We start from the raw sequence: 56328 nt of genomic DNA, 5'->3' as shown, positions 1-56328 counted from the left end.
TGGCTTTATTTCAAAAGTGTAATTAGATAACAAAAAATCCCGCCTGCGGCCGATCTGCGGGCATAAAAAAGCCGATGCGGCGAGGCATCGGCTCAAACGTGCGATCAGGGCTTATTCGCCGATGTCCTCTTCCGGCAGCACTTCCGGCGGGATCTCGTTAAACCAGGTGTCCAGCTTCTGGCGCAGCTTGTCGACGCCGATCTTTTTCAGCGATGAGAAGGCTTCGACCTGGATATCCCCCATAAACGGCAGCACCGCTTCACGCACCATGTTGAGCTGCGCCTTGCGTGCGCCGGAGGCCAGCTTGTCGGCCTTGGTCAGCAACACCAGCACCGGCGTGCCGACGTCGACCGCCCACTGGATCATCTGCTGGTCGAGATCTTTCAGCGGATGGCGGATATCCATCAGCACCACCAGCCCTTTCAGGCTGTTGCGCATCTGCAGGTATTCGCCCAGCGCGCGTTGCCATTTGCGCTTCATTTCTTCCGGCACTTCGGCGTAGCCATAACCCGGCAGGTCGACCAGACGAATGCCGTCTTCCACTTCGAACAGGTTGATCAGCTGGGTGCGCCCCGGTGTCTTACTGGTGCGCGCCAGGCTTTTTTGGTTGGTCAGCGTATTCAGCGCGCTGGATTTACCGGCGTTGGAACGGCCGGCAAAGGCGACTTCAATTCCTGCATCCCCCGGAAGATGGCGAATATCGGGTGCGCTGGTGACGAAATGGGTCACATGATAGTTGTAGTTCTTGCTGGTCAAAATTTTTCGTCTCCGTGAGGATGGCTAACTGGTTGGCGATTATAACTGCATCAGCGGTAAAAATGGCGTGTTTCTCCGTTTTTAAGCGGCGGGGCGCGATAAAACAACAGTTAAGCCGACCGTACGTTGTGAGACATTTGCCATTCGAATCGCGGGTAATGTCGCTTTATTCGAAAGTAATATTTCTGTTTTTATTTTAAAAACAACATGTTGTTTTTTCGTTGTGTGGAAATGTCAGTCAAATCGGTGTCAGGTGCCTTGAGCCTTCGCAACAATAACGTAAAGTACTCGTTAACGCAGGGTTGCGCAGGATTAGGGAACATCCGGGAAGGATGACAAATCTCAGGGAATGCACAGGGCGTGCAATGAGTGCCAGGATGAACACAAAAGGAAGTGACCCTTTCGCACCGGAATAGGCGGCAGGCACATCGGATGGTGAAGTATCGGCAGTTTGGATGCCCGCAGGAAGCGCGCTCGGGAAGAGCGGATGCGAATGGATTGCGCCATGGACGATTTTCCTTTCAGGATGAAGGACGTAGTGGCAGGGAATGCGGTTATAGCAGAAGGAAAAACCGGGATGTTGCATGTACGCAAGGAGCGCGTAACAGGAATACCCTTCGCAAGAAGGTGCGAAATAGGCGGCAGGTTTAACCTGCCGCCTTTTTTCTTTGTCCGCTTTCTGCTAGATTCCGCCGCAATTCTATACTGAATCTACATACCTAAGAGCACACGCTATGAACCAGCCATCAAAAGCACCTCGCGGCAGCGCGGCGAAGTCAAAAACGAAAAAGAAAAGCCGTATGGAGCTCGATCAGGAAGCGCGCGAGCGCAAACGCCTGAAAAAACGCCGCGGTCACGCTTCCGGTTCACGCACTCAGGTCGAGTCCGGCAGCCAGAAAAATAAATCGGCGGCGGAAGCCAAAGATCCGCGTATCGGCAGTAAAGTGCCGGTTGCGCTGGTGGTCGATGAAACCAAAGTGAAGGCTAAACCGCAACCGAAGCCAAAGGCCGAAGCGAAACCGCGCCTGTCGCCGGAAGAAGAGCTGGCGAAGCTGGAAAATGACGAACGCCTGAACGCGCTGCTGGATCGCATCGACGATGGCGAAACGCTGAACGCGCAAGAGCAGGCGTATGTCGACAAGACGTTGGATCGCATCGATGTGCTGATGGACGTGCTGGGCATCGAGCTGGGCGATGAAGACGATGAGGAAGAAGAAGAGAAGCAGGAAGATATTCTGAAGCTGCTGAAAGGCGGCAACCCGAAGGACGCTTTTTAACGCGCCATGTGGCTGATCCCGACAATAGCCCTACTCTTGATGTGTTATCTGCTGTGGTTATTCGGTAAACTATGGCGGCTGTCTAAGCGCAAAGCGCGTTTTCGCAGCGCTTCCGTGGCCAGACAGCGCAGACAACCGCCTCTCTCCCGGCCCGGTAGAAAAAGATATCGGAAGGAGTGAGCATGTCAGAGCAGACGATTGTCTGGGATTTGGCCCTGATCCAAAAATATAACTACTCAGGGCCGCGTTATACCTCATACCCCACGGCGCTGGAATTTAACCAGCGTTACGACGAAGCGGCGTTTCAACGCGCCGCGGCGCGCTACCCTGAGCGCCCGCTGTCGCTGTATGTGCATATCCCTTTCTGCCATAAGCTGTGCTATTTCTGCGGCTGCAACAAGCTGGTGACGCGCCAGACGCACAAGGCCGACGAATACCTGAACGTTTTGGCGCAAGAGATCGCCAGCCGTGCGCCGCTGTTCGCCGGCCGCAAGGTCGGTCAGATGCACTGGGGCGGCGGTACGCCAACCTATCTGGATAAAGCGCAAATCAGCCGGCTGGTGGCGGCGCTGCGCGAACATTTTGATTTTCTGCCCGATGCGGAGATGTCGATCGAAGTCGATCCGCGCGAGATAGCGCTGGATGTGCTCGATCATTTACGCGCCGAAGGCTTTAACCGTTTGAGCATGGGGGTGCAGGATTTCAACAAGCAGGTGCAGCAGTTGGTCAACCGCGAGCAGGATGAAGCCTTCATTTTCGCCCTGATCGAGCGGGCCAAAGCGCTGGGCTTCCGCTCGACCAATATCGATCTGATCTACGGCCTGCCGAAACAGACGCCGGAAAGTTTCGCCTTCACCCTGCAGCGGGTGGCTGAACTGAATCCCGATCGCCTCAGCGTGTTCAACTACGCGCATATGCCGAATTTATTCGCCGCCCAGCGCAAAATCAAAGACGCCGATCTGCCCAGCGCGCAGCAGAAGCTGGATATCCTGCAGCAGAGCATCGCGTTCCTGACTGACGCCGGCTATCAGTTCATCGGTATGGATCACTTTGCACGCCCGGACGATGAGCTGGCGATTGCGCAACGCGAAGGCAAGCTGCACCGCAATTTCCAGGGCTACACCACCCAGGGCGACAGCGATCTGCTGGGGTTGGGCGTGTCGGCCATCAGCATGCTCGGCGACAGCTATGCGCAGAATCAGAAAGAGCTGAAGCATTACTATGAGAGCGTACCGGCGCAGGGCAACGCCCTGTGGCGCGGGCTGGCGCTGACGGACGACGATTGTCTGCGGCGCGATCTGATCAAAACCCTGATCTGCAACTTCCGGTTGGCGTATCAGCCGCTCGAACGGCAATACGGCATCGATTTCACCGCTTACTTCGCCGAAGACCTGCAACTGCTGGCGCCGTTTGAACGCGATGGGCTGGTGGAGCGCGACGAGCAGGGCATTCGCGTCACGCCGCGCGGGCGCTTGCTGATCCGCAATATTTGCATGTGCTTCGACCGCTATCTGCGGCAACAGGCGCGCAGCCAGCAGTTCTCTCGGGTGATCTGAGGATGAAAAAACAGCCGCTGATGCGGCTGTTTTTTTAACTGAAGAAGTTAATCAGCGCGGCGCACAACACCGCGGCGACCGCCGCCTGCGGGGTGTGGCTGGCGGCGGAGCCCAGCTCCGCGCCCTGAGAAATGAATACGATGAATGAGTCCAGCATCGTCAACCTCCAGAGTGTGCGACACGATCATACTGCGCCCGCGCCGGCTGTAAAGTCTGTGGTTGGCGTTTTTTTGTGCGCCGGACTGCGTTTTTCATCATCCACCCCGTTCCTATTCCATGCCCAGCTCTTTAAGCTTGCGGGTGAGGGTATTGCGCCCCCAGCCCAGCAGGCGCGCGGCTTCCTGTTTGTGCCCTTGGGTGTGGCGCAGGGCGGTGGTGAGCAGCGTGCGCTCCATTTCCGGCTGCGCTTCCGACAGCAGATTTTGATGACCGGAACGCAGCGCGCGATCGGCCCACTGCGCCAGCAGCGTGGCCCAGCTGTCCGGCAGACTGTGGCTGGGGCTTTCCGGCGCGGCGGTTTCGAACAGTTCGCCCGGCAGATCCTGAATCAGCACCTCTTGCCCGGCGGCCATCACCGTCAGCCAGCGGCAGGTGTTCTCCAGCTGGCGCACGTTGCCCGGCCAGGGCAGGCGGGTCAGCGCGGTTTCGGTTTCCGGATGCAGGTTCTTGGCCTCGACGCCCAGCTCCTTGGCGGCGATCTGCAGGAAGTGGCGCGCCAGCCGCGGGATGTCTTCACGACGTTCGCGCAGCGGCGGCAGGTGTACGCGGATCACGTTCAGGCGGTGGAACAGATCCTCGCGGAACTTGCCTTCCTGTACCCGCAGCTCCAGGTTCTGGTGCGTGGCGGCGATGATGCGTACGTCGACCTTCACCGGCGCATAGCCGCCGACCCGGTAGAACTGGCCGTCCGCCAGCACCCGCAGCAGGCGCGTTTGCACGTCGAGCGGCATATCGCCGATCTCGTCGAGGAACAGCGTGCCGCCGTCGGCCTGTTCAAAGCGCCCCTGACGGATTTGGTTAGCGCCGGTGAAGGCGCCTTTCTCGTGGCCGAACAGCTCGGACTCGATCAGATCCTTGGGAATAGCGGCCATATTCAGGGCGATGAACGGTGATTTGGCGCGCGGGCTGTGGCGGTGCAGCGCATGTGCCACCAGCTCTTTACCGGTGCCGGATTCGCCGTTGATCAGCACGCTGATCGACGAACGCGAGAGCCGGCCGATGATGCGAAACACGTCCTGCATCGCCGGCGCTTCGCCGATGATGTCCGCCGCCGGATCGCTGGCCGGCTGGCTGCGCACCGGCTGCTGCTGTTCCTGATAATGGCTGATGGCGCGCTCGACCAGCGCCACCGCTTCGTCGATGTCGAACGGCTTCGGCAGGTAGTCGAAGGCCCCTTGTTGATAGGCGCTGACGGCGGCGTCCAAATCCGAATGCGCGGTCATGATGATCACCGGCAGCATCGGGTGGCGCTGTTTGATCTGCTTGAGCAGCGCCAGACCATCAATGCCCGGCATGCGGATATCGGACAGCAGCACGTCGGGGGTTTGCGTGGCCAAGGCTTCCAGCACGTCATTGCCGCCTTCGAAGGTGGCGCAGCTCAGGCCCGCGCCGGTGAGCGCGCGCTCAAGCACCCAGCGGATGGAGCTATCGTCATCGACGATCCAGACTATCCCTCGTTGCATTGCAAACCTCACTGGCGAATGGGCAGGTAGACCGAGAATTCGGTATGACCTGGCCAACTGTTGAACTCAATTTTTCCGCAATGCTGATCGATCAGATTGCGGGCGATGGATAATCCCAGGCCGGTACCGCCTTCACGGCCGCTGACCATCGGGTAGAACAGCGTGTCCTGCAGCTGCGCCGGCACGCCGGGGCCGTCGTCTTCGACGTCGATGCGCGCCGCCAGGCGATAGCGGGTGCCGTGCAACGTAATCTGAAACGCGGTGCGGGTGCGTAGCGTGATGGTGCCGCCCGCCTCACCCAGCGCCTGCAGCGCATTGCGGGTGATGTTCAGCAGCACCTGCTCTATCTGATCCGGGTCGTGGGCCATTTCCGGCAGGCTGGGATCGTAGTCGCGCACCAGCGTGACGTTATCCGGCATTTCCAGCGACACCAGCTGGCAGACGCGCTCCGCGACCTGATGGATGCTCTGGGTGATGTGCTGGCCGGGCCGCTGCGGCCCGAGCAGACGATCCACCAGATTGCGCAGCCGATCGGCCTGCTCAATGATCACCTTGGTGTATTCGGTCAGCGCCGGATCGGGCAGCGCCTTGGCCAGCAGCTGCGCCGCGCCGCGCAGGCCGCCCAGCGGGTTTTTAATCTCGTGCGCCAAACCGCGCACCAGATCGCGGGCCGCCACCTGTTGGGCATGCTGCAGCTGTTCCTGGCTCAGGCGGCGCTGATTGTCCATCGGCGCCAGCTCGACCAGGATATAGCCTTCCGGCAGCGCCTGAGCAGTCAGGGAAAGAATATGCGCGCGGCCATCGACCACCAGGGTCACTTCGTTGTCGGTGAAGCCCTGACCGGCGCGCAGACTTTCATGCATCAGAGAGACGTTCAGCGAAAAATAGCCGAGCAAATCGGGCAGCGGCGTGCCGAACAGCTTGCGGGAGCTTTGCGCCAGCAGCTGCTGTGCCGCAGGGTTGGCGTAGTGAACCGCCAGTGAGTCATCCAACAGCAGGATGCTGTTGATGAGTGAATTGAGGATCTGCCCAGCATCGGGCAGCTTGCCAGTTGCCATACAGCAGACTCCTGCACCTTTTTAGTGCATCTATCCTACTCCATCCGGGATAGGCGCGGTATGGAATAGTTTTGCAGAAAATACGGTGGAGAAAAAAACCCATCCGAAGATGGGCTGAAAGTTTCCACGGCAACAAAAAAGCGATAACAAAAATTGTGGGCGCCGTCCGCCTTTGCAGACGGCGCGGGTAGGGCTTAGACGCTGTAGTACAGTTCGAACTCGACCGGGTGTGGCGTCATGCGAACGCGGTCCATCTCTTCTTTGCGCAGTTCGATGTAGGCATCGATCGCATCGTCGGTGAACACGCCGCCGCGGGTCAGGAACTCGCGGTCTTCGTTCAGTGCGGCCATCGCCTCGTCCAGCGAGCCGGCCACTTTTGGGATCTCGGCTTCTTCTTCCGGCGGCAGGTCGTACAGGTTCTTGTCCATGGCATCGCCAGGGTGGATCTTGTTGATGATGCCGTCCAGGCCGGCCATCAGCAGCGCGGCGAAGCACAGGTATGGGTTAGCCGCCGGATCCGGGAAGCGGGCTTCGATGCGGCGCGCTTTCGGGCTGGCGACCACCGGGATACGGATGGACGCGGAGCGGTTACGGGCGGAGTAAGCCAGCATCACCGGCGCTTCGTAGCCTGGCACCAGACGTTTGTACGAGTTGGTGGTCGGGTTGGCCAGCGCGTTGATCGCCTTGGCGTGCTTGATGATGCCGCCGATGTAGAACAGTGCGGTTTCAGACAGGCCGCCGTATTTGTCGCCGGCGAACAGGTTGGTGCCGTTCTTGGACAGCGACATGTGGCAGTGCATGCCGGAACCGTTGTCGCCGAACATGGGCTTCGGCATGAAGGTCGCGGTTTTACCGAAGGCGTGCGCCACGTTGTGCACCACGTATTTGTAGATCTGAATTTCGTCGGCTTTCTTGGTCATGGTGTTGAAGCGGGTTGCCACTTCGTTCTGACCGGCGGTCGCCACTTCGTGGTGGTGCGCTTCAACCACCAGGCCCATCTCTTCCATGGTCAGACACATGGTGGAACGCAGATCCTGCGAAGAGTCGACCGGTGGAACCGGGAAGTAACCGCCTTTCACCGCCGGACGGTGGCCTTTGTTGCCGCCGTCGTATTTTGTGCCGGAGTTCCAGGCGCCTTCGATGTCGTCGATGGCCACGTGGGAACCGCGGATGCTGCTGCCGAAGCGGATGTCGTCGAACAGGAAGAACTCAGGCTCTGGCCCGAACAGCACGGTGTCCGCGATGCCGGAGGAGCGCAGGAAGTCTTCGGCGCGTTTGGAGATGGAGCGCGGGTCGCGATCGTAGCCTTGCATGGTGCCCGGCTCGAGAATGTCACAGCGAATGATCAGCGTAGGTTCTTCGAAGAACGGATCCAGAACCGCCGTGCTGGCGTCCGGCATCAGCACCATGTCAGATTCGTTGATGCCCTTCCAACCACCGATAGAGGAGCCGTCAAACATTTTACCTTCTTCGAAGAAGTCGGCGTTTACCTGGTGAGCCGGGATAGTCACGTGCTGTTCCTTACCCTTGGTGTCAGTGAAACGCAGGTCTACGAATTTCACTTCATGCTCATTCAGCATCGTCAAAACGTGTTCAGCGGACATACTTAACTCTCCCGGTTTATCATTGTCGTCGTCGTGGAACGAATCTGTGGAACTGGCTTTTTTTCGCCTTGAAAAGACTAAAGCGAAAAGCGTGCCAACTTTTAAAAAAGGCTTTCATCGCCTTTCTGCGCGGGTTTTACCCAACCACAGTATGCACCATCAGTGATAAATTGCACTGAAATGGTGCAATTGGTGTGGGCGTGGGCACTGAAATGGTGCAAAAGTGCAACGATTGCGGCTTTTTGCACCGTGAAAGGGATCACAAACTGACCGGTACGCGGTTGTTTATAAGAGATGGTTGTGATCTTGTTTAGTCCCTCGCTTAATACGTGTACAATAGCGCGCTATTTCTAATGCCCGAGGCAAAGCTGTGATCGAAAATTTGCGTAACATCGCCATTATTGCCCACGTTGACCATGGTAAAACCACCCTGGTTGATAAGCTGCTGCAACAATCCGGTACTTTCGGAGAGCGTGCGGAAGCCACCGAACGCGTAATGGACTCCAACGATTTGGAGAAAGAGCGTGGGATTACCATCCTCGCAAAAAACACCGCCATTAATTGGAACGGTTACCGTATCAACATCGTGGATACCCCTGGACACGCCGACTTCGGCGGTGAGGTAGAGCGCGTGATGTCGATGGTTGACTCGGTGCTGCTGGTTGTGGATGCAATGGATGGCCCTATGCCGCAAACCCGCTTCGTGACCAAGAAGGCTTTCGCCAACGGTCTGAAGCCGATCGTGGTCATCAACAAGGTTGACCGCCCTGGCGCGCGCCCTGACTGGGTTGTGGATCAGGTGTTCGACCTGTTCGTGAACCTCGACGCGACCGACGAGCAGCTCGACTTCCCGATCATCTACGCTTCTGCGTTGAACGGCATCGCCGGCGTCGACCACACCGACATGGCGGAAGACATGACCCCGCTGTATCAGGCGATCGTCGACCACGTGTCTGCGCCGCAGGTTGAGCTGGAAGCGCCATTCCAGATGCAGATCTCCCAGTTGGACTACAACAACTACCTGGGCGTTATCGGCATCGGCCGCATCAAGCGCGGTAAAGTGAAGCCGAACCAGCAGGTCACCATCATCGACAGCGAAGGCAAAACTCGCAACGGTAAAGTGGGTAAAGTGCTGGGTCACCTGGGTCTGGAGCGTATCGACAGCACCCTGGCGGAAGCGGGCGACATCATCGCCATCACCGGCCTGGGCGAGCTGAACATCTCCGACACCATCTGCGACACCAACGCCGTAGAAGCGCTGCCGGCGCTGTCCGTCGACGAACCGACCGTAACCATGTTCTTCAACGTCAACACCTCGCCGTTCTGCGGTAAAGAAGGCAAGTACGTGACCTCGCGTCAGATCCTTGACCGTCTGAACAAAGAGCTGGTGCACAACGTGGCGCTGCGCGTCGAAGAAACCGACGATGCGGACGCCTTCCGCGTATCCGGTCGTGGCGAGCTGCACCTGTCGGTGCTGATCGAAAACATGCGTCGCGAAGGTTTCGAGCTGGCGGTTTCCCGTCCGAAAGTTATCTTCCGCGAAATCGATGGCCGCAAGCAGGAGCCATTCGAGAACGTAACGCTGGATATCGAAGAGCAGCATCAGGGTTCCGTGATGCAAGCGATGGGTGAGCGTAAAGCCGACCTGAAAAACATGGATCCGGACGGTAAGGGTCGCGTGCGTCTCGACTACGTGATCCCAAGCCGCGGTCTGATCGGCTTCCGTAACGAATTCATGACTATGACTTCGGGTACCGGCCTGCTGTACTCCACCTTCAGCCACTACGACGACGTGCGTCCGGGCGAAGTGGGCCAGCGTCAGAACGGCGTGCTGATCTCCAACGGCCAAGGCAAAGCGGTCGCGTTCGCGCTGTTCGGCCTGCAGGATCGCGGCAAGCTGTTCCTGGGCCACGGTGCGGAAGTGTATGAAGGCCAGATCATCGGTATTCACTCACGTTCCAACGACCTGACCGTAAACTGCCTGACCGGTAAGAAGCTGACCAACATGCGTGCTTCCGGTACTGACGAAGCGACTACCCTGGTTCCGGCCATCAAAATGACCCTGGAGCAAGCTCTGGAGTTCATCGATGACGACGAACTGGTAGAAGTGACGCCAACCTCGATCCGTATCCGTAAGCGTCACCTGACGGAAAACGATCGTAAGCGTGCCAGCCGCGGTCCAAAAGACGCTTAATCGCTGATTGAGTGTCTCATGCTTAGGGCGCGGCTCTCGCGCCCTGAGTTTTTTCCTCTGTTGTTCCCCGTTTGTGCGGCGCGCTATGCGCTTTTCCGTTCGCTCCCTGTTCAGCTGTTCCTTTTCCCGCTACAGTGAAATCTCACCGGCCCATCAGGAGAGGACTATGCTGTATATCTTTGATTTAGGTAATGTGATCGTCGATATCGATTTCAAGCGTGTGCTGGGCGTGTGGAGCAATTTGAGCGGCACGCCGTTGGCGGTGTTGTCCGATCGTTTCACCATGGGTGAGGTGTTCCAGCAACATGAGCGCGGTGAAATCAGCGACGAAGACTTCGCCGGCAAGCTGTGCGATGAAATGGGCATTGCGCTCAGCTTCGAACAATTCGCCACCGGCTGGCAGGCGGTATTTGTCGCGCTGCGCCCGGAAGTGATCGACATCATGCAGCGCCTGCGCAACGAAGGTCACCGGGTGGTGGTGCTGTCGAACACCAACCGTCTGCACTGCAACTACTGGCCGCAGCACTATCCTGAAGTGGCCGCCGCCGCCGATCATCTCTATTTGTCGCAAGATCTCGGCATGCGCAAGCCGGAGGCCGATATCTATCAACATGTGCTGGCCGCGGAAAACACCGCCGCCGCCGACGCGGTGTTCTTCGACGATCACCCGGCGAACGTCCTCGCCGCGCAGGCGCTGGGGATCAAGACGGTGCACGTCACCGATCGCGACGTGGTGCCGGCCTATTTTGCTCAATGAGCGCAGGGCGCGTTAAGCTTAAGGCGTATCAACGGACATCAAGGAGTGACCATGTCGTTTTTCCGCCGCAAGAAGCTGCCCTCTGCGATTAAGCCCGGCGTCACCTTCGGACGGCTGCTGTACCAGCGTATCGATCATGATGGCCTGACGATGTTGGCGGGCCATCTCGCCTATGTTTCCCTGCTGTCGCTGGTGCCGCTGGTCACCGTGGTGTTCGCGCTGTTCGCGGCTTTCCCGATGTTTTCCGACATCAGCGAGCAGCTGAAGAGCTTTATCTTTTCCAATTTCGTGCCGGCCGCCGGCAACGTGATCCAGAACTACCTGGAACAGTTCGTCGCCAATTCCAACAAGATGACCGCCGTCGGCACCTGCGGGCTGATCGTCACTGCGCTGTTGCTGATTTCCTCGGTGGACAGCGTGCTGAACACCATCTGGCGCAGCAAGAACAAACGGCCGATCGTCTTCTCCTTCGCCGTGTACTGGATGGTGCTGACGCTGGGGCCGCTGCTGGTGGGCGCCAGCATGGCCATCAGTTCTTACCTGCTGTCGCTCAACTGGCTGGCGCAGACCGGCGTCAATGGCCTGGTGGATCAGGTGCTGCGCATCTTCCCGTTGATTTTGTCGTGCATCTCCTTCTGGCTGCTGTATTGCATCGTGCCGACGGTGCGCGTGCCGCCCAAAGACGCGCTGATTGGCGCGGTGGTGGCCGGATTGCTGTTCGAGCTGGGCAAGAAGGGATTCGCGCTGTACGTCACCATGTTCCCTTCCTATCAGCTGATTTACGGCGTGCTGGCGGTGATCCCGATTTTATTCCTGTGGGTCTACTGGAGCTGGTGTATCGTGTTACTTGGCGCGGAAATCACCGTGACCATCGGCGAATATCGCGACTACCGCCGGCAGAAGGCGGAGCAACAGGAACCAAAAGCAGAAGGGCAGCAGGAATGATTGCGTTGATTCAACGGGTGTTAAACGCCAGCGTCACGGTGGGTGGCGAGACGGTAGGCAAAATTGGCCCCGGTTTGTTAGTGTTATTGGGCGTGGAGCAGGGCGATAACGAGCAAAAAGCGCAGCGCCTGTGCGAACGCGTGTTGGGATACCGCATTTTCGGCGACGAGAACGACAAGATGAACCTCAACGTCCAGCAGGCCGGGGGCAGCGTGCTGGTCGTTTCGCAGTTCACCCTGGCGGCGGACACCCAGAAAGGCATGCGGCCCAGCTTCTCGCGCGGCGCCGCGCCGCAGGAAGCCGATCGGTTGTATCAATATTTTGTTGGCCAGTGCCGCGAACGCGGCGTAGAGACCCAGACCGGCGAGTTCGCCGCCGACATGCAGGTGGCGCTGGTCAACGATGGTCCGGTGACATTCTGGCTACAGGTCTAAGCATTCGGAGAACAGGCGTCTATGTATCACCTACGAGTACCCGTAACAGAGCAAGAACTGAAAGAGTATTACCAGTTTCGCTGGGAAATGCTGCGCAAGCCGCTGCACCAGCCGGTGGGTTCGGAAAAGGATGCCTATGACGCCATGGCCCATCACCAAATGGTGGTGGACGAGGCCGGTAAAATCGTCGCCATCGGGCGGCTGTACATCAATGCCGACAACGAGGCGGCGATCCGTTTTCTGGCGGTAGACCCGACGCTGCAGGATAAAGGGCTGGGGACGTTGGTGGCGATGACGCTGGAGTCCGTCGCGCGGCAGGAAGGCGTGAAGCGGGTGGTGTGCAGCGCCCGTGAAGATGCGGTGGATTTCTTTGCCAAGCTGGGGTTCGTCAATCAGGGCGAGATCACTGCGCCGCAGACCACCCCGATCCGCCACTTTTTGATGATCAAACCGGTAGCGACGCTGGACGATATCCTGCATCGCCCCGATTGGTGCGGCCAATTGCAGCAGGCCTGGTATGAACATATCCCCCTGAGCGAAAAGATGGGCGTGCGCATCAGCCAGTACACCGGCCAGCGCTTCGTCACCACCATGCCGGAGATCGGCAACCAGAACCCGCACCATACGCTGTTTGCCGGCAGCCTGTTCTCGCTGGCGACGCTGACCGCCTGGGGGCTGATTTGGCTGCTGCTGCGCGAGCGCCATCTCGGTGGCACCATCATTCTGGCGGACGCGCACATTCGCTACAGCAAACCGATCACCGGCAGGCCGCGGGCGGTGGCGGATCTCGGTTCGTTAAGCGGTGATTTGGCGCGTCTGGCGCGAGGCCGCCGCGCGCGCGTGCACGCCGAAGTGCATCTGTTCGGCGATGAGGATAAGGGCGCGGTGTTCGAAGGCACCTACATGGTGTTGCCGGCTGAGCCGGATGTGCCGCTGGATCAGGGCGGTTCCGAAGCGCTGGAAGAGTAAAACGGCGGCCCTGCCTGGCGGCGGGCCGCGCGATAGATTACGGCAGCTGTTGGTTCACCGTCTGGCCGTCGCCGGCGGTGGCTTGCAGAGTCCCCTTCAATGAAGCTTTGAACGGCCCGTCGCTGTTCAACAGCCCTTTCAACTGCAGCTCAAGGTTGCCGTCGCCCGTCAGCGGCACCGGCTGCCATCCCCATTGCTGCAAGGTATTGAGCGGTACCGAACGGCCGTGCAGCGTCAGCTGGAACGGCTTGCCCGGCAGCTGATCGACGGTCGCTTTGGCCTCAAGCAACCCATTGGGCATAAAGGCGCTGAGCTCGGTGACGGCGATCTGGTTGGCGTCGGCGTTCAGCGCCAGCGAAGGGCGCCGCACATCGATTTTGTTGAAGGTGGCCTCGCTGCCGTTCAGGTTCAGCGAACCGGACCAAATGCCCCACTGGTGGTCGTGCGCCAGCAGCAGGTTGCTGCCGTAACCGTCCAGCGCGGTGATCTGGAACGGGAATGCCGGGTTGATATCGATGATCAGATTGCGGTTGGTGGTCAGCTTGGTGACGTACACCTCCGCCAGCCAGTCCGGCAGCGGTTTCAGCCACAGCTCGCGCCAGTCGATAGGCAGGGTGTACTCCAGCGCCGCCATGGCCACTTCATCCAGCTGCAGGCGTTTGCCGGCGCGCAGCCAGTTGCCGGAGGTGCGCAGCAGCCCGCCTTCCCAGCGGGTGGTGAACTGCTGAATGGCGATGCCGGCGGAGGAGAGGCGCAGGGTGGCGATCGGGTCGATCAGGTGGAAACCGCCGTTGATCACATCGCTGGCATTGACGTTGAGCGAGCCGTCTTCGCTGCGCCAGTCGCCTTTTTCGATGCTGACGTTTTGCAGCGACAGATCGAGATCGTTAAACGCCCACGCCTTGCCTTCCAGGCGCGCATCGATCAGATCGAAACGCTTGAGGGTGACCGGCGGCAGGGTGGTAAAGCGCTGCATGAATTCCGCCAGCGTCAACGGGGTCTGCATGCGCACGCCGCTCAGCCGCAGGCGATCCACTTGCCAACTGCCGTCGGCGGCGCGGCTGGCCACGCCGGTCAGGTCGCCCTGCGCCAGATCGGCGCCGAAATTGTTCAACAGCAGCTGGCCCTGTTTTTGCTCCCCCTGCACCAACACCTTCGAAGCGGGAATGCCGTTCAGCGTCATCGAACCGGCGCTGAACTGGAACTGATTGTTGTCCCCCAGCAGATGGCCGGCCAGCGGGCGCCACGGCGTGATGCCGGCATTGACCCGCTGCGCGTTGAGCTGCCACTCGTTATCGTTGGATTGCAGCGCCATGTTGCTCAGCTGCAGCACGTCGGCCTGTACAGGCAGCGCAGCAGTCTGCGGCTGCACGTTCAGCGTGCCGTCACGCAGCGTGACGCTGTGGAAATAGCGCGGTTCGGTGATTTGGCGCAGGCTGAGGCCGAGATCGACGCGTTTGGCGGCCAGCGCCTGCGGCTGGCCATTGCGCGCCAGCTGCACCTCTTCCAGACCGATCTGGTCCGGCTGGCGCCACGAGTGGGTGATTTTTCCTATCGACAGGCGGTATTCGCTGTTGTCGCTGATCCAGGCGCTCAGGCGGCCTGCCGCCCAGCGGGTTTGCCCCACCAGATACAGCACCACCGCCGCCAGCACGGTCAGCAGCAGCAATGTCAGCAACAGCTTTCCGATAAATTTCATCGTCTACATCCGCATCGGTCAAAAAAGATACCCTGTTTATGCCGCAATTGGCCGGGCATCTCAAGGGCAATGGTCTGATAGACAATAAAAAACGGCCGCAAGCGGCCGTTTGAACGTCAATGGACGGGTTACTTTTTCTCGTGTTCCTGCGGGAACACCAGGTTCAGCACGATGGCGGTAATGCCGCCTGCGGCGATGCCGGAAGAGAGCAGGGTTTTCAGCCAGTCCGGCGCGAACTGGAGGATCAGCGGCTGCTGAGAGACGCCCATGCCGACGGCCAGCGACAGCGCCATGATCATGATGGCGCGGCGGTTCAGGCGCTCGCGCGACACGATGCGCACGCCGGAGGCGGCAATGGTGCCGAACATCACGATGGTCGCGCCGCCCAGTACCGGCTCGGGAATGTGCTGCACGAAGCCGGCCACCGCCGGGAACAGCCCCAGCGCGATCAGCATCAGCGCCACCACGAAGCCGACGTAACGGCTGGCGACGCCGGTCAGTTGGATCACGCCATTGTTCTGGCCGAAGCAGGAGTTGGGGAAGGTGTTGAACACCGCCGACAGCATCGAGTTCAGGCCGTTGGCCAGCACGCCGCCCTTCAGGCGCTTCATGTACAGCGGCCCGCTGACCGGCTGTTCGGAGACGTCGGAAGTGGCGGTGATGTCGCCGATGGTTTCCAGCGAAGTGACCATAAAGATCAGCATCAGCGGCAGCAGCAGGTTCCAGTCGAAGCCCAGGCCGTAATAGAGCGGCGTGGGAATGGTGATCGCCGCCGTTGGGGCTGCCGATGCGCCGGCGGGCAGCATGTCCATCGCCCAGGCCAACAGATAGCCGACCGCCATGGCGATCACCAGCGAAGCGACGCGCAGGTAAGGGTTGCGCTGGCGGTTCAGCAGGATGATGACTGCCAGCACCGCGCCGGCCAGCAGCAGGTTTTTCGGCGAGCCGAAGCTGTGATCGTTCATCGCGGCATAACCGCCGCCGATCGAGGTCAGACCGACCTGAATCAGCGACAGGCCAATGATCATCACCACGATGCCGGAAACCAGCGGGGTGATAATGCGGCGCGCCAGATGCAGCACGCGCGACAGTAAAATTTCGGTGCAGGAAGCGACCATCAGCGTGCCGAACAGCGCGGCCATCATGGTCGGCACGTCGGCGCCGCCGTTTTTCAGCGCCAGACCGCCCATGATCAGCGGCGAAACGAAATTGAAGCTGGTGCCCTGAATCGACAACAGCCCGGAACCCACCGGCCCCCAGGTTTTGATTTGCAGAATGGAAGCCAGACCGGAGGCGAACAGCGACATGCTGATGATGTGCTGGGTATCCTGTGCCGGCAGGCCCAGCGTCTGGCAGATCAGCAGCGCCGGTGTGATCACCGCGACGAACATCGCCAGCAGATGCTGGCCGGCGGCAAACAGCGTTTGCGGCAGCGGCGGGCGATCTTCCAGGCGATAAATCAGTTCACTGGCGCGGGGTTCTGAGGCGGCTTGGCGCGCGGCATCAAGCTCGGAGGATGACATGCTCATGGTGTGGCGTTTCCAGATACGGCAAAGCAGGCATTTTAATGCCCCGCCCCGCAAAAGCAAACGGTTGCGCGTAAATATTATGTTGCCGACTTTCCTGTTTATGTCGCATTTTCATTCATTTTTTCTTGTCATCTCAGCGTTTTTTACTTCTAATCCTGCACTCATCAAGTTTAAAAACTAAGTGGTTTTCTATAACTTATTATTTTTATTTGGATCTTTTCCCTTACATGGAGTACCTGGATGTTTCATCTTGATACTTATGGCACGTTAGTCGCGGCGACGCTGGTTTTGCTCCTCGGGGGCAAGTGCGTCAGAACCATTCCCCTGCTGCGAAAATATACCATTCCTGCTCCCGTCGCCGGCGGTTTGCTGGTGGCCCTCCTGCTGTTAGCCCTGAAAAAGCTCGTCAACTGGGAAGTCAGTTTTGACATGTCGCTGAAGGATCCGCTGATGCTGGCCTTCTTCGCCACCATCGGCCTGAACGCCAACCTGGCGCGGTTGCGCGCCGGCGGCAAGGTGCTGGTAGTGTTCCTGTTCGTGGTGCTGGGGCTGCTTATCGTGCAGAACGCCATCGGCATCGGCATGGCGAAAATGCTGGGGCTGGATCCGCTGATGGGCCTGATTGCCGGATCGATCACCCTGTCGGGTGGCCACGGCACCGGGGCGGCCTGGAGCAAGCTGTTCATCGAGCGCTACGGTTTTGAAAACGCCACGGAAGTCGCCATGGCCTGCGCCACCTTCGGCCTGGTGCTGGGCGGTCTGATCGGCGGCCCGGTGGCGCGCTATCTGGTCAAGCACTCCTCCACGCCGGAAGGCACCCCGGAAGACAGCGTGCAGCCGAGCGGCTTCGAGAAGCCGGAAAGCGGCCGTCTCATCACCTCGCTGGTGATGATCGAAACCATCGCCATGATCGCCATCTGTCTGAGCCTGGGGCAGTTGATTGCCGGCCTGCTGAGCGGCACGGTGTTTGAACTGCCGAACTTCGTTTGCGTGCTGTTCGTCGGGGTTATCCTCAGCAACACGCTGGCCTTCACCGGCTTCTATACCGTGTTCGAGCGGGCGGTGTCGGTGTTGGGCAACGTCAGCCTGTCGCTATTCCTGGCGATGGCGTTGATGAGCCTGCGCCTGTGGGAGCTGGCCTCGCTGGCGCTGCCGATGCTGGCGATCCTGGCGGTGCAGACGCTGGTGATGGCGCTGTACGCGATATTCGTCACCTACCGGGTGATGGGCAAGAACTACGACGCGGCGGTGCTGGCCGCCGGCCACTGCGGCTTCGGCATGGGTGCTACGCCGACGGCGATCGCCAACATGCAGGCGATCACCGATCGTTTCGGCCCGTCGCACGTGGCGTTTTTGGTGGTGCCGATGGTGGGGGCGTTCTTTATCGATATCGCCAATGCCATTGTCATCAAGCTGTATCTGCTGCTGCCGGTGTTCCCGGCGGTGGGGTGATATCGCGAGCCAGAAAAAAAGAAGAGGGCGCCGTCGGCGCCCTTTTTTATGCGTTGGAGTAGCGCGCCTTCTCCGGCAGCCAGCGCTCGATCAGCGCCTGGGCGTGTTCCGGGTAGTGCTGGTGGAGGTGGCGAGCGACGCGCTGCACTTCGGGGATCATCGCCTGGTCGCGCAGCAGGTCCGCCACTTTGAATTCGGCGCTGCCGGTCTGGCGGGTGCCGAGCAGCTCGCCCGGGCCGCGGATCTCCAGATCGCGCTGGGCGATGACGAAGCCGTCATTGCTGTCGCGCAGCACCTGCAGGCGCGTTTGCGCGGTTTTGCTCAGCGGCGTTTTGTACAGCAGCACACAGTGTGAGGCCACCGCGCCGCGCCCTACGCGGCCGCGCAGCTGGTGCAGCTGCGCCAGGCCCAGCCGTTCCGGGTTTTCGATGATCATCAGGCTGGCGTTCGGTACGTCGACGCCGACTTCGATCACCGTGGTGGCGACCAGCAGCTGCAGCTCGCCCTGTTTAAACGCCTGCATCACCGCCTGCTTCTCCTGCGCTTTCATGCGGCCGTGCACCAGCGCCACCTTCAGCTCCGGCAATGCGGCTTTCAATTCCTCCCAGGTGGCTTCCGCCGCCTGCGCTTCCAGCAGCTCAGATTCCTCGATCAGCGTACACACCCAGTAAGCCTGACGCCCCTCTTCCAGGCAGGCGCTTTTCACCCGTTGAATGATGTCGGCGCGGCGGGTATCGGGAATGGCGACGGTGGTCACCGGCGTGCGGCCCGGCGGCAGCTCGTCGATGACCGAGGTGTCGAGATCGGCATAGGCGGTCATCGCCAGCGTGCGCGGGATCGGCGTGGCGGTCATGATCAGCTGATGGGCGTGGAAGCCTTGTTCTTCGCCTTTCTCCCACAGCGCCAGCCGCTGATGTACCCCGAAGCGGTGCTGCTCATCGATGATCACCAGCGCCAGGCCGTTGAACTGTACCTGCTCCTGGAAGATGGCGTGGGTGCCGACCACCATTGACACCTGGCCGCTGGCGATGGCTTCCTGCTGCGCGATGCGCGCCTTGCCTTTCTGTTTGCCGGCCAGCCAGCCGACCTCCAGCCCCAGCGGTTCAAACCACTGGCGGAAATTGTTGGCGTGCTGCTCGGCCAGCAGCTCGGTCGGCGCCATCAGCGCCACCTGTTTGCCGTGCGCGATGGCGCGCAGCGCCGCCAGCGCCGCCACCAGCGTTTTGCCGGAGCCGACGTCGCCCTGCACCAGCCGCATCATCGGGAAGTCTTTTTGCATGTCGGCTTCGATGTCGGCCACCACGCGCGTTTGCGCGCCGGTCGGCGAGAACGGCAGCTGGGCGAGAAAACGTTTTTTCAGCCGATCGTCCGGCAGCAGCGGCTGCGCCTGATAACTCTGGGCGCCGGCGCGCACCGCCAGCATGCTGAGGTTATGCGCCAACAGCTCTTCGAGGATCAGCCGTTTTTGCGCCGGGTGTTTGCCCAGCTCCAGATCCGCCAGCTGGATGTCCGGCGGCGGGCGGTGCAGGGTGTGCAGCGCCTGCGGCAGGCTCATCAGGCCGCCGCTCAGCTCCGGCGGCAGCAGTTCGGCGATGGCGCAGGTATCCAGCAGCGCCAGCGCCTGATCGGTCAGCTTGCGCAGCGTGGCCTGCCGCACTCCCTCGGTGGTGGGGTAAACCGGCGTCAGCGACTCCTGCAGCTCGACTTCGCTGGCTTCGCCCTGAATGCGGTATTCCGGATGGATGATCTCCGCGCCGTGGTTGCCGCGTTTGATCTCGCCGTAGGCGGTCACGCGGCGGCCGGTGGCCAGGCTGTTTTTCATCGCGGCGTTGAAGTTGAAGAACCGCATGGTGAGAATGCCGGTGCCGTCGCTGATCTGGCAGGTCAGCATGCGGCGGCGGCCGAAACTGATGTCGCTGCGCAGCACTTCCCCCTCTACCGTGGCGTAGATGCCCGGCAGCAGATCGTTGATCGGGTAGAGGCGGGTGCGGTCTTCGTAGCGCAGCGGCAGGTGCAGCAGCAGATCCTGAATGGTGTCGAGGCCGAGTTTGGCCAATTTGCCCGCCTGGCTGGCGCCAACCCCGGAAAGCGTGGTGAGTGGGACAGCATCCAGCAGGCGGCCTTTCATTTGCGCACCGTCGCCTGCATGGCCGCCCACCATTCGGCGCTGGCGACCACCTGGCCCTGTTCATCGATCTGCGGGCGCGGCAGCCCTTTGCGCTTGGCCACGTTGGCCAGCACCGGGTAACCGCCTTCGAACAGCAGACGCTGCTGCTCTTCTTCATCCAGCATGCTGTTGTCGCGGCGATACAGGCCGGCGTTCTGCCGCTGGCGCTGCGCCTCATACAGGATCAGCGCGGAGGCTACGGAGACGTTGAGCGATTGCACCATGCCGATCATCGGAATGACGATGTCCTGATCGGCCAGCGCCAGCGCTTCTTCGGTGATGCCGGTTTTTTCCTGGCCGAGCAGCACGCAGGTGGGCCGGGTGTAGTCCACCTCGCGGAAATCGACTGCGCGCGCAGACAGGTTGGTAGCCAGAATTTGCATGCCCTGCGCTTTCAGGTGACCGACCGCGTCGCCGATGGTGCGGTGGGTTTTAACGCTGACCCAGCTGTTGCTGCCGGCGGCGGAGGAAACCAGGGTGCGCATGCGGGTGGTGGGCCACACGGCGTGGACCTGATGCACGCCGACGGCGTCGGCGGTGCGGATAATGGCGGAGACGTTATGCGGCTTGTGCACCTGCTCCAGGCAGACCGTCAGATCCGGCTGCCGGGTCGCGAGCATTTCACAAATCCGCGCATAGCGTTCAGGACTCATAAGCGCTAGTTTCGGTTGCGGTTAACTTTGATCACATCCGGCATGATACGGATTTTACGCATAATGTTTGCCAAATGGATGCGATCGCGGGTGGTCAAGCGGATAAAGGCGCTATAAACCCGACCGTCTTTCTCTTCGGTGTTCAGGCTCTGAATATTGGATTCGGCCGCGTTGATCGCCGCCGTCAGGTTGGCCAGCGCGCCCTGGTGGTTAAACATATCCACCTTGATCTCGGCGATGAACTCCTGCTCGGTCTCTTTATCCCACTCGACCGCCATGAACTTCTCAGGCTCTTTCTGATAGCCGCGAATATTGCGGCAGGATTCATGGTGGATCACCAGCCCTTTGCCCGGGCTGACGTGAGCGATAATCGGGTCGCCCGGAATCGGACGGCAGCACTTGGCGAAGGTGATCAATACGCCGTCGGCGCCCTTGATGGCCAGGTTGCGCACGCCGGAAGAGGTGCCCAGGCTGGACTGATCGCCCTGCAGGTTCTTCGCCACCACCACGCTCATGGCGTTGCCGAGGCCAATTTCCGCCAGCAGATCGTCCAGCGTCGCCAGCTTCATGCGATCCAGCTCGTGCTGAATATTTTCCTGCGGGATTTCGGCCAGTTTGCGGCTGCCGCCCAGCGCATGGTTGAGCAGACGGCGGCCGAGGCCGACGGAGTCGTCGCGCTTGAGGTTCTTCAACATCTGGCGAATCTTGGCGCGCGCTTTCGAGCTGACCACGAAGTTCAGCCAGGCGGCGTTGGGCCGCGCGCCCGGCGCGGTGATGATCTCGACGGTCTGGCCGCTGGTCAGCGACTGCGACAGCGGGTACGGCTGACGATCGACGCGCGCGCCGACGCAGGCATGGCCGATATCGGTATGCACCGCATAGGCGAAGTCGACCGGCGTGGCGCCGGCGGGCAGCTCGACGATGCGGCCTTCCGGGGTGAAAACGTAAATCTCATCCGGGAACAGATCGGATTTGACGCTCTCGATAAATTCAAACGAGCTGCCGGCGCTTTGCTGCAGCTCCAGCAGGCTTTGCATCCAGCGCTGGGCGCGGATCTGCGCCGTGGTGCCGGTTTCGCCCTGTTCTCTTTCCTTGTAAGCCCAGTGCGCGGCCACCCCCATCTCAGCCATCTGATCCATGTCTTCGGTGCGGATCTGCACTTCGACCGGCACGCCGTGCGGGCCGATCAGCGAGGTATGCAGCGATTGATAGCCGTTGGCCTTGGGAATGGCGATGTAATCTTTCACCCGCCCCGGACGCGGTTTATACAGGCTGTGCACCTGGCCGAGCACGCGGTAGCAGGTATCGACCTCTTTGACGATCACCCGGAACGCGTAGATATCCATGATGGAATGAAAACGCTGTTCTTTCAGGTGCATCTTGAGGTAGATGGAGTAAAGGTGTTTTTCTCTTCCGCTGACGCGGCAGGCGATGCCGGCCTCGGTCAGCCGCCCTTCGATCTCGGAGAGGATTTTTTGAATCATCTCTTTGCGGTTGCCGCGCGCGGCTTTCACCACTTCCTTGATCACGCGGTAGCGGTTTGGGTACAGCGCCTCGAAGCCCAGCTCTTCCAGCTCGGTTTTCAGGTGATGAATACCCAGACGGTGGGCGAGGGGGCTGTAGATTTCCAGGGTTTCACGCGCGATGCGCCGGCGTTTGTCGGGGCGCAGCGAACCGAGGGTGCGCATGTTGTGCGTACGGTCGGCCAGCTTGATCAGCACGACGCGGATATCCTGCACCATCGCCATGATCATCTTACGGAAGTTTTCCGCCTGCGCTTCTTTCTTGTCCTGGAACTTCAGCTTGTCGAGCTTGGAGACGCCCTCAACCAGTTCGGCGACGCTCTTGCCGAACAGCTGTTCCATATCTTGATAGGTGGCTGGGGTGTCTTCGATGACGTCGTGCAGCAACGCCGCCATCAGCGTCTCGTGGTCGAGACGCATTTCCGCCAGGATGCAGGCCACGGCGACCGGGTGAGTAATGTAGGGCTCACCGCTGGAGCGTGTCTGGCCCTCGTGCGCGTCGCGCGCGACGAGGTATGCCTGTTTGAGGCGCTTAATCTGCTCCTCGGGCAGGTAACGTTGAATCAGCAGATTCAGGCTTTCAAACAGGTACAAGGCGGACTCGCTGTCTAATTAACGACGACCTTCAGCAATCGCGGTAACCGCTTGAATCTCTGCGGCTTCCTGCTCTTGCTGTTCCTGGCGCTCACGCACGTCGAGGATCTGGCTGGTGATCAGGCCTTCTTCGATTTCGCGCAGGGCGATAACGGTGTACTTGTCGTTCTCTTCCGGAACCAGTGCATCTTTGCCGCCGGTCTGGATCTGACGCGCCCGACGAGCAGCGACCAACACCAGGTCAAAACGGTTACCAATTTTCTCTACAGCGTCTTGAACAGTTACGCGTGCCATATTTGTGCTACTCCACAGGTGACGAAAAGACTGGGCATGATACTGAAACTGCCTTCAGTCTGCCAATAGTTTGCTGATTAAAGCGTCATGCCGCAGCAACTGGCGGCCCAAACGCAGGCGTTCGGCGCGAATGATGGTCTTCAGATCGGACAGCGCCAGATCGAAATCATCGTTCACGATCAGGTAATCGTACTCCGCGTAATGCGTCATTTCCGCCACGGCCTGGGCCATGCGTTTGGCGATCACCTCTTCGGAATCCTGCCCGCGCCCGCGCAGGCGGCGGCCCAGTTCTTCCTTCGATGGCGGCAGAATGAAGATGCTGCGCGCCTGCGGCATTTTGGCGCGGATTTGCTGCGCGCCCTGCCAGTCGATATCCAGAAACACGTCCACGCCGGTCGCCAACACTTGTTCGATGGCGGCGCGTGAGGTGCCGTAATAGTTGCCGAACACTTCGGCGTGCTCAAGAAACGCATCCTGCTCGATCATCCGGCGGAATTCGTCTTTCGAGACGAAGAAATAGTGCTCGCCGTGATTTTCACCCGGGCGGCTGTCGCGCGTGGTGTGCGAAACCGAAACCTGCGTGTCGTACAGCGGTTGCGTCTTTAACAAAGCCTGAATCAGACTTGATTTACCTGCGCCACTGGGAGCAGAGACAATATAAAGCGTGCCTTGAGCCATGATGATGTTCGTTGATAACGGTTGATATGCCAAAAACAGCGGATGTGTATTTTCTCCGCACAGTATACACGGCTAACGCGCCGGGTGCAGCGTTAGCTCGCATTTTGCCCGTGGCTTTGCGCGGAAAAAGCGTCGAATGCGCGAATATGCGCGCTGAAGAGCGATATTTTGGCAGTTTTGGCCCAGCGGCGGCGCGCTGCCGCCCCGGGATCAGTGATCCGGATGCTGGTAGTTGAACACCGGCAGGCCGAGGCGGAAGCGCAGGGCGATAAGACGCGCGCTCAGGCCGGCGACCAAGGTGAGGATCACGACCAGATTGTGCGGCAGGCTGAGGTGCTGCAGGCCGATATACAGCCAGGCGGCGCTGAAGGAGATGCCGGCGTAGATCTCTTTCTGGAAAACCAGCGGGATACGGTTGCAGAACATGTCGCGCAGCACCCCGCCGAAGACGCCGGTGATCACTGCGGCGATGGCGGCGATAATCGCGCTGTGCCCCATATCCAGCGCCACCTGCGCGCCGATGATCGAGAAAACGATCAGGCCGACGGCGTCGAGCACCAGGAACAGGCGGCGCAGATGGCGCATCAGAGGAGCCACCCAGGTGGTGACGATCGCCGCTATTGCGACGATGACGATGTATTCCGGATGCTTGACCCAGCCCAACGGAAAATGCCCGAGCAACATATCGCGCACCGACCCGCCGCCGATCGCGGTGACCGAGGCGATGATGATCACGCCGAACATGTCCATTTGGCGGCGGCCGGCCGCCAACGCGCCGGTCATGGCTTCGGCGGTGATGCCGATGATATAAAGGATGCTCAGTAACATAAGGGATTCACAGCGTACTTGCGTCAGAATGATGGCCGGCAGGGTAATCGCCGCCGAGGACGCGCGCCACTGAGTTTTTTTCACCGATGGCATTTCGGATTAATATAGCTAATCCAAACTCCGTTTTTATTGCCGATAACCAGCCTTTTTTAACATCTGGCTGTTAATGAAAGCATTAGAAATTTCGCGCTAATTTCCATCGCTGACTATGATTTTTGCAGCGAATCCTTCAACCGAGAAACCGAGACTGCAGATGAAAAATTCTCCGAGACTGGCCGCCGGCGCCGTGGTGGCTGCCGCCCTGCTGCTGAGCGGCTGCGTGGCGCCAGGCCACCAGGCTGATTCCCCCACCCCGGCTTGCCGCACCGGCGATCCGCTGGTGCAGACAACGCTCTACTTCGGCCTGAATCGGCCGGCGGGGCCGGCGATCACCGCCGCCGAGTGGCAAACCTTCGTCGATAGCCAGGTGACACCACGTTTTAAAGACGGGCTGACGGTGTTTGATGCCAAAGGGCAGTGGCTGGGCCACGACGGCAAACTGGCGCGCGAGGACAGCAAGGCGCTGCTGCTGATCCATGCGCCGGGCAAAGAGAGCGAGGCGAATATCGAGGCGCTGCGCAGCGGCTATAAGCAGCAGTTTGCGCAGGATTCGGTGATGCGGGTGGATGCGCCGGTGTGCGTGGCGTTTTGAAACGCACTCCCGGCCGTCTGGCCGGGAGTGAGGATTACAGCACCAGGCCGGCGATGGCTGCCGACAACAGGCTCACCAGCGTCGAGCCGTAAACCAGCTTCAGGCCAAAACGGGAAACCACGTTGCCTTGCTGCTCGTTCAGTCCTTTGATGGCGCCGGCGACGATGCCGATGGAGGCGAAGTTGGCGAACGACACCAGGAACACCGACAAAATGCCCAGCCCGCGCGGCGACAGCTCCGCCGCGATCTTCTTCAGTTCAATCATCGCCACGAATTCGTTGGCCACCAGTTTGGTCGCCATGATGCTGCCCGCCTTCAGGGCCTCCTCCGCCGGGATGCCGATCAGCCAGGCCAGCGGATAGAACACGTAGCCGAGGATCTGCTGGAAGCTGATGCCGAGCACCGCCGAGAACAACGCGTTGACGGCGGAGATCAGCGCGATAAAGCCGATCAGCATCGCCGCGATGATCATCGCAATCTTGAAGCCGGCCAGAATGTACTCGCCCAACATTTCGAAGAAGCTCTGATCTTCGTGCAGCTTGTTCAGCTTCAGCTCCGGCTCGTCTTCAACCTGATACGGGTTGATGATCGACAGGATGATGAAGGTGCTGAACATATTAAGGATCAAGGCCGCCACCACGTACTGCGCGTCGATCATCGACATGTAGGCGCCGACGATGGAGAGCGATACCGTCGACATGGCGGTCGCGGCCATGGTGTACATGCGGCGCGGCGAGATGTCGCCGATGATGCCCTTGTAGGCGATGAAGTTCTCTGACTGCCCCAGCACCAGCGTGCTGACGGCGTTGAACGATTCCAGTTTGCCCATGCCGTTGACCTTGGACAGCAGGGTGCCCACCAGGCGGATGATCAGCGGCAGGATGCGGAAATGCTGCAAAATGCCGATCAGGGCGGAAATAAAGATGATAGGGCACAAAACGCCGAGGAAGATAAACGCCAGGCCATCCTTGCTCATGCCGCCGAATACGAACTCCGATCCTTGGGCGGCGTAGGCGAGCAGGGTGTCGAAGAAGCCGGCGACGTGTTTGATCACGCTGAGCCCGCTGGCGGAGTGCAGGAAGAAGTAGGCCAGCGCGCCTTCGATCACCAACAGCTGGATGATATAGCGCAGGCGGATTTTCTTGCGATTATTGCTGACCAGCAGCGCCAGGGCGATGATCACCACCAGGGCCATAATAAATTGCAGAATTTGTGGCATAAACGGTCCGTACGGTTCACGGGCAGGAAAAAAACACATTTAGCCACAGCATCGCCGTCCTTTCATTACCTTGCGTGATAATTAGAACAAAATACTTATGGCGTGCGGGATATCTTACCGAATGTCATCCACACGCGCTGCTCGGCAGTTTTTCATAAGCCCCCGAAGTGCCTTAGTGAGCCGTCTTCCATGATGCCTGCCGGCTCGCAGCCTGATGCAACCACCGTCCCGCACGTTCAGGCGCCTGGAATCTGGCTCGCAATGGGCGATTTTTCATGGCGCAAAGCGTGGCTTTCTTGGCTGAGGAAGAGAAACATGTTTGGACAAGGCGCCGGTCGCGATCGGCACGCATTTTATCGAACAAGGAGGCGAACGATGAATACCGGCACGTTGCTCAGGGCGCTGGCCAACGGCGTTAATCCCGACACCGGCGAGCTGTTGAGACCGGCTTCAGCGGCCTGCGCGCCGGAGGCTATCCGCCTGCTGTTTGCATTGGCCAACGAGTTCGACGGTGAATCCGAACTGCAGAAAAAAGCCAGGCTGACGCCGGAAGAAAAGCAGCAGAAGAATCTGGCCGAGGGCCGGCCGGCCAATGCTTACTTCCCCTGGCCGGAAGAAGAAAAACTGCGGCTGCGCGAGAGCCATGCGGCCGGGGCGACGCTGGAGGCGCTGAGCGATGAGTTCGAGCGCTCAACCTGGAGCATTGCGGTGCAGCTGCAGAAAATGGGGTTGATCGGTGAGGAGCAGGCGGCCGCCTATCGCTGATCTGCAGCCATAAAAAAGCCCGCGTGGCGCGGGCTTGATGGCGTGCGGAGCGGGATCACTCGATGTTCTGGATCTGCTCGCGCATCTGTTCGATCAGCACCTTCAGCTCGATGGCGGAGGCGGTGACGTCGGCATTGATCGACTTGGAGGCCAGGGTGTTCGATTCGCGGTTGAACTCCTGCATCATGAAGTCGAGGCGGCGGCCGACGGCTTCTTTCTTCTTCAGGATGTTGTGCGTCTCTTTCACGTGCGCTTCCAGGCGGTCCAGCTCTTCGGCGACGTCGATGCGCTGCGCCATCAGCACCAGCTCCTGCTCCAGGCGGGTGTTTTCCAGCTGCACCTGCGCCTCTTCCAGCTTGCTGACCAGGCGTTCGCGCTGCCATTGCAGGATGTTCGGCATCTGGGCGCGCACTTTGACCACTTCGGCGCTGACGCCGTCGAGGCGCTGTTCGATCAGCGTTTTCAGCGCGGCGCCTTCGCTTTCGCGTGCGACGATGAAGTCATCCAGCGCGCCGTCCAGCGCCTGCATCAGCTCGGCGCTGATGGCGTCCAGATCCTGCTCCTGCGCGGACATCACGCCCGGCCAGCGCAGCACGTCTATCGGGTTGATTTCCCCTTCGTCGCTTTGCATTTTCACCCAGTTGGCGGCTTCGACCAGCTGTTTGGCCAGCTTTTCGTTCAGGATCAACGAGCTTTGCGCGCTTGGATCCAGTTCGAAACGCAGGTTGCATTCGACTTTGCCGCGGGTCAGGCGGCCACGGATACGTTCACGGATCACCGGCTCCAGGCTGCGGAATTGTTCCGGCAGGCGGATGTAGGTTTCTAAGTAGCGCTGGTTAACGGAACGCAGCTCCCAGGCTGCGCTGCCCCATTCACCCTTGATTTCACGCCGGGCGTAGGCGGTCATGCTGCGGATCATTGATGCGTACCCGTAATAGGAAAAGATGGGGCGATTATAGCGTCGCGGCTGCGGGCAGGATAGGCATTACGTCACGAAGCCCGTATAATGCGCAGCCAATAGTTGATTTGAAGCCGGAGAGAGCCCATGCGTCCTGCAGGCAGAGCACCACAGCAAGTTCGCCCCCTGACACTGACCCGTCACTATACCAAACACGCTGAAGGTTCAGTGCTGGTTGAGTTTGGCGATACCAAAGTCTTGTGCACCGCCACGGTAGAAGAGGGCGTTCCGCGCTTCCTGAAAGGCCAGGGGCAAGGTTGGATCACCGCCGAGTACGGTATGCTGCCGCGCTCCACCCACAGCCGCAACGCCCGTGAAGCCGCCAAAGGCAAGCAGGGCGGCCGCACGCTGGAAATCCAGCGTCTGATCGCCCGCTCGCTGCGTGCCGCGGTGGATCTGAAAAAGCTCGGTGAATTCACCATCACCCTCGACTGCGACGTACTGCAGGCCGACGGCGGTACCCGCACCGCCTCCATCTCCGGCGCCTGCGTGGCGCTGGCCGACGCGCTGAACACCCTGGTGGCCAACGGCAAGCTGAAAGCCAACCCGATGAAGGGCATGGTGGCGGCGGTTTCCGTCGGCATCGTCAATGGCGAAGCGCTGTGCGATCTGGAGTATGTGGAAGATTCCGCCGCGGAAACCGATATGAACGTGGTGATGATGGAAGACGGCCGCATGATTGAAGTGCAGGGCACCGCCGAAGGCGAGCCGTTCAGCCATGATGAGCTGTTGGCGCTGTTGGCGCTGGCCCGAGGGGGCATCGAAACCATCTTCCAGGCGCAGAAAGCGGCGCTGGCGGACTGATTTTTCAAGGCGACTGAGAAGTCGCCTTTTTTATGCCCGGCGATCGGGCGGCAGTAATGACAAGACCCAAGCAGATTCAGACGAGGAGAAGCAGTAATGAAAGCCTATCAGCGCCAGTTTATCGAGTTCGCGCTTAACAAGCAGGTATTGAAGTTCGGCGAGTTCACCCTGAAATCCGGCCGCACCAGCCCGTATTTCTTCAACGCCGGCCTGTTTAATACCGGGCGCGATCTTGCGCTGTTGGGGCGCTTCTACGCCGAAGCCCTGATGGATTCCGGCATCGATTTCGACCTGCTGTTTGGCCCGGCCTATAAAGGCATTCCTATCGCCACCACCACGGCGGTGGCGCTGGCGGAACACCATGAGCGCGACGTGCCTTACTGCTTTAACCGCAAGGAAGCCAAAACTCATGGCGAAGGCGGTTCGCTGGTGGGCAGCCCGCTGCAGGGGCGCGTGATGCTGGTGGACGATGTGATCACCGCCGGCACCGCGATCCGCGAGTCGATGGAAATCATCGGCGCCAGCGGCGCTTCGCTGGCGGGTGTGCTGATCTCCCTCGACCGTCAGGAACGCGGCCGCGCGGATATCTCCGCCATTCAGGAAGTGGAACGCGACTATCACTGCAAGGTGATTTCGATCGTGACGCTGAAAGACCTGATCGCCTACCTGGAAGAGAAACCGGAGATGGCGGACCACCTGGCGGCGGTGCGCGCTTACCGCGAGCAGTTCGGGGTATAAATAACAACGCCGGGCATGCCCGGCGTTTTCGTTATTGCAGCTGTGCCGCTAATAGCGGCCAGCGGGCGTCGAATTCCTGCGTGGGGCGATAGCGGAATTCCGAACGCACATAGCGCGACAACATGCCTTCGCAGAAGGCCAGCAGTTGGCTGGCCAGCAGCGTTTCATCGACGATAAAGCCTTTGCCTTCGCGCAATTTGCGCTCTTTCAGCACCTGACGCAGCTGCGCCTCGATGCGCTCGAACAGCTGGTTGATGCGGCCCTGCAGGCGATCCTGTTCAAACATCAGCGCGTGGCCGGTCATGATGCGCGTCAGCCCTGGGTTGCGCTCCGCAAAGCCCAGAATCAGCAGCAAAATCAGGCGCAGACGATTAAACGTCTCTTTCTCGTCCTGCAAGATCAGGTTGATGCGGGTGATCAGGCTGTCTTCGATAAACTCGATCAGACTGTCGAACATCCGTGTCTTGCTGGGGAAATGCCGGTACAGCGCAGCTTCAGAAACACCCACGTTCGCGGCGAGCTTGGCGGTGGTGATGCGTTGGCTGCCGTCGCTGGATTCCAGCATCTGGGCTAACGCCTGCAATATTTCCTCGCGCCGATTCCTTTTCGTCTTTTCTTTTTCTGCCATGTCTGATTAGACCCTTGCTAAAACTTAACTGACGGAAACCCGCGCACCGGCCGCTGCAGAGCAGGCTCTGTGCGGCTTATGTGATAGCTTTTTTACGATGCTGGGGTCAGCGGCCTTAACGGCCTTTTTCCGCGCTGCCTGGTGTGCGCTGCAATTGTCGCGGTAAAACCTTGCCGCAGAGACATCCTTCTCCCCGGAAAGGCAAGGTTCAGGCGACGTTTCCCTGCCGGTCATCGTGCATTGGGTGGCGCTTAGTGGCGCCCCGAGTGGCCGAAGCCGCCTTCGCCGCGTTCGCTGCTGTCGAACTCTTCCACCAGGTTGAATTCGGCCTGCACCACCGGCACGAAGACCATCTGCGCGATACGTTCGCCCGGCTCGATGGTGAAGTGCTTCTGGCCGCGGTTCCACACGGACACCATCAGCTGGCCCTGGTAATCGGAGTCGATCAGGCCGACCAGATTGCCCAGCACGACGCCGTGCTTATGGCCCAGGCCTGAGCGCGGCAGGATCACCGCCGCCAGGCTGGCGTCGGCGATGTGGATCGCGAGGCCGGTAGGCAGCAGCGTGGTTTCACCCGGCGCCAGCTCTACCGCGCTGTCCAGACAGGCGCGCAGGTCGAGACCGGCAGAGCCCGGCGTAGCGTAGGTCGGTAGCGGGAAATCCTGACCGATGCGTGGGTCGAGGATCTTAACGTCGATTTTTTTCATCATAACGGCTGACTATCTCGTCTATTAAACGTTGGCCAAGGAGTGCCTTGTCGCTCAGCGCCAGGCGCTTTTCTCCATCCTGCCAAAAAAGGTGCAGGGCATTGGTGTCGCTGTTGAACCCGTGCTCTGCAAGCGATACATCGTTAGCGCAAATCAAATCCAGCTTCTTACGCGCCAGTTTTTGCCGCGCGTATTCTTCCACATTCTGGGTTTCGGCGGCAAACCCCACGACAAACGGTCGATTTTTGGTCATCGCCGCCACGCCGGCGACGATATCGGGGTTTTTTACCATCTTGAGGACGATTTCATCACCCTGTTTTTTTATTTTTTCATCGGCGATCCGCTCGGGGCGATAGTCGGCCACGGCGGCGCAGGAGATGAAAATCTGCTGCTGCGCGGCGCGTTGCTGCACCGCCTGCTCCATCTCCAGTGCGCTGGTAACGTCGACTCGGGTGACTGATGGCGGCGTCGGCAAATTGACCGGCCCGGCGATCAGCGTCACCTGCGCGCCGCGAGCGGCGGCTGCGCGGGCGATGGCGAAGCCCATTTTGCCGGAGCTGTGATTGCTGATGAAACGTACCGGATCCAGCGCTTCACGCGTCGGGCCGGCGGTGATCATAACCTGCAAATGTTGCAGATCCTGCGTGACAGAGAAATGGCCGTTCGCCAGCTCGACGATGTCCAGCGGATCCAGCATGCGGCCCGGGCCGACGTCGCCGCAGGCCTGGCTGCCGCTGTCAGGCCCCCAGAGCAGCATGCCGCGCGCCTGCAGCGTTTGCAGGTTGGCCTGCGTGGCGGCGGCGCGATACATCTGCTGGTTCATGGCGGGCGCGGCGGCGATAGGGGCGTCGGTCGCCAGGCAGACGGTGGTCAGCAGATCGTTGGCCATGCCGGCGGCGACGCGCGCCAGCAGATCGGCGGTCGCCGGCGCCAGAATCACCAGATCCGCCCATTTGCCGAGCTCGATGTGGCCCATGGCGGCTTCGGCGGCGGGATCCAACAGATCGTCGGACACCGGATAGCCGGAAACGGCCTGCAGCGTCAGCGGCGTAATGAACGCCTTGGCGGCGTGGGTCATCACCACGCGCACTTCCGCGCCCCTGTCGCGCAGGCGGCGCACCAGCTCTGGGCATTTGTAGGCGGCGATGCCGCCGCTGATGCCAAGCACAATATGTTTGCCGGAAAGTCCCGTCATCATCATTGTCCGATTGAAAGCCGAAAGATGCGCCATTTTAGCATATCCGCCGTTCAGGTGAGCGATTCCGCAATGGCTGCAGGGCGTTACATTGTGCTTTGCGAAACACTTCGCAATGTTATCAAACACCTGTCGAACGCGTCGGGTGGCGCATGGCATGCTGTAGCCCTTTCAGGGAGGAACACGATGAGCAACCCGATTGTGGCGTGCTGGCCGGGCGCGTTGGCGCCGCGTGAAAAGCTGTTGATGCAAGGGGCGGCGTCGTTGTCCGACGCAGAGCTGTTGGCCATTTTCTTGCGCACCGGATTGCCCGGCGTGCACGTGATGCAGCTGGCGGAGCAACTGCTGCGCCGATTCGGCTCGCTTTATCACCTGATGTCGGCCGATCATCAGGCTTTTTGCAGCCAAAAAGGCCTGGGCGACGCCAGCTATACCCAACTGCAGGCGATTGCCGAGCTGGCGCTGCGCTTCTTTTCCAGCCACTTGTCGCAGGAAAATGCCATGCTCAACCCGCGCGTTACCCAGCATTATCTGCAAAGCCTGCTGGCGCATCGCGAGCGAGAGGTCTTTTTGGTATTGTTTTTAGACAATCAGCATCGGGTTATTCGCCATCAGGAGATGTTTGCTGGTACCATCAGCAGCGTCGTCGTCTACCCGAGAGAAATTGTGCGCGAAGCGTTGAAGGCTAATGCCGCCGCGCTGATTCTCGCGCATAATCACCCTTCGGGTAAGGCTGAACCCAGTCATGCCGACCGTTTAATAACGGAACAGGTGGTGAAAGCCTGTCAGTTATTGGAGATCCGAGTGCTTGATCATTTGGTGATCGGTCGGGGTGAATGCGTCTCTTTTGCCGAGCGCGGATGGCTTTAAGCGATTTTTTCGCGATCCTTGTGGGATCTTTAGCTGTTCGGGACTTGAGCACTTACGCTTCAGAGCGTATACTACGCCACCTTTGAGAATCTTGGGTTTGGCGCAAGAGCCTATCTCAGCAGGTTTCTGACCTGATGTGTGGTTTCTACCTGATGACGAGAGTCTCCTCAGTATGAAGTTTGCTGAGATGGGCTCTAAAAGCCTGACGAGGCGGCCATACCCTATACGAAGCTCGAGCTGATTTGATTTTTGGAGAATAGACATGTCCCGAGTCTGCCAAGTTACTGGCAAGCGCCCGGTGAGCGGTAACAACCGTTCCCACGCAATGAACGCGACCAAACGCCGTTTTCTGCCTAACCTGCACTCACACCGTTTTTGGGTTGAGGCTGAGAAGCGCTTTGTAACTCTGCGTGTATCTGCTAAAGGTATGCGTGTTATCGATAAGAAGGGTATTGAGACGGTTCTGGCCGATCTGCGTGCCCGTGGTGAGAAGTATTAAGGAACTGAATCATGGCTAAAGGTGTTCGCGAGAAGATCAAGCTGGTTTCTTCTGCTGGTACTGGTCACTTCTATACCACCACGAAGAACAAGCGTACTAAGCCGGAAAAATTGGAACTGAAGAAATTCGATCCAGTTGTCCGTCAGCACGTAGTATACAAAGAAGCTAAAATTAAATAATTTTAGTGGATTAATGAAAAACCCGGCCTTGGCCGGGTTTTTTGTTTTATAAAGGGTAGAAAACGTCGGAGGGGAAGCCAGATGCCTGAATTACCGGAAGTTGAGACGAGCAGACGCGGTATAGAGCCTTATCTTGTCGGCCACAGCATTCAGTATGCGGTGGTGCGCAATGCGCGCCTGCGCTGGCCGGTTTCCGAGCAGATCCTGACGCTGAGCGATCGGCCGGTGCTCAGCGTGCAGCGCCGGGCCAAATACCTGCTGATCGAGCTGGAGAACGGTTGGATTATCGTGCACCTGGGCATGTCGGGCAGCCTGCGCATGCTGCGCGAGGAAAACGAAGACGAAGCCGGCAAACACGACCACGTCGATCTGGTGATCAGCAACGGCATGATCCTGCGCTATACCGATCCGCGCCGTTTCGGCGCCTGGCTGTGGTGCGAAGACCTGGCGACCAGCAGCGTGTTGGCGCATCTGGGGCCGGAACCGCTGAGCGAAGCGTTCAACGGCGACTACCTGTATGAAAAATCACGCAATAAGCGCACGCTGATCAAACCGTGGCTGATGGATAACAAGTTGGTGGTCGGCGTTGGTAACATTTACGCCAGCGAATCGCTGTTCAGCGCCGGGATCCTGCCCGATCGTCCGGCGGGATCGTTGAGCAAAGCCGAAGCGGAACTGCTGACGAAGACCATCAAGGCGGTGTTGCAGCGCTCTATCGAGCAGGGCGGCACGACATTGCGCGACTTTTTGCAGTCGGACGGCAAACCGGGGTATTTCGCGCAGGAGCTGCAGGTTTACGGGCGGGCGGGAGAACCGTGCCGCGCATGCGGCACGCCGATTGAATCCGCCAAGCACGGGCAGCGCAGCACCTTCTTTTGCCGCCGCTGCCAGCGCTGAGCATCACTCGGCGGCGAGCTTCGCCATCAGCGCCTGGGTGACCACATCGGGCAGGAAAGGCGCGATATCGCCGCCGTGGCGGGCGACCTCCTTCACCAGTGAGGAGGAGATGAACGACCACTCTTCGGAAGGCATCAGAAATACGCTTTCCAGCGTTGGCATCAAGTGACGGTTCATGTTCGCCAGCTGCAGTTCGTATTCAAAGTCAGACACCGCACGCAGCCCGCGCACCAGGATATTGGCGTTCTGGTGGGCGGCGAAGTGCGCCATCAGCTCACTGAAGCCCAGCACTTCCACATTGTCCAGATGCGAGGTGACCTGCGTCGCCAACGCCACGCGCTCATCCAGGCTGAACAGCGGTTTTTTGCTCGGGCTGGCGGCGATGGCCAGAATGACGTGATCGAACATCAGTGATGCGCGCGTCACTAAATCCAGGTGGCCGTTGGTCATGGGATCGAACGTCCCGGGATAGATGGCTTTGCTGGTCATGATTCACTTCTCTGAGTAGTTGCGGCCCAATGCCCATAATGCGGCATATTTATTGAAGGTATATTGCGCGTTGACCACCGCTAACAGCAACCCCTGTTTACCGTCCAGGAAGCCGGCGCGCAGCAGCCAGGTTTTGACGAAGGCGCCGAGCGTGTGGGTCAGGATGGACAGGTAGCCGCAGCGCTTGCCGGCCCGGTGGCGCTGGGTGGCCCACTCTTCGGCATAGCGCAGCTGTTTGCGCTGGAAGGCGAAGAAATCGCGGCAGGTCAGGTGCAGCATATCGCCGCTGAGAGGGATGACTTTGGCGCCGCCGATGTTCAGCGATTCGTGCACCAGATCGTCGTTATAGCGATAGCGTTGGTTGGCGTACAGGCGGTTGACGCGGTCGGGATACCAGCCGCTGTGGCGCATGAAGCGGCCGAGGAACAGGTTGCGCCGCGCGCAGCTGTAGACGGCGCCGTCCTCCGGCGCGTTCAACACCTGTTCGATAGATTGCCGCAGCTCGGGTGTAACGCGTTCGTCGGCGTCGATCATCAAAACGTAGTCATGGCTGGCGTAGCTTTGCGCCAGCTGACGCTGCTTGCCAAACCCTTGCCAATCGGTGTGGGTGAAGACTTTGGCGCCCAGGCTTTCGGCGACGGCGACGCTGTCGTCTTCGCTGCCGGAGTCCAGCACGATGATTTCATCGGCCCACTCGACCGAGCGCAGGCAGTCCGGCAACAGCCCGGCTTCGTTTTTGGCGATCATCACCACCGACAGGCTTTTGCGGCTGCTCATTCAGTGACTCCGGGGCGGCAGGTGCGGTTCCAGCAGCTGCAGCAGGCGCTGCAACGCTCCCTGATTCTGATACAGCACTTCCACCGCATGGCGGCCGTAGTAACGACGGTAGTCTTCGTCGGTCAGCAGGGTTGCCACTTCCTTCACCAGCGAATCGACATCGGTCACGGTGATCAGGCCTTCGGCTTGGGAGAGCTTGGCGCAGATGTCTTTAAAGTTGAAAGTATGCGGGCCCATCAACACCGGGATGGCGTGCGCGGCGGCTTCCAGCGGGTTGTGCCCGCCGCGTTCCACCAGGCTGCCGCCGACAAAGGCCAGATCGGCGATGCCGTACAGCAGCATCAGTTCGCCCATGGTATCGCCGATCACCACCTGGGTGCTGCCGGACGGGATTTCGCCGCTGCTGCGCAGGGTGTAACTGAAGCCGGCCTTCTGCACCAGCTCTTTGGCTGTCGGGAAGCGTTCCGGGTGACGCGGCACCAGGATCAGCAGCAGGTCAGGGTGTTTTTCCAGCAGCTTGCGGTGCGCTTCCAGCAGGATGGTTTCTTCACCGTCATGGGTGCTGGTGGCGATCCACACCGGGCGGCGCGGCGCCCATTGGCGGCGCAATGTAACGGCGCGGGCGGCCAGCTCCGGGGTGACGGAGATATCGAATTTCAGGCTGCCGGTGACGGCCAGCTGAGAGCGTTTCAGGCCCAGTTCGATAAACCGATCGCCATCTTCCTGGTTCTGTGCGGCGATCAGCGTGATGCGGCGCAGCATATCGCGCATGAATCCGCCAATTTTCTTATAGCCGGCGGCGGAGCGGGCCGACAGGCGTGCATTGGCGATCACCAGGGGGATTTGCCGCTGATGCAGCGCGTTGATCAGGTTAGGCCATAGCTCGGTTTCCATGATGATCACCAGCTTGGGATTCACCTGGTCGAGGAAGCGGTTCATGGCGCCGGGCAGATCGTAGGGCAGATAGACATGATGCACGTCTTTGCCGAAAGCGGACTGGACGCGTTCTGAACCTGTCGGGGTCATTGTGGTCACAGTTATCGGCAAAGCGGGGTAACGATGGCGCAGCGCCCGCACCAGCGGGATGGCCGCCAGCGTTTCGCCGACGGAGACGGAATGCAGCATGATGCCGCCTGGCACGACTTTCCCGGCGCAGAAGCCATAGCGTTCCGCCCAGCGTTTACGGTAGGCTGGAGCTTTGCGGCTGCGCAGCAGTAAGCGGAGCCAGATCAGGGGTTGGATGAGGTAGAGTAGTACCTGATATAAACGCAGCAACATTCTATCAATTTCATTTATATGGGTTATTCGGAATAGTACCATAACTGGAAGGGAAAGGCGCTAATTTGGTAACCTTGGGTGTCAGTTTCAGACAACCGGCGAGCGATTTCGCCGACAGGCTCGGAATGAAGAATATTTTAATTATTCGCCGCGATAACATCGGCGATCTTGTTTGCACCACGCCCTTGATTGAGGGGGTGAAAATTGCCTATCCGGACGCAAAAGTTTATCTGCTGATCAATAAAGTTAGCCAGGATGTTGTTAAAAACAATCCTCATCTCGAGAAAGTCTTTGTCTATAAAAAGGCCAAGCACAAGGCGAAAAATGAGACCACGTTGGGCGTTTATTTCGAACGCATGATGATCTTCCTGAAGCTGCGCAAAATAAAGTTCGATGCGGTTATTCTGGCCAACCCGGTGCCTTGCAAATACAGCCTGCGTCTAGCGAAAATGGCCGGCGCCACCCATATCATCGGCGCCGATCTGGGCACGAAAGCTATTCATCGCCCGTTCCGCAAGGACGATTTCCGCGGCCTCCATCAGGTCGAACACACCTACAGCTATTTATCGGCGATAACCGATCAATCCATTCCGATCCCGCCGGTGCGGGTGTTTCTGGCGCCTGAAGAGCGGCAATTGGCGGCACAGCGGCGGCAGGAACGTCTGCCGCCGGTCGAACGAGTCTGCGCCGTGCATATCAGCAGCCGCAGCCCGAAAAGGCGCTGGCCGGTTGAGCGCTATGCCGAAATCATCAACCGTCTGGTTGCCGATCCCCACACCGGCGTGCTGATCTTTTGGTCGCCTCAGGGCACGTTGGCACCGGACGACATCGGCGATCAGCAGCGCGCCGAACAGCTGCTGGCGCTGTGTCAAAACGAACGCGTCGCGCTTTATCCGACGGCGTCGGTGCGTGAGCTGTTGGGCGGGTTTGATTTATGCGACCGGGTGCTGTGCAGCGACGGTGGGCAGATGCATCTTGCTGCTGCGTTGAATAAGGACATGGTGGTGTTCTTTGGCGATACCGATAAAGTGTCCTGGCATCCATGGACTGGCCGCCATCATATTTTGCAAAGTGAATCGGGGCACTGTGAAGATGTTTCTGTCGATGAGGTTTGGCAGAAAATGCAGGCGCTCAACTAACGAAGAAAATAAGGCAGGCATCCCCTGCCTTATTTATTTTTTTATTATTCTTCTTTCAGCTCAATATATTGATGGCAAATAGGCTCAAGCCCATAGCTCAGCAATTGCTGTTGATTTATCTGCGGCGGGTTGGCGTAAACCTCCGCCATTTTTTCTGCCAGCGACGCTTCGTTTAATTCCGCCAGCGCGTTAGCCATGCCGGCTTTTTCCAGAATTTCCGCAGGGCCGCCCGGGCAGCGAGTGCTGACCACCGGTGTGCCGCACAGCAGCGATTCTACCAGTACGTTGCCAAACCCTTCGCTGTCGGAGCTGAGCACCAGCAGCGAGGCATGGCGGATAAACGGATAGGGATTGCTCTGGAAACCGAGGAACAACACGCGCTCTGCGATGCCCAAGTTTGTCGCCAGACGTTTGACCTCGTCGACTTTGGCGTCGTCACCGGACCCGATCAAGGCCAGCGGTGCCTGAATGCCGGAGAGCGCATAGGCTTTCAGCAGGCGGTCATGCCGCTTGGTGGTGTGAAAGCGGCCGACGTGCACCAGATAGTCCTGGCCGGCCAGTTCGCAAGGCGCCGCCGCCTGTTGCTGAATGGCGTCGATGTCGAACGGGTTGTTGATGACCGCCAACCGGCGCGGGCGGATCGGCAAATTCTGCTGCAGATCGCTGCCGACCGCCTGTGAAACGGCGACGATATTTCTTCCCTGGTAAACGTTGGCGATTTTGCGTTGCTTCAGCCAGCGGTCCAGACCCTTGCGGTGGCCGAGGTAGGACGTGGAGAGAATGCCGTGAATGCAGAACCACAGGCGATCCGCGGCCAACCGCTTGCTGCGGCTGACGATGCGATCGGTTTTATGCAGGTTGGAGAACACCAGATCGAACGCGCCGTGTTGGCGCTCGTGTTCGGCTATCGCGCGATCCAGCGCGGCGGCGCGGCGCGACAGCTCGGTCAGCTTGCGCCAGGGGGCACGGCTGCGATCGGCCACCACCTGATAATCAATGCCCGGTGGAATAGGGTAATTGCAGACGTCGCGCAGCGAGATCAGACTGACGTCGTGCCCCTGTTGCTGCATGCCCTGACACAGGGTCAGCACCACTTTTTCCGCGCCGCCTCCCGGCAGGCCATCGATGATCATCAGAATACGCATAGCTAATCCAGTAACCGGTTATAGAGGGAAATCAGCTGTTCGGACAGATGCGCCGGCGTAGCCGTCATAATGCGCAATCTTGCCGCTTCGCCCATGGATGATCCCAGCGCCTGGCGCGGCAGTGCCCGAATAGCCTCCGTGATGGCCGGTACGTCGAGCGCGTCGGTCACGAAGCCGTTCTGGCCTGGGGTGATAAACTCGGCGCCGCCGCAGGTGGTGCTGGTGATAACCGGCAGGCCGCACGACATCGCTTCCAGAATCACATTCGGGAACGGATCGTACAGCGTCGGCAGCAGCAGCGCGTCCGCGGCCTGATAGAACGGCAGGGTCTGCTTCTGCACGCCCATAAAGTGAATGCGATCGCCGCAGCCCAGCGACTGCGCCAGCGCCCGGTAGCGTTTTTCGGCTTTGTCTTTACCGATCACCAGGAGGTGGCTGTCGGTCGCCGCCACGGCGCGGATGGCGGCGGCCAGCCCTTTGCGCTCGAAACCGGAGCCGACGAAGATCAGGCAGTGCGCCTGTTGCGGGATCTGATATTGCTCGCGCAGACGTTGACGCAGGGCCTCGTCGGCGGGCGGGAACTTTTGATTGTCGATGGCGTTATAGATCACCGTGATCTTGTCGGCGGGCACGCCAAAGTCGGCGATGATTTCCTGCTTGATCATCTCGGCGTTGCAGATGACGGCTTTCAGCTCGGGCGCGGCGTACATGGCGCGTTCGGCGCACATCACATAGCGGTGATAGCGATTGGAGAACAGCCACTTGCGGCGCCATTCCGGCAGCAGACGCGCGCGTTGCAGCAGCCAGCGGCGGTGTACGCCGTCGCCGGCGCGATAGATGTCGCAGCCGGGAATGCGCTCGTGGCTTTGCACCAGATCGAAGCGCTCTTTCTGCCACAGCGCCCTGGCTGCCACGGCGAAGCCTCGCTCGCGGCTGATGCGGCCGAGCTTTAACGGGTTACACAGGTGGATATGCCAGTTGGGATTGGCGTCGCCCTGCCATTCGCGAGTGATGACGTTCAGATCGAGATCCTGTTGCTCCAGCGCTTCCAGGGCGCGGGAAACGAAACGTTCGGCTCCGCCGTCCGGGCGATATTTTTGGCGAACGATCGCCAAACGAAATGCTTTCATGCCAGCGTGCTCCGCGCGGCTGCAATCACCGCGTCTGTAGGAATAAGGTCGAGATACCGTTCGTCGGTGCCGGTATCGATGGCGTCCGGATCGGGCAGTTCGCCGAAGTCGCCGGCCCAGATCACGGCGCCGGTAGCTTGCCACGGCCGCCAGAAAGTCAGCTTGGAAGGGCCGAACAGCGCCACGCACGGCGTTTGCAGCGCGGCGGCCATGTGCATCGGCACCGAATCCACGCCGATAAACAGCTTGGCGTGGTCGATCAGGGCGGCCAGTTGGCGCAGCGTCAGCTGGCCGGCCAACGAGATCACGCCCTGTGGCGGGCAGAGCGCCAAAATGCGTTCTACCATGGCTTGTTCTCTGGCGTCGGGGCCGGAGGTGATCACCAGCTGGTGGCCGTCGGCCTGCAAGGCGGTGAGGGTGGCGGCCATTTTCTCTTCGCTCCAGCATTTGAAGAACCAGCGCGAGGTGGGCTGCACCACAATATAACTGCCGGCGACGCCCTGTTTCTGCAACCGTTGCTCACAGGTCTGCCAATCCTGCGGATCGTAACTCATGGTCACATGCTCATTGAGCGCGGGCAGGTTCAGCGGCGCCAGCAGCGAAAGATTCTGTTCGACGGTATGCAGGTGGGCGTGATTGTCTACCGGCACCAGCTGGGTGTGGCAATGGCGCCACAGCAAGCCGCGGCGTTTGGGGAAATCGAAGCCCAGACGGATACGCGCACCGGTCAGGCGCGTGAGGATGGCGCTGCGCCACTGATCGGCCAGGTTGACCACCAGATCGTAGCGTTGCGCCTTCAGGCGACGCAGCAGCGCCAGTTCGTGCCCCAGGTGCGCGCGGGCGCCCTGTTTTTTCCATTGACGGTCGATGGCGAACAGCGTCGATAGTTCCGGATTACTGGCCAGCATCTCCTGCGTTTCCTGATACAGCAGGACATCGATCTGCGCCTGCGGGTAGTTTTGCCGCAGGCTGCTGATGACCGGCGTGACCAGCAGCATATCGCCGTGATGGCGCAGTTTTATGATCAGAATACGCTGTACGGATGGGGCGGAAGTTGGGGCTGGCGCGTCGTTCATCATGAGTCGCTTTCTGGGAAACCAATCTTTGATTCTAAATGACACGATCGCATGTGGCTACTGTTGCAAGGTTTTCTTGCCTGGCCGTAAAAAAATCGCCGAGCCGGGGACGAATACGCTTCAACGTTGTCCAAACCAGGCAGCAAAGTCGTTTGCCCTGGCGAAACGGCCTGCGTAACATAGTGCATTCTGTTGATATCAGGCTCGATATTCATGACTAAACCGGCGTTTCTCATCACCATTGATACCGAAGGCGATAATCTGTGGCAAAACCACGATCGCATCGCGACCGAAAACACGCGTTTCTTGCCGCGCTTTCAGGCATTGTGCGAAAAATACGCCTTCAAACCGGTTTATCTCACCAACTATGAAATGGCGGTGGACCCGGCTTATGTCGAGTTCGCGCGCGACGTGATCGCTCGCGGCACGGGTGAAGTGGGCATGCACCTGCATGCCTGGAACAGCCCGCCGCTGACGCCGCTCACCGACGACGACTGGCGCCACAAGCCTTATTTGATCGAGTATCCCGCCGATCAGATCCGCGCCAAGGTCGATCACATGACCAAGCTGCTGGAAGATGCCTTCCAGACCAAAATGCTCAGCCATCGCGCCGGCCGTTGGGCGTTCAACGAATATTATGCCTCGCTGCTGCTGGAATACGGCTATCAGGTGGATTGTTCGGTGACGCCGCGGGTCAACTGGCAGTTTTCGCCGGGCAATCCACAGGGCAACGGCGGCACAGATTACAGCCGGTTCCCGTCGCAGTCCTATTTCATCGATCCGCAGAACATCGCCAAACCGGGCGCTTCGTCGTTGCTGGAAGTGCCGATGAGTATCCAGTACAAGCACTCGGCGCTGATGAATGCCTTCAAGCAGGGCTATGACCGGCTGCGCGGCAAGCGGCGTTCGCCGTCCGTCAACTGGCTGCGGCCGAGTGGCGGCAACGTGGCCAAGATGATAAGCGTGGCCGAGACGTCGTTGGCGCAGGGGCATGACTACGTCGAGTTTATGCTGCACTCCTCCGAGTTTATGCCGGGCGGCAGCCCGACGTTCAAAACCGAGCAGGATATCGAAGGGCTGTACCGCGATCTGGAGCAGCTGTTTGACTGGCTGCAGCAGCGCACGGTGGGCATGACGCTGGCCGAGTATTATCAACTTAAAGCGAATTAAGCACGCACATGTCGAAGAAATGGAAAATCAAGGTTGCCGACTGGTTCTTGCGGCGCTATACGGCGAAGTACGGCCGTTTTCAGGACAAGGCGACGTTCGACGGCGCCCAGCAGTTTGACAATATCGTCATCTATTCCACCACGGCGTTGGGCGATTTCATGTTCAACACGCCGGCACTGCGGGCGATGCGGGAACGCTACCCCAACGCGCACATCACGCTGGTGGTGCACAAGAAAAACCGCGAGCTGGTGGAAAACGGCCGCTATTACGATCGCGTGGTGTATTGGGACAGCAAGATCAAGACGATGCGCCCGTTGCTGAAATCGCTGCGCGAACATCAGCCGGATTTGGCGCTGATCCTGCACTCTCACCTGCCTTATGACATCATCAGCGCCGTCATGGCGGGGGCAAAGTACATCATCAGGGATAACTACAGCTCGGGTATTTGCGGGCTGGAACCTTGGTTAACCAACTATATCTTCCATTATTACGGCCACTTCGTGCGCCGCAAGCTGGAGCTGATTTCCATTTTGGGCTGCCGCAGCGACGATCCGACTATGGAAATTCCCGTGGATTATCAGCGCGGCGTCAAAAGCAGCGAGCATCCCACCATCGGTTTTCAGCTGGGGGCGTCAACGGAGTCGCGTTGCTGGCCGGTTGCGCACTATGCGCGGCTGGCCGATGAGCTGGTGGCGAAGCACCCAAATGTACGCATCGTGCTGATTGGCGCACCGTTTGACGACGGCAAGGCCAAACAGTTTTTGAGTCTGATCGGCCCGCAAACGCAGGCCTGCGTGGATAACCAGATCGGTAAAACGGGGCTGCAAGGTTTGCTGACGTTGCTCGACAGTTTCCATGTTCTGGTTACCGGCGATACCGGGCCGCTGCATCTGGCAGTGGCATTGAAGGTGAAAACCATCAGTCTGTTCGTGACCGCCGACTCACGCTCCACCGGGCCGATTCAGGATCCTGAACTGCATCGCATCATTCAGGTGTCTCGTACCGGTTATACAATGCCGCTGGAGGCGGAAAGCCCGATGGGGGTTATCCAGCCGCAGCGGATTTATGACGAGCTGGTCGCGCACGTGCCTTTAGCGCGCTAAAGGCGAGACGACGCATCGGCCGCCCGGCCGATGCGATTAGTGCGGCCTGCGCCCGCGCAGCTTCGAAAGAAAGGTATCTACTCGCGCATAGCGCATCTGGCGGACTTTTTTGCCCGGCACGTCGCTGTTGCGGCAGACAGCGGCGGCGCGGCGCAGGATATGCAGCGTTGCCGGTGCGTAATGGTAATAGCCGTATACCGCCTTCGACATGCTTTTCACCTCGGAAAAGCAGTTGGCCAGCATCAGGGCGGCTAACCGGCGCAGCGGCTCATCCCCGGGATGCTGCGCCACAAAACGCAGCATCTTCTCCATGGCGAACAGCAGATCTTCAATATCTTTGGGTTTGATATTGCGGGTGATGCCCTGGCTGTTGTCCCGATAGAAGTAGAGTTCGCAGTCAAGATGGGCGATGCGGCGAGTTTTGAAATACTGAAAAGGCGTGAAAATCACGTCTTCGTAGCGCCTGCCGTCTTCGAACGCCTCCCCTTCCAGCAGCGTGCGTTTATATACCCGGCTCCAGAGATGCCACATCGAACGTGCAAACAGCGGTTGCAGGCAGCCGAGCCCCAACTGTGAAAAGTCGTAGGCTACGGGCTGCATTGCGCGTTTATCCGCTGTCGGCGGATGCCCGGTGAACTTCTGATAATTAAAATCGATCAGGTCATATTCACCGGCGATCAGCAGGGGGCGCAGGATCGCCAGATAGTCGTCGCTCAGCAGATCGTCTCCGTCGAGAAAGGTGATATAGCGCCCGGTGGCCTGCTGTAGGCCGACGTTGCGGGCGTGCGCAATGCCGCCGTTGGCCTGCGAAGTAAGGACCGCGCGCGGGTGCCGCCGCTGCGCCAGATAGTGGCTGACCAGCGCCCCTGACGCATCGGTAGAGCCATCGTCGATGATCACCACTTCGATATCGTCGCTAATCTGTACAAATAACGAATCCAGCGCAGCGATGACGAACGCTTCGTTATTGTAAAACGGCACGATAACGCTGAGCAGCGGTGGCTGTGTCTTCACGCGGTTTGCTCCTGAGCGGAAGGCTGTTTCGCCACGGAGAGCACGGCGGCGATCAGCGCCAGGCAGAACATGACGGTGCCTTCCGTGCTGAAGAAGATGACGTCGCTCAGGCCGTAAACGAACAGGCTGGCGCTGACGCTCAGCAACAGCGCGTTGCGCTGCGGCCGGAATGAAGAGCAGAACAGGCCGATATACAGCGCCAGCAACAGCAACGTCCCCCAGACGCCCTTGAGCGAGTAGGTTTCCAGCAGTTCGTTGTGCAGGTGGACGTTGATGTAGGGCATGACGCCGTACAGATGTGGCTGCTGCGCGACGATGGCGCGGATCTCTTCACCGCGTTGTTCGGCGGATTGGCCCCAAGGGGCTTGTGAACCGGTACGCCATGCCAGCGTTTGCATCGACAGCCGGGAAATGATCGAGTTATCTATCTCAGGTTTATCGATCAGTTGCATGTTGGTTTTGAAGTCGGCAATGCGTTGTTCAATCTGCGCTTTAAAGACGAATCCGCAGATGAGCAGCAATAATGGCACCGAGGAGACCAGCAAAAACTTGTGTTTTCTGGATACCAGATGCTTGGTCGCCAGCAGCGACAGACAAACCGCCACCGGGTAAACCAACATGGCCGCGCGCGTGCCGGTGAGCACCAGCGCAGAGAAGGACAGCAGGAACGCCGCAATGTACAACACCAGACGGTAGCGGGTGCGCAGCATCAGGATGGCTTGCATCATCACCAGATCGATGGCGGTCATCAGGTAGGCAACGACCGTGGCGCGATCGAAGTTGAGCTCCACGCGCGGAATATCCAGCCGCAGCCCCTGATAGAGTGAATAACCGTTGACCGCCAGACCGGTAATGAGGGCCACGACAACGAGCAGGCGCTGCACGCACAACCGCTCATTAAGCGCAATCAGCAGGATGAAGGCGGTTGCCAGTTGGAGTTTACCGGTCGACATATAAGAGCGGTAAATGTTGATGTATTCACCCGGCTGTTTGAAGTGGTGCATCCAGAGGATGGTCCCCATGCCGACGCTGAACATCAGCGCCGGCAACAGCAGATTTTTAACGTTGCTGAGGTAATAGCGCGGATACAGGCAAACGGCGATAAAGGCGATGTAGCTGGAAACATAAAACAGATTGCGTCCGGTCGCGGAACCGAAAGGAATGGTGCAAAAAGCGATGGCGCACCCCAGATAGATTAAATAGCTGAAGGCAGGGTGCGGTGTTCTGTGTTTTAACATTGGGCGTGTTTTCCGGCTCACGTTTTAATTAAGCGATGAAGGAGCGCAGCGTGTCGTCGAACTCAACTTTGAACTGAGCATAGTTGAAATGCTCCGCAGGATAGCGCTGCGCATTTCGGCTCAGAGTCTGGTAGGTTTCTCGCTCCAGCAATTTCTCAACGGCATCCGCACAGTCGATATGCGACAGCAGCTTGGGCGCCACCAGGCTGTCGGTCTGCGGATCGTAGACCTCATGCGGGAAGTCGACCTCGATATCGGTGAGCTGCCGGTGTTGTTCGATGGTGACCGACGGCGTCAGGCCAAGGCCGCAGACCCCGTCCCTGACCGCTTCCGGCTGGCCGTCGACCTGCGGGAAGATGACCGGCACGCCGAAATAGAGCGATTCCATGCAGGACAAGCCGAACGGCTCGGTGATCGGCGTGCTCATGTAGATGTGCGTGCGATTGAAGAAGCCGGCGACGTCATCCTGATAACCGCTGAAGGTGACGCGATCGCCGAGCTGAAGCCGTGCCGCCAGCGCCTCGAACGCCTCGCGATCCGGCCCTTTGCCGGCCACTTCCAGCGTGACGTCATGCCCGCGCCGCAGCAGTTCCTGCATCATCAATAATGAAACGCTGATGCCTTTCAGGCTGACCAGGCGTGAGGCAGTGCCGATCCTGACCGGCTGCGACAGCGTTTTCGGCGCAGCGTCGATCCCCGCCGGCGTCTTGATGCGGTTGATCACCACGTGATTTGGGCAAGGCAGATTAAAGCGCAGCTCCATCACCCGCTTCGACGCGTGTGAGGCGGAAATCACGCCGTCCAGCATGGCGAAGAAACGCAGCGTCTTTTTATTCTTGGGGTAACGCCAGGAGCAGCCGTGATCGTAGTAAACCAGCTTGCCGCGCTTGGGTTTGGCCGCCAGCCCCGGCACCAGGTCCCAGACGATCACCACGTCGGCGTTCGCCCGTTCAATTTTCCATTTCAGCAAAAATTTGCGCAGGAACTGCGGGCAACGCAACGGCAACGCATTGATCAGGCGGTTGGCGAAGGTGACGGGCTGATGCGCCGGCAACTGGCGGCGGATCTCTTCGCCAATGTCGCCGCTGATGCACAGGACCTGGTTGCTGCCGTCGGTGGTATCGTTGATGTACTGCAGGAACAGGCGCTCGACGCCGCCCATTTTACCCAGGTTGATAATGTGCAGTTTTTTCATGCTATAACCTTTTGCAGCGCCTGCCATGCCGTATCGGCGTCGATTGTCGCCATGCTTTTTTCCGGCGAAATCAGCGAGTGCTGATTTTGCCCGTAACCGCCGATCAGGCCGGGATCGGTCGGCCCGAACAGCGTGATGTTCGGTTTGTCGAGCGCGGCGGTCAAATGGCTGAGCCCGGTGTCGACCGAGATCACACCCCTGGCGCCGGCCAGCACCTCGGCCACCTGCTGCAGGCTGAGTTTCGGCAGCACCTCGACATGTGGAAAACCTTCCGCCAAGCGCAGCGCGCGCTGATGTTCATGCTCTGCGCCCCACGGCAGTTTGATCTTCAGCCCGCTGTCCGCCGCCAGCGCGATCAGCTCACGCCAGTTTTGCTCCGGCCAATGCTTATCGTCACGGGTCGTCGCGTGCAGAAACACCAAATACTGCCCGGCATCGGCCGGCGGGCGGCTGAGAAAGCGTGCGGCGATGGCGTAATCGCCGTAGCTGCCCGGTTTATCGTAGCCGAGGCTTTTGGCGAACAGTTCGCGCGTGCGTTCCACCGCGTGCTGCTGTTTGTCTACCTCATGGCGCACATTGTAGAACCAGCTGGCGAACGGCTCGCGCGCGCTCTTGCAGTCCGGGCCATGTTTGTTGCCTTTAGCGATGCGCGTGATCAGCGCGGCGCTTTTGATCAGGCCCTGCGCGTCGATCACCACGTCGTAACGGCGTTCTTGCAGCGCGCGCTTGAAGTCGCAGCGCTGTTGCCGAGTATCGTTGCCGAACCAGTTTTTTCGCCAGCGGCGAATGGCCACCGGGATCACGCGATCTACCGCCGGGTGCCAGGTGGGGATTTGGCTGAAGCCTTCTTCCACCACCCAGTCGAAGCGGATATCGGGAATGGCCTGCAGCGCGTCGGTCAGGGCGGGCAGCGTATGCAGCACGTCCCCCATCGAGGAGGTTTTTACAATTAACACCTGCATGACTATTCCTCGCTGGCGACAAGTAACGGCGTCAGCGCATCCAACACTTGCTGCGGCTGAATATCGATCAAACTTTGGTGGTATCCCTGCTCGGCATCGCCCTTACGCACCTTGTGGTAGCCGCTGATCAGGCGAATGACCCGCGCCTTGTCGGAAAGCGGCGGTGTGAAGTCGGGGCTGCTTGGCCCGTACAAGGCTATCAGCGGTTTGTTCAACGCTGCGGCAACGTGCATTAAACCGGAGTCGTTGCTGACCACCGCCCGGCAGGCTGCGATCAGGATAACTGCTTGCTCCAGCTGGGTTTTCCCGGCCAGATTAAGGCAGAAATCGCGCGCGTCTTCCTGCAATGCGGCGCGGATCTGTTCGCCGGCCTCATGGTCTTTCGCCGAACCGAACAGCGCGATTTGATAGCCGCTCTCGATCAGCCGTTGAGCCAGCGCCGCGTAGTGATAGTGCGGCCAGCGCTTGGCGGGGCCGAACTCCGCGCCTGGGCAGAAGCCGACGATCGGGCGGCTGTCGGTCAGGTTAAAGGCCGCGGTGGTGTCGGCGATCTCTTCGTCGCTCACCTGCAGCCGCGGCCACAGCAGCGGCTGCGGCAGATCGTCGGCGCGCTGAACGCGGCCTTTGTCATAGGCCAGCGCCACATAGCGCTGCACCATCAGCGGGAAGGCGGCCTTGTCGAGCACGCGGACGTCGTTCAGCAGGCCGTAGCGCATTTCGCCCCGCCAGCCGGTGCGCTGCGGGATATCGGCGAAGAAAGGCACCAGCGCGGATTTGAACGAGTTGGGCAGAACATAAGCGCGATCGTAACGGTTGGCGCGCAGAGCGCGTCCCAGGCGGCGGCGCTCGCCGAGCCCCAGCGCGCCGTGGCCCAGCGGCATCGCCAGCGCCTGATTGACTTCCGGCATGCGCGCCAGCAACGGGCGACACCAGGCCGGCGCCATCACATCGATCTCCGCCGACGGGTATTCGGCCTTCAGGGTGCGATAGAGACTTTGCGACATCATCATGTCGCCAACCCAAGAAGGGCCGATAACCAGTATTTTCATACCCAGCGTTAATTCCTTCAGCTTATGCGGTGCGGTTCAACCAGGCCATGTACTCTTTCACGCCTTCGGCGACCGTTTTGAACGGTGCGTCGTAGCCGGCCGCGCGCAGCTTGGTCAGATCGGCCTGGGTGTACGCCTGATAGCGGCCTTTCAGCTTCTCCGGGAACTCGATGTATTCCACAGCGCCTTTCTGGTGGAAGTCCACCACCGCGTCGGCTACCGCCTGGAAGGTTTCCGCTCGGCCGGTGCCGCAGTTGAAGATGCCGGATTTGCCGGTTTCCCAGAACCACAGGTTAACCGCCGCCACGTCGCCGACGTAGATGAAGTCACGCTTGAAGTTTTCGCTGCCGGCGAACAGTTTCGGGTTTTCGCCGCGGTTGATCTGGGTATTCAGGTGGAAGGCGACGCTGGCCATGCTGCCTTTGTGGCCTTCGCGCGGGCCATAAACGTTGAAGTAGCGGAAGCCGCAGATCTGCGAGTCCGCTTCCGGCAGGATCTCGCGCACGTACTGATCGAACAGGAATTTGGAGTAGCCGTAAACGTTGAGCGGCGCTTCATACTCACGCTCTTCGATGAACTCTTCGCGGCCGCCGTAAGTGGCGGCGGAGGAGGCATACAAGAACGGGATTTCGCGATCCAGGCAGTAGTGCAGCAGGTCTTTGGAGTACTGATAGTTATTGTCCATCATGTACTTGCCGTCCCACTCGGTGGTCGCGGAGCAGGCGCCTTCGTGGAACACCGCTTCGATATCGCCCAGATCGTCGCCGGCCACGATGCTGGCGATAAAGTCTTCTTTATCGATATAGTCGGCGATGTCCAGATCGACCAGGTTGACGAACTTGGTGCCGTCTTTCAGGTTATCCACCACCAGGATATCGCGATATCCCTTGTCGTTCAGTGCCTTAATGATGTTGCTGCCGATCATGCCGGCGCCGCCTGTGACGATAATCATTGGGTTACCCCTGCTAAGCTGCCTGGCGGGGCACAATGCCCCACGCTCAATGGCGGTTATAATAGCATTTCATGCCGCGGCAAACAGCGGAAGGGCTCCGAATATCCCGCATTGCCATTGAAGTCCGCCGTTTGCCGTGATATCTGCTGCAATTTTAATATTCTCTCCCGCGCATTCTCGTCAGTTTGGTTACAAATCAGTAAAATATGCCGCAAATAGCCCAATCCTGGAGATAACCGAATGTCAGCGTCTTTTTATCAGCAGTTGGAACAACAGCTTGCCGCCACGCGCAGTGAAGGGCTGTTCAAGGAAGAACGCATCATCACCTCCGCGCAACAGGCGGATATCGCCGTCGCCGACGGCAGCCATGTGATCAACTTCTGCGCCAATAACTACCTGGGCCTGGCCAACCACCCGGCGCTGATCGCCGCCGCCAAGTCGGGCATGGACAGCCACGGTTTCGGCATGGCGTCGGTGCGCTTCATCTGCGGCACCCAGGACAGCCACAAGCAGCTGGAACAGAAACTGGCGGCCTTTTTGGGCATGGAAGACGCGATCCTGTACTCCTCTTGCTTCGACGCCAACGGCGGGCTGTTCGAAACCCTGCTCGGCCCGGAAGACGCCATTATCTCCGATGCGCTGAACCACGCGTCGATCATCGACGGCGTGCGCCTGTGCAAGGCCAAGCGCTATCGCTATGCCAATAACGACATGACCGAGCTGGCCGCGCAGCTGAAGCAGGCCAAAGCCGACGGCGCGCGTCACATCCTGATCGCCACCGACGGCGTCTTCTCTATGGACGGCGTGATCGCCAACCTGAAAGGGGTTTGCGATCTGGCGGACGAATACCAGGCGCTGGTGATGGTGGATGACTCTCACGCGGTGGGCTTTGTCGGCGCCAACGGGCGCGGCACCCATGAATACTGCGAAGTGATGGGCCGCGTCGATATCATCACCGGTACGTTAGGCAAAGCGCTGGGCGGCGCGTCCGGCGGCTACACCGCCGCCAAGAAAGAAGTGGTGGAGTGGCTGCGCCAGCGTTCGCGCCCGTACCTGTTCTCCAACTCGCTGGCGCCGGCGATCGTCGCCGCGTCGATCAAAGTGCTGGAACTGCTGGAAGAGGGCGATGCCCTGCGCGATCGCCTGTGGGCCAATGCGCGTCTGTTCCGCGAAAAAATGACCGCCGCCGGCTTCACGTTGGCCGGCGCCGATCACGCCATCATCCCGGTGATGCTGGGTGAGGCGAAGTTGGCGCAGGAATTCGCCAATGCGTTGCTCAAGGAAGGCATCTATGTGACCGGTTTCTTCTATCCGGTGGTGCCGAAAGGCCAGGCGCGCATCCGCACCCAGATGTCCGCCGACCACACCCCGGAGCAAATCGAACGCGCAGTGGCGGCGTTTACACGTATCGGTAAGGATCTTGGCGTTATTGCATAAGGTAAAACCATGAAAGCACTGTCAAAACTGAAAGCGGAAGAAGGGATTTGGATGACCGACGTGCCTCAGCCGGAGCTGGGCCACAACGACATCATGATCAAAATCCGCAAAACCGCGATCTGCGGCACCGATGTGCATATCTACAACTGGGACGAGTGGTCGCAAAAGACCATTCCGGTTCCGATGGTGGTCGGCCATGAATACGTGGGCGAAGTGGTGGCGATCGGTCAGGAAGTCAAAGGCTTCAACATCGGCGATCGCGTGTCCGGCGAAGGCCATATCACCTGCGGCCACTGCCGCAACTGCCGCGGCGGCCGCACGCACCTGTGCCGCAACACCGTCGGCGTGGGCGTGAACCGCCCGGGCAGCTTCGCGGAATACCTGGTGATCCCGGCGTTCAACGCCTTCAAGATCCCGGATAACATCTCCGACGAACTGGCTTCGATCTTTGATCCGTTCGGTAACGCGGTGCATACCGCGCTGTCGTTCGATCTGGTTGGGGAAGACGTGCTGGTGTCCGGCGCCGGCCCGATCGGCATCATGGCGGCGGCGGTGTGCAAACACGTCGGCGCCCGCCATGTGGTGATCACCGACGTTAACGAATACCGCCTGGAACTGGCGCGCAAGATGGGCGTGACCCGTGCGGTGAACGTCAGCAAGGAAAACCTCAGCGACGTGATGGCCGAACTGGGCATGACCGAAGGGTTCGACGTCGGCCTGGAAATGTCCGGCGCGCCGCCGGCGTTCCGCACGCTGCTCAATGCGATGAACCACGGCGGGCGCATCGCCATGCTGGGCATTCCGCCTTCGGATATGTCGATCGACTGGAATCAGGTCATCTTCAAAGGGCTGTTTATCAAAGGGATTTACGGCCGTGAAATGTTCGAGACCTGGTACAAGATGGCGGCGCTGATCCAGTCCGGCCTGGATTTGACCCCGATCATCACCCACCGTTTCTCGATCGACGAGTTCCAGCAGGGCTTCGACGCCATGCGCTCCGGCAAGTCGGGCAAAGTGGTGCTGAGCTGGGATTGATCTCGGCAGGCGTGAAAAGGGCCGGAATTCCGGCCCTTTTTTTATGCTTGCGGTTTGGTTTGTGTCCAGTGCTGCCAATGACGCTTGATGAAGGTCACCGGCGGCGAGGTGGCAATGCTGTCGGCGATAACGCCCAGCGCGGTGCCGGCGTTGGCTTTTTCCTTCGGCGGTTTGACCTTGCACTGCTTGATGCCGCCGCTGAACGGGTTCTTCGGCTGCGGTTTTTGCGGTTTGACCGGCGGCGGAACGTAGCTGCCACCGCCGTTGCCCTGCGGTTCGTTCAGCAGCGCGCTCGGTTTGACCAGCACGATATCGGCGGGCAGCGACGGCAGCATCTGCTGCAGCACTTTCACCGTCGCCGGGCGCGGGTGGCCGATGGCGATGGCGGAACCGTTGCGCCGCGCCAATTCGACCGCGCGGTTGAACTGGCGGCGGATATCGGCTTCGTTCGCGGTATCGTCGAGGAACACCCTGCGTTTGATCACTTTCACGCCGGTGCCGGCCGCGGCGCGGGTCGCCTGGCTGCTGCCGATGGTCATGCTGTCGAGGAAATACAGACGATAGCTTTCGAGCGCCTGCATCACTTTCTGCATGCCCGGCAGGCTGGAGGTCATGGCGCTGCCCATGTGGTTGTTCATGCCGACCGCGTAGGGCACGTTGTTCACCGCGTTGCGGATGATGCGCTGGATCTCGTCGCTGCTCATGGAAGGCTGCAGGGTATCGCGTTCCAGCGGCTGCTTGCTGAGCGGCGCCATCGGCATGTGGATCAAGACTTCGCGGCCCTGGCTGTGGGCGCGGGTGGCCATCAGGCGGGCATGCGGCGCGTTGGGCAAGACTGCGACCGAGATCGCCGTCGGCATTTGCAGCACCGCGTTTTCTTCGTGAGGGCGGTAGCCCACGTCATCGATGACGATGGAGAGTTTTCCTGCCTGCGCAGCGTAAACCTGCAGCAGACAGCCGATTAACAAAGCTGTACGGGTTTTGACATAACGCAAATCTATCTTCCCAACCACGGCAGTGGGTTAACCGCCTGTCCCTGACGACGGATTTCGAAATAGAGCGACGGCGTTCCCTGGCCGCCGCTGGTGCCGACCAGAGCGATCGGCTGGCCAGCGCGCACCTGCGCCCCGACGTTGACCAACGCGCTTTGGTTGTAGCCGTACACGCTCATGTCGCCTTTACCGTGTTCGACCACCACCATCAGGCCATAGCCTTGCAGCCAGTCGGCCAGCAGCACGCGGCCATCGGCGACGGCTTTCACTTCGCTGCCTTCGCGGGCTTCGATCACCATGCCTTTCCAGCGTAGCTCGCCCTGCTGCTGCTCGCCAAAGCCGTGCAGCGTGCGGCCGCGCACCGGCCACATCAGCTGGCCGGCCGGACGACCGAGGCCGCCGGTTCGCGCCATCAGCGAGCGATCGGCTTCGCTAGGTTTGTAGGTGGTGCCGGTTTTCTTCGCCTGCTGTTCCTTGATGCGCACCTGTTCGCGCACCTTGGCCGCTTCACGCGCTTCGCGTTCGGCGCGCGCACGGGCTTCGCGCTCCGCTCGGGCGATCTTGTCGCGCATGCGGGCTTCGTTTTGGCGCAGTTCCACCAGGCGTTGTTGGTCTTTTTCCAGCGAGGCTTCCAGCGCGGTCAGCGTTTTCTTGCGGGCGCCGCGCGCCTGCTCCAGCTTCTGCTGCTGCGTCTGTTGTTCGCTCAGTAAGGATTTTTGCTGGCCCTGTTTGGCCACCAGCGTGGTTTTTTGCTTCGCCAGCTCGGCGCGGGTCTGTTTCAGCTCTTCGATGGTTTTCTGGCGCGCTTCGTTCAGATAACCGAAATAGGCCAGAATACGTTCGCTGCGCTGGCTTTCTTCACCGCTGAGGATCAGCTGCACGGCGCTGTGCTGCCCTTGCCGGAAGGCGGCGTCGAGCTGTTTGGCGAGGAGGTTTTGCTGGGTCGATTGCTGTTTTTGCAGTTTGGCTATCGAGGCGTTCAGGCCGGAAATGTCCTTGCCCAACTGGGTGAGCGTGCCCTGGGTGTCGCGCAACTGGCGGCTGGCCTGGGCGATGGTTTTTTCCTGTTGACGCAGCTGATCCTGCAGCGAGCTGCGCTGCTGTTGCTGCTGCTTCACCGCTTTTTCTTTCTCGGCGATGCTCTGCTGGATGTCTTTCAGCTGGGATTTATTGTCTTCCGCCGCCTGGCCGGCGAGCGGCAACAGCAAGACGCCAGCGCAAAATACGCTGGCGCACATGGCGGTGAACGTCCTTGGCGCGGTGCGTTCAGGCAGCGGCCGGCTGCCTGCGTTTGCGCTTCGGGTTACCCTTGATAGTGCAAAAAACGCCTTCTCCCTCATGGAGAAGGATTATTCCACGATGAACAGCGGCTTACCAGTCATCTCTTGCGGGATTTCCATTCCCATCAGCGTTAACAGGGTTGGCGCGATGTCCGAAAGCTTGCCGCCTTCGACCGCGCGCGCCGGTTTGCCGACGTAAATCAGCGGCACCGGCAGGCTGGTGTGGGCGGTGTGCGCCTGGCCGGTGGCCGGATCGCGCATCTGCTCGGCGTTGCCGTGATCGGCGGTGATCAGCAGTTGGCCGTCGACGTCGCGCACCGCGTCAACCACCTGAGCGATGCAGGCGTCCAGCGTTTCCACCGCTTTGACCGCTGCTTCATACACGCCGGTATGCCCCACCATGTCGCCGTTCGGGTAGTTGCAGATGATGGCGTCGTATTTGCCGCTGCGGATGGCGCTCAGCAGCTTGTCGGTCAGCTCGGCGGCGCTCATCTCCGGCTGCAGATCATAGGTGGCGACCTGTGGCGAGTTGACCAGCACGCGGTCTTCGCCCTTGAACGGCGCTTCCACGCCGCCGTTATAGAAGAAGGTGACGTGGGCGTATTTTTCGGTTTCCGAGATGCGCAACTGGGTTTTGTCGTGCTTCATCAACCATTCGCCGAAGGTGTTGGCCAGCGGCGCCGGCGGATAGGCGCAGGCGGTCGCGATGTCGGCGGCGTATTCGGTCAGCATCACGAAATCGCCGAACTGCACCTGCTTGGCGCGCGGGAAACCGTCGAAGTCGGCGTTCACGAAAGCGCGGGTGATCTGGCGCGCGCGGTCGGCGCGGAAGTTCATGAAGATCAACGCGTCGCCGTCCTGCATTGCGGCATCGGCCTCACCGGCGGCGCGGATCACGGTCGGTCTGACGAACTCGTCGTTTTCACCGCGCTGATAAGCAGCCTGCAGGCCGGCGATCGCATCCTCGGCCACGGAATCGCCTTTGGCTGCGGTCAGCAGGTCATAGGCCAGCTGCACGCGATCCCAGCGGTTGTCGCGGTCCATCGCGTAGTAGCGGCCGATCAGCGA

At 59.8% G+C, this 56328-nt stretch carries 54 protein-coding genes (1 of these 54 only partly in view); 21 read left to right on the top strand and 33 right to left on the bottom strand.

What is annotated here, in order from left to right:
* Positions 1-111 precede the first annotated feature (111 nt).
* Positions 112-756 carry a ribosome biogenesis GTP-binding protein YihA/YsxC gene (gene yihA, locus MMS95_RS08720; protein WP_004931258.1) on the bottom strand — a complete coding sequence of 215 codons (645 nt, stop codon included), beginning with the start codon at positions 754-756 and terminating at the stop codon, positions 112-114.
* 734 nt (positions 757-1490) lie between these two features.
* Here yihA and yihI point away from each other — a divergent pair.
* Positions 1491-2033 carry a Der GTPase-activating protein YihI gene (gene yihI, locus MMS95_RS08715; protein WP_015379455.1) on the top strand — a complete coding sequence of 181 codons (543 nt, stop codon included), beginning with the start codon at positions 1491-1493 and terminating at the stop codon, positions 2031-2033.
* Between the two features lie 182 nt (positions 2034-2215).
* Positions 2216-3589 (top strand): oxygen-independent coproporphyrinogen III oxidase, encoded by a 1374-nt coding sequence (gene hemN, locus MMS95_RS08710; RefSeq protein ID WP_242141573.1) that lies wholly within the window; start codon positions 2216-2218, stop codon positions 3587-3589.
* 34 nt (positions 3590-3623) lie between these two features.
* Here hemN and MMS95_RS08705 read toward each other — a convergent pair whose 3' ends face one another.
* The 4 genes from MMS95_RS08705 to glnA form a co-directional block, all read right to left on the bottom strand.
* Positions 3624-3746 (bottom strand): YshB family small membrane protein, encoded by a 123-nt coding sequence (locus MMS95_RS08705; RefSeq protein ID WP_015379453.1) that lies wholly within the window; start codon positions 3744-3746, stop codon positions 3624-3626.
* A 112-nt stretch (positions 3747-3858) separates the two neighbouring features.
* Complete coding sequence (glnG, locus tag MMS95_RS08700) at positions 3859-5271, bottom strand: nitrogen regulation protein NR(I) (RefSeq protein ID WP_015379452.1); 1413 nt, start codon at positions 5269-5271, stop codon at positions 3859-3861.
* Positions 5272-5279: 8 nt separating this feature from the next.
* Complete coding sequence (gene glnL / locus MMS95_RS08695) at positions 5280-6329, bottom strand: nitrogen regulation protein NR(II) (RefSeq protein ID WP_046897370.1); 1050 nt, start codon at positions 6327-6329, stop codon at positions 5280-5282.
* Positions 6330-6523: 194 nt separating this feature from the next.
* Positions 6524-7933, bottom strand: coding sequence for a glutamate--ammonia ligase (glnA, locus tag MMS95_RS08690; RefSeq protein WP_025304715.1), 1410 nt, complete (start codon positions 7931-7933; stop codon positions 6524-6526).
* 370 nt (positions 7934-8303) lie between these two features.
* On the opposite strand from glnA, the gene typA reads away from it, so the two are divergent.
* The 5 genes from typA (at position 8304) to fabY (ending at position 13232) form a co-directional block, all read left to right on the top strand.
* Positions 8304-10127 (top strand): ribosome-dependent GTPase TypA, encoded by a 1824-nt coding sequence (gene typA, locus MMS95_RS08685; protein ID WP_004931243.1) that lies wholly within the window; start codon positions 8304-8306, stop codon positions 10125-10127.
* A 166-nt stretch (positions 10128-10293) separates the two neighbouring features.
* Positions 10294-10884: a glucose-1-phosphatase gene (gene yihX, locus MMS95_RS08680; RefSeq protein WP_060425015.1), complete on the top strand. Its 591-nt coding sequence runs from the start codon at positions 10294-10296 to the stop codon at positions 10882-10884.
* Positions 10885-10935: 51 nt separating this feature from the next.
* A complete protein-coding gene (locus tag MMS95_RS08675; protein ID WP_021504485.1) occupies positions 10936-11829 on the top strand; it encodes a virulence factor BrkB family protein in 894 nt (297 codons plus the stop codon).
* Entirely contained in the window at positions 11826-12263 is a 438-nt protein-coding gene (gene dtd, locus MMS95_RS08670; protein WP_025304712.1) for a D-aminoacyl-tRNA deacylase, read from the top strand. The genes MMS95_RS08675 and dtd overlap by 4 nt, the downstream gene beginning before the upstream one ends.
* A 21-nt stretch (positions 12264-12284) precedes the next feature.
* Positions 12285-13232: a fatty acid biosynthesis protein FabY gene (gene fabY / locus MMS95_RS08665; RefSeq protein WP_004931235.1), complete on the top strand. Its 948-nt coding sequence runs from the start codon at positions 12285-12287 to the stop codon at positions 13230-13232.
* A 37-nt stretch (positions 13233-13269) separates the two neighbouring features.
* Here fabY and MMS95_RS08660 read toward each other — a convergent pair whose 3' ends face one another.
* A complete protein-coding gene (locus MMS95_RS08660) occupies positions 13270-14931 on the bottom strand; it encodes an AsmA family protein (RefSeq protein WP_075684479.1) in 1662 nt (553 codons plus the stop codon).
* A 128-nt stretch (positions 14932-15059) separates the two neighbouring features.
* Entirely contained in the window at positions 15060-16460 is a 1401-nt protein-coding gene (locus tag MMS95_RS08655) for an NCS2 family protein (protein WP_242141572.1), read from the bottom strand.
* A 240-nt stretch (positions 16461-16700) separates the two neighbouring features.
* On the opposite strand from MMS95_RS08655, the gene gltS reads away from it, so the two are divergent.
* Positions 16701-17912, top strand: a complete 1212-nt coding sequence (gene gltS / locus MMS95_RS08650; RefSeq protein ID WP_131165377.1) for a sodium/glutamate symporter — start codon at positions 16701-16703, stop codon at positions 17910-17912.
* Positions 17913-17958: 46 nt separating this feature from the next.
* Here the strand turns inward: gltS and recG are convergent, their stop codons facing one another.
* The 6 genes from recG to MMS95_RS08620 form a co-directional block, all read right to left on the bottom strand.
* Positions 17959-20040 (bottom strand): ATP-dependent DNA helicase RecG, encoded by a 2082-nt coding sequence (recG, locus tag MMS95_RS08645; protein ID WP_021504482.1) that lies wholly within the window; start codon positions 20038-20040, stop codon positions 17959-17961.
* Positions 20037-20732 carry a tRNA (guanosine(18)-2'-O)-methyltransferase TrmH gene (gene trmH, locus MMS95_RS08640; protein ID WP_004931227.1) on the bottom strand — a complete coding sequence of 232 codons (696 nt, stop codon included), beginning with the start codon at positions 20730-20732 and terminating at the stop codon, positions 20037-20039. The genes recG and trmH overlap by 4 nt, the downstream gene beginning before the upstream one ends.
* A 5-nt stretch (positions 20733-20737) precedes the next feature.
* Entirely contained in the window at positions 20738-22849 is a 2112-nt protein-coding gene (gene spoT, locus MMS95_RS08635; protein WP_004931224.1) for a bifunctional GTP diphosphokinase/guanosine-3',5'-bis pyrophosphate 3'-pyrophosphohydrolase, read from the bottom strand.
* 18 nt (positions 22850-22867) lie between these two features.
* Complete coding sequence (gene rpoZ, locus MMS95_RS08630) at positions 22868-23143, bottom strand: DNA-directed RNA polymerase subunit omega (protein ID WP_004931221.1); 276 nt, start codon at positions 23141-23143, stop codon at positions 22868-22870.
* 54 nt (positions 23144-23197) lie between these two features.
* Positions 23198-23821, bottom strand: coding sequence for a guanylate kinase (gene gmk / locus MMS95_RS08625; protein ID WP_004931218.1), 624 nt, complete (start codon positions 23819-23821; stop codon positions 23198-23200).
* Positions 23822-24031: 210 nt separating this feature from the next.
* Complete coding sequence (locus MMS95_RS08620; RefSeq protein WP_025304704.1) at positions 24032-24649, bottom strand: trimeric intracellular cation channel family protein; 618 nt, start codon at positions 24647-24649, stop codon at positions 24032-24034.
* Positions 24650-24902: 253 nt separating this feature from the next.
* Between MMS95_RS08620 and MMS95_RS08615 the strand changes: the two genes are divergently transcribed.
* On the top strand, positions 24903-25340 hold the full coding sequence (locus tag MMS95_RS08615; protein WP_176326564.1) for a DUF3574 domain-containing protein: 438 nt from the start codon (positions 24903-24905) through the stop codon (positions 25338-25340).
* Positions 25341-25374: 34 nt separating this feature from the next.
* On the opposite strand, the gene MMS95_RS08610 is transcribed toward MMS95_RS08615, so the two are convergent.
* Positions 25375-26559: a nucleoside transporter C-terminal domain-containing protein gene (locus MMS95_RS08610; RefSeq protein WP_004931212.1), complete on the bottom strand. Its 1185-nt coding sequence runs from the start codon at positions 26557-26559 to the stop codon at positions 25375-25377.
* Between the two features lie 375 nt (positions 26560-26934).
* Between MMS95_RS08610 and MMS95_RS08605 the strand changes: the two genes are divergently transcribed.
* A complete protein-coding gene (locus tag MMS95_RS08605) occupies positions 26935-27324 on the top strand; it encodes a hypothetical protein (protein ID WP_015379442.1) in 390 nt (129 codons plus the stop codon).
* Between the two features lie 55 nt (positions 27325-27379).
* On the opposite strand, the gene MMS95_RS08600 is transcribed toward MMS95_RS08605, so the two are convergent.
* Positions 27380-28243 carry a YicC/YloC family endoribonuclease gene (locus tag MMS95_RS08600; protein WP_015379441.1) on the bottom strand — a complete coding sequence of 288 codons (864 nt, stop codon included), beginning with the start codon at positions 28241-28243 and terminating at the stop codon, positions 27380-27382.
* A gap of 126 nt (positions 28244-28369) precedes the next feature.
* Between MMS95_RS08600 and rph the strand changes: the two genes are divergently transcribed.
* Complete coding sequence (gene rph / locus MMS95_RS08595; protein WP_025160305.1) at positions 28370-29086, top strand: ribonuclease PH; 717 nt, start codon at positions 28370-28372, stop codon at positions 29084-29086.
* 96 nt (positions 29087-29182) lie between these two features.
* Positions 29183-29824 (top strand): orotate phosphoribosyltransferase, encoded by a 642-nt coding sequence (gene pyrE / locus MMS95_RS08590; protein WP_049205345.1) that lies wholly within the window; start codon positions 29183-29185, stop codon positions 29822-29824.
* Positions 29825-29855: 31 nt separating this feature from the next.
* Here the strand turns inward: pyrE and slmA are convergent, their stop codons facing one another.
* From slmA to coaBC, 3 genes are all read right to left on the bottom strand, one after another.
* Positions 29856-30452 carry a nucleoid occlusion factor SlmA gene (gene slmA / locus MMS95_RS08585; protein WP_004931203.1) on the bottom strand — a complete coding sequence of 199 codons (597 nt, stop codon included), beginning with the start codon at positions 30450-30452 and terminating at the stop codon, positions 29856-29858.
* Positions 30453-30703: 251 nt separating this feature from the next.
* Entirely contained in the window at positions 30704-31162 is a 459-nt protein-coding gene (gene dut, locus MMS95_RS08580) for a dUTP diphosphatase (RefSeq protein WP_015379440.1), read from the bottom strand.
* Positions 31140-32357, bottom strand: a complete 1218-nt coding sequence (coaBC, locus tag MMS95_RS08575) for a bifunctional phosphopantothenoylcysteine decarboxylase/phosphopantothenate--cysteine ligase CoaBC (protein ID WP_043129414.1) — start codon at positions 32355-32357, stop codon at positions 31140-31142. Before coaBC ends, dut begins: the two co-directional genes overlap by 23 nt.
* Before the next feature lie 183 nt (positions 32358-32540).
* Here coaBC and radC point away from each other — a divergent pair, with 183 nt between their 5' ends.
* From radC to mutM, 4 genes are all read left to right on the top strand, one after another.
* On the top strand, positions 32541-33224 hold the full coding sequence (radC, locus tag MMS95_RS08570) for a DNA repair protein RadC (RefSeq protein ID WP_004931197.1): 684 nt from the start codon (positions 32541-32543) through the stop codon (positions 33222-33224).
* A 262-nt stretch (positions 33225-33486) separates the two neighbouring features.
* Complete coding sequence (gene rpmB / locus MMS95_RS08565; RefSeq protein WP_004931195.1) at positions 33487-33723, top strand: 50S ribosomal protein L28; 237 nt, start codon at positions 33487-33489, stop codon at positions 33721-33723.
* A gap of 11 nt (positions 33724-33734) precedes the next feature.
* Complete coding sequence (rpmG, locus tag MMS95_RS08560; RefSeq protein WP_002442576.1) at positions 33735-33902, top strand: 50S ribosomal protein L33; 168 nt, start codon at positions 33735-33737, stop codon at positions 33900-33902.
* An 81-nt stretch (positions 33903-33983) separates the two neighbouring features.
* Entirely contained in the window at positions 33984-34799 is an 816-nt protein-coding gene (gene mutM / locus MMS95_RS08555; protein ID WP_015379438.1) for a bifunctional DNA-formamidopyrimidine glycosylase/DNA-(apurinic or apyrimidinic site) lyase, read from the top strand.
* Between the two features lie 3 nt (positions 34800-34802).
* On the opposite strand, the gene coaD is transcribed toward mutM, so the two are convergent.
* From coaD to waaA, 3 genes are read right to left on the bottom strand one after another with little or no spacing between them, the layout of a single operon-like run.
* Complete coding sequence (coaD, locus tag MMS95_RS08550; RefSeq protein ID WP_004931181.1) at positions 34803-35288, bottom strand: pantetheine-phosphate adenylyltransferase; 486 nt, start codon at positions 35286-35288, stop codon at positions 34803-34805.
* Between the two features lie 3 nt (positions 35289-35291).
* Positions 35292-36065 (bottom strand): glycosyltransferase family 2 protein, encoded by a 774-nt coding sequence (locus tag MMS95_RS08545; protein ID WP_118892627.1) that lies wholly within the window; start codon positions 36063-36065, stop codon positions 35292-35294.
* On the bottom strand, positions 36066-37343 hold the full coding sequence (waaA, locus tag MMS95_RS08540) for a lipid IV(A) 3-deoxy-D-manno-octulosonic acid transferase (protein ID WP_015379436.1): 1278 nt from the start codon (positions 37341-37343) through the stop codon (positions 36066-36068).
* Positions 37344-37468: 125 nt separating this feature from the next.
* Between waaA and MMS95_RS08535 the strand changes: the two genes are divergently transcribed.
* Entirely contained in the window at positions 37469-38482 is a 1014-nt protein-coding gene (locus MMS95_RS08535; protein WP_075684477.1) for a glycosyltransferase family 9 protein, read from the top strand.
* Between the two features lie 44 nt (positions 38483-38526).
* On the opposite strand, the gene MMS95_RS08530 is transcribed toward MMS95_RS08535, so the two are convergent.
* The 3 genes from MMS95_RS08530 to rfaQ are packed head-to-tail and all read right to left on the bottom strand — an operon-like array spanning position 38527 to position 41836.
* Positions 38527-39627, bottom strand: a complete 1101-nt coding sequence (locus MMS95_RS08530) for a glycosyltransferase (protein WP_242141571.1) — start codon at positions 39625-39627, stop codon at positions 38527-38529.
* A gap of 2 nt (positions 39628-39629) precedes the next feature.
* Positions 39630-40757, bottom strand: a complete 1128-nt coding sequence (locus tag MMS95_RS08525) for a glycosyltransferase family 4 protein (protein WP_004931172.1) — start codon at positions 40755-40757, stop codon at positions 39630-39632.
* Positions 40754-41836, bottom strand: coding sequence for a putative lipopolysaccharide heptosyltransferase III (gene rfaQ / locus MMS95_RS08520; RefSeq protein WP_085337669.1), 1083 nt, complete (start codon positions 41834-41836; stop codon positions 40754-40756). Before rfaQ ends, MMS95_RS08525 begins: the two co-directional genes overlap by 4 nt.
* A 210-nt stretch (positions 41837-42046) precedes the next feature.
* On the opposite strand from rfaQ, the gene MMS95_RS08515 reads away from it, so the two are divergent.
* Together MMS95_RS08515 and MMS95_RS08510 are read left to right on the top strand one after the other, a co-directional pair.
* On the top strand, positions 42047-43003 hold the full coding sequence (locus MMS95_RS08515) for a polysaccharide deacetylase family protein (protein WP_076740162.1): 957 nt from the start codon (positions 42047-42049) through the stop codon (positions 43001-43003).
* A gap of 8 nt (positions 43004-43011) precedes the next feature.
* Complete coding sequence (locus MMS95_RS08510; RefSeq protein ID WP_049187734.1) at positions 43012-44106, top strand: glycosyltransferase family 9 protein; 1095 nt, start codon at positions 43012-43014, stop codon at positions 44104-44106.
* A gap of 36 nt (positions 44107-44142) precedes the next feature.
* Here MMS95_RS08510 and MMS95_RS08505 read toward each other — a convergent pair whose 3' ends face one another.
* Genes MMS95_RS08505 through rfaD form a run of 6 tightly spaced genes read right to left on the bottom strand, consistent with a single transcriptional unit; the run spans position 44143 to position 50516 of the window.
* Positions 44143-45120, bottom strand: a complete 978-nt coding sequence (locus MMS95_RS08505) for a glycosyltransferase (RefSeq protein ID WP_171404626.1) — start codon at positions 45118-45120, stop codon at positions 44143-44145.
* Positions 45117-46358: an O-antigen ligase family protein gene (locus MMS95_RS08500; protein WP_044030121.1), complete on the bottom strand. Its 1242-nt coding sequence runs from the start codon at positions 46356-46358 to the stop codon at positions 45117-45119. The genes MMS95_RS08505 and MMS95_RS08500 overlap by 4 nt, the downstream gene beginning before the upstream one ends.
* A 28-nt stretch (positions 46359-46386) precedes the next feature.
* Complete coding sequence (locus MMS95_RS08495) at positions 46387-47553, bottom strand: glycosyltransferase (RefSeq protein ID WP_242141570.1); 1167 nt, start codon at positions 47551-47553, stop codon at positions 46387-46389.
* Positions 47550-48515 carry a lipopolysaccharide heptosyltransferase RfaC gene (gene rfaC / locus MMS95_RS08490; RefSeq protein ID WP_004931160.1) on the bottom strand — a complete coding sequence of 322 codons (966 nt, stop codon included), beginning with the start codon at positions 48513-48515 and terminating at the stop codon, positions 47550-47552. The genes MMS95_RS08495 and rfaC overlap by 4 nt, the downstream gene beginning before the upstream one ends.
* A gap of 2 nt (positions 48516-48517) precedes the next feature.
* Positions 48518-49564: an ADP-heptose--LPS heptosyltransferase RfaF gene (rfaF, locus tag MMS95_RS08485; RefSeq protein WP_242141569.1), complete on the bottom strand. Its 1047-nt coding sequence runs from the start codon at positions 49562-49564 to the stop codon at positions 48518-48520.
* 22 nt (positions 49565-49586) lie between these two features.
* Positions 49587-50516, bottom strand: a complete 930-nt coding sequence (rfaD, locus tag MMS95_RS08480; protein ID WP_016929696.1) for an ADP-glyceromanno-heptose 6-epimerase — start codon at positions 50514-50516, stop codon at positions 49587-49589.
* Between the two features lie 240 nt (positions 50517-50756).
* Between rfaD and kbl the strand changes: the two genes are divergently transcribed.
* Positions 50757-51953, top strand: coding sequence for a glycine C-acetyltransferase (kbl, locus tag MMS95_RS08475; protein ID WP_004931154.1), 1197 nt, complete (start codon positions 50757-50759; stop codon positions 51951-51953).
* Positions 51954-51962: 9 nt separating this feature from the next.
* Positions 51963-52988, top strand: a complete 1026-nt coding sequence (gene tdh / locus MMS95_RS08470; protein WP_004931152.1) for an L-threonine 3-dehydrogenase — start codon at positions 51963-51965, stop codon at positions 52986-52988.
* Positions 52989-53029: 41 nt separating this feature from the next.
* Here tdh and MMS95_RS08465 read toward each other — a convergent pair whose 3' ends face one another.
* The 3 genes in view from MMS95_RS08465 to gpmM are tightly spaced (at most 9 nt apart) and all read right to left on the bottom strand, a layout consistent with a single transcriptional unit that may run on beyond the window.
* The gene (locus MMS95_RS08465; protein WP_015379426.1) at positions 53030-53983 is read right to left on the bottom strand and encodes a divergent polysaccharide deacetylase family protein; all 954 of its coding nucleotides are present in this window, start codon (positions 53981-53983) and stop codon (positions 53030-53032) included.
* A gap of 2 nt (positions 53984-53985) precedes the next feature.
* Positions 53986-55320 carry a murein hydrolase activator EnvC gene (gene envC / locus MMS95_RS08460; protein ID WP_028128084.1) on the bottom strand — a complete coding sequence of 445 codons (1335 nt, stop codon included), beginning with the start codon at positions 55318-55320 and terminating at the stop codon, positions 53986-53988.
* Between the two features lie 9 nt (positions 55321-55329).
* Positions 55330-56328, bottom strand: partial view of a 2,3-bisphosphoglycerate-independent phosphoglycerate mutase gene (gpmM, locus tag MMS95_RS08455; RefSeq protein WP_242141568.1) — the 3' portion only. Its footprint extends 546 nt past the window's final position; the window shows 999 of its 1545 coding nt (coding positions 547-1545); its start codon lies beyond the right edge, outside the window; it ends in the stop codon at positions 55330-55332.

It is taken from the genome of Serratia sp. PGPR-27 (assembly GCF_022678525.1).
Lineage (GTDB): Bacteria > Pseudomonadota > Gammaproteobacteria > Enterobacterales > Enterobacteriaceae > Serratia > Serratia nematodiphila.
The sequence above is the reverse complement of the archived record's forward strand: the minus strand, read 5'-3'. Positions and strand labels throughout refer to the sequence as shown.

What these genes read in the sequence shown, in the direction of transcription:
- MMS95_RS08605 (WP_015379442.1), top strand. Translation starts at nt 26,935, where the DNA reads ATGAATACCGGCACGTTGCTCAGGGCGCTGGCCAACGGCGTTAATCCC.
- MMS95_RS08525 (WP_004931172.1), bottom strand. Translation starts at nt 40,757, where the DNA reads ATGAAAGCATTTCGTTTGGCGATCGTTCGCCAAAAATATCGCCCGGAC.
- MMS95_RS08510 (WP_049187734.1), top strand. Translation starts at nt 43,012, where the DNA reads ATGTCGAAGAAATGGAAAATCAAGGTTGCCGACTGGTTCTTGCGGCGC.
- mutM (WP_015379438.1), top strand. Translation starts at nt 33,984, where the DNA reads ATGCCTGAATTACCGGAAGTTGAGACGAGCAGACGCGGTATAGAGCCT.
- yihI (WP_015379455.1), top strand. Translation starts at nt 1,491, where the DNA reads ATGAACCAGCCATCAAAAGCACCTCGCGGCAGCGCGGCGAAGTCAAAA.
- MMS95_RS08535 (WP_075684477.1), top strand. Translation starts at nt 37,469, where the DNA reads ATGAAGAATATTTTAATTATTCGCCGCGATAACATCGGCGATCTTGTT.
- pyrE (WP_049205345.1), top strand. Translation starts at nt 29,183, where the DNA reads ATGAAAGCCTATCAGCGCCAGTTTATCGAGTTCGCGCTTAACAAGCAG.
- coaD (WP_004931181.1), bottom strand. Translation starts at nt 35,288, where the DNA reads ATGACCAGCAAAGCCATCTATCCCGGGACGTTCGATCCCATGACCAAC.
- MMS95_RS08655 (WP_242141572.1), bottom strand. Translation starts at nt 16,460, where the DNA reads ATGAGCATGTCATCCTCCGAGCTTGATGCCGCGCGCCAAGCCGCCTCA.
- rfaC (WP_004931160.1), bottom strand. Translation starts at nt 48,515, where the DNA reads ATGCAGGTGTTAATTGTAAAAACCTCCTCGATGGGGGACGTGCTGCAT.
- tdh (WP_004931152.1), top strand. Translation starts at nt 51,963, where the DNA reads ATGAAAGCACTGTCAAAACTGAAAGCGGAAGAAGGGATTTGGATGACC.
- MMS95_RS08620 (WP_025304704.1), bottom strand. Translation starts at nt 24,649, where the DNA reads ATGTTACTGAGCATCCTTTATATCATCGGCATCACCGCCGAAGCCATG.
- recG (WP_021504482.1), bottom strand. Translation starts at nt 20,040, where the DNA reads ATGAAAGGCCGCCTGCTGGATGCTGTCCCACTCACCACGCTTTCCGGG.
- MMS95_RS08495 (WP_242141570.1), bottom strand. Translation starts at nt 47,553, where the DNA reads ATGAAAAAACTGCACATTATCAACCTGGGTAAAATGGGCGGCGTCGAG.
- rph (WP_025160305.1), top strand. Translation starts at nt 28,370, where the DNA reads ATGCGTCCTGCAGGCAGAGCACCACAGCAAGTTCGCCCCCTGACACTG.
- glnA (WP_025304715.1), bottom strand. Translation starts at nt 7,933, where the DNA reads ATGTCCGCTGAACACGTTTTGACGATGCTGAATGAGCATGAAGTGAAA.
- MMS95_RS08610 (WP_004931212.1), bottom strand. Translation starts at nt 26,559, where the DNA reads ATGCCACAAATTCTGCAATTTATTATGGCCCTGGTGGTGATCATCGCC.
- waaA (WP_015379436.1), bottom strand. Translation starts at nt 37,343, where the DNA reads ATGTTGCTGCGTTTATATCAGGTACTACTCTACCTCATCCAACCCCTG.
- fabY (WP_004931235.1), top strand. Translation starts at nt 12,285, where the DNA reads ATGTATCACCTACGAGTACCCGTAACAGAGCAAGAACTGAAAGAGTAT.
- radC (WP_004931197.1), top strand. Translation starts at nt 32,541, where the DNA reads ATGAGCAACCCGATTGTGGCGTGCTGGCCGGGCGCGTTGGCGCCGCGT.
- glnL (WP_046897370.1), bottom strand. Translation starts at nt 6,329, where the DNA reads ATGGCAACTGGCAAGCTGCCCGATGCTGGGCAGATCCTCAATTCACTC.
- rpoZ (WP_004931221.1), bottom strand. Translation starts at nt 23,143, where the DNA reads ATGGCACGCGTAACTGTTCAAGACGCTGTAGAGAAAATTGGTAACCGT.
- rfaQ (WP_085337669.1), bottom strand. Translation starts at nt 41,836, where the DNA reads ATGATGAACGACGCGCCAGCCCCAACTTCCGCCCCATCCGTACAGCGT.
- MMS95_RS08705 (WP_015379453.1), bottom strand. Translation starts at nt 3,746, where the DNA reads ATGCTGGACTCATTCATCGTATTCATTTCTCAGGGCGCGGAGCTGGGC.
- MMS95_RS08500 (WP_044030121.1), bottom strand. Translation starts at nt 46,358, where the DNA reads ATGTTAAAACACAGAACACCGCACCCTGCCTTCAGCTATTTAATCTAT.
- envC (WP_028128084.1), bottom strand. Translation starts at nt 55,320, where the DNA reads ATGAGGGAGAAGGCGTTTTTTGCACTATCAAGGGTAACCCGAAGCGCA.
- rfaD (WP_016929696.1), bottom strand. Translation starts at nt 50,516, where the DNA reads ATGATTATCGTCACAGGCGGCGCCGGCATGATCGGCAGCAACATCATT.
- MMS95_RS08530 (WP_242141571.1), bottom strand. Translation starts at nt 39,627, where the DNA reads ATGCGTATTCTGATGATCATCGATGGCCTGCCGGGAGGCGGCGCGGAA.
- dut (WP_015379440.1), bottom strand. Translation starts at nt 31,162, where the DNA reads ATGATGAAAAAAATCGACGTTAAGATCCTCGACCCACGCATCGGTCAG.
- MMS95_RS08675 (WP_021504485.1), top strand. Translation starts at nt 10,936, where the DNA reads ATGTCGTTTTTCCGCCGCAAGAAGCTGCCCTCTGCGATTAAGCCCGGC.
- dtd (WP_025304712.1), top strand. Translation starts at nt 11,826, where the DNA reads ATGATTGCGTTGATTCAACGGGTGTTAAACGCCAGCGTCACGGTGGGT.
- rpmG (WP_002442576.1), top strand. Translation starts at nt 33,735, where the DNA reads ATGGCTAAAGGTGTTCGCGAGAAGATCAAGCTGGTTTCTTCTGCTGGT.
- MMS95_RS08515 (WP_076740162.1), top strand. Translation starts at nt 42,047, where the DNA reads ATGACTAAACCGGCGTTTCTCATCACCATTGATACCGAAGGCGATAAT.
- MMS95_RS08660 (WP_075684479.1), bottom strand. Translation starts at nt 14,931, where the DNA reads ATGAAATTTATCGGAAAGCTGTTGCTGACATTGCTGCTGCTGACCGTG.
- trmH (WP_004931227.1), bottom strand. Translation starts at nt 20,732, where the DNA reads ATGAGTCCTGAACGCTATGCGCGGATTTGTGAAATGCTCGCGACCCGG.
- rpmB (WP_004931195.1), top strand. Translation starts at nt 33,487, where the DNA reads ATGTCCCGAGTCTGCCAAGTTACTGGCAAGCGCCCGGTGAGCGGTAAC.
- glnG (WP_015379452.1), bottom strand. Translation starts at nt 5,271, where the DNA reads ATGCAACGAGGGATAGTCTGGATCGTCGATGACGATAGCTCCATCCGC.
- gltS (WP_131165377.1), top strand. Translation starts at nt 16,701, where the DNA reads ATGTTTCATCTTGATACTTATGGCACGTTAGTCGCGGCGACGCTGGTT.
- yihX (WP_060425015.1), top strand. Translation starts at nt 10,294, where the DNA reads ATGCTGTATATCTTTGATTTAGGTAATGTGATCGTCGATATCGATTTC.
- slmA (WP_004931203.1), bottom strand. Translation starts at nt 30,452, where the DNA reads ATGGCAGAAAAAGAAAAGACGAAAAGGAATCGGCGCGAGGAAATATTG.
- hemN (WP_242141573.1), top strand. Translation starts at nt 2,216, where the DNA reads ATGTCAGAGCAGACGATTGTCTGGGATTTGGCCCTGATCCAAAAATAT.
- rfaF (WP_242141569.1), bottom strand. Translation starts at nt 49,564, where the DNA reads ATGAAAATACTGGTTATCGGCCCTTCTTGGGTTGGCGACATGATGATG.
- gmk (WP_004931218.1), bottom strand. Translation starts at nt 23,821, where the DNA reads ATGGCTCAAGGCACGCTTTATATTGTCTCTGCTCCCAGTGGCGCAGGT.
- coaBC (WP_043129414.1), bottom strand. Translation starts at nt 32,357, where the DNA reads ATGATGACGGGACTTTCCGGCAAACATATTGTGCTTGGCATCAGCGGC.
- MMS95_RS08545 (WP_118892627.1), bottom strand. Translation starts at nt 36,065, where the DNA reads ATGAGCAGCCGCAAAAGCCTGTCGGTGGTGATGATCGCCAAAAACGAA.
- kbl (WP_004931154.1), top strand. Translation starts at nt 50,757, where the DNA reads ATGTCAGCGTCTTTTTATCAGCAGTTGGAACAACAGCTTGCCGCCACG.
- MMS95_RS08600 (WP_015379441.1), bottom strand. Translation starts at nt 28,243, where the DNA reads ATGATCCGCAGCATGACCGCCTACGCCCGGCGTGAAATCAAGGGTGAA.
- MMS95_RS08615 (WP_176326564.1), top strand. Translation starts at nt 24,903, where the DNA reads ATGAAAAATTCTCCGAGACTGGCCGCCGGCGCCGTGGTGGCTGCCGCC.